The organism is Leisingera sp. McT4-56 (assembly GCF_020514995.1).
In the GTDB taxonomy this organism is placed as follows: Bacteria; Pseudomonadota; Alphaproteobacteria; order Rhodobacterales; family Rhodobacteraceae; genus Leisingera; species Leisingera aquaemixtae_A.
This window is the reverse complement of sequence record NZ_JAJALF010000008.1, coordinates 1-55,478: the sequence shown is the minus strand read 5'-3', so window position 1 is coordinate 55,478 and position 55,478 is coordinate 1. Positions and strand designations below refer to the sequence as shown.

Below are 55,478 nucleotides of genomic sequence, written 5' to 3'. Positions count from 1 at the left end.
AGGCTGCGAAGTCCGCTGTCTTGTTGTCGAGAACGACACTGTTCCCTGCAGCGAGTCCGTGGTCCAAGAAGCCGGGTCTATGCCTAACGGTGTTGCGCTTGACTATGTTCTGGAAACAGAACTGGGTATCCCCTTCGGCCGCAACCGTGCGGCAAAGGAAGCAATCGCCAACGGGTCTGACGTTTTGGCGTTTGTGGACGACGATGAGACAGTGGCGCAGGACTGGCTGGTGCGGCTGACCGAAGGGTTCCGCGCTAGCGGCGCGATGCTGGCCGGCGCGCCGCTTCGGGCCGCTCCGGTTCATGAGGGCGCCAGCCTCGTGCAGCGCCTGATGCACGCAAATATTGCCAACCGGTATTTTCGGAAAGAGAACCGGGCAGCCCGGAAAGCCAGCCTGCAGGACTCCGGCCCTGTAACCACGGTGACGAACAATTGGATGGCTGATCTCCGGCTGTTCACGGAACACGGCCTTTGGTTTGACGAAGCGATGCGAATGACAGGCGGCACCGACGCGAAGTTCCATGCCGAAACGCGGGCCAAAGGGCTTCCCGTCGGCTGGGTCAAGGACGCCTTCGTTTATGAAGAAATTCCGCAGCAGCGCCTGTCGTTCTGGTATCAGGCCCTGCGGGCGCGCGATCAGGTGAACACCAACTTGCGGCGGAAATTTGATGAAAGCTTTGGCTCTGGCCTAGCGCGGATGATGGCGCTTCCGCTAAAGGCGCTTCTTCTGGTCGGGTTGCTTCTTGTTCTGCCGTTCCAGCCGCAGCAGCGTCTAATGGACGTGGCGCGCACACTTGGCTGGGTGCTGGGTGCCTTGGGCATTCTGGTTGGATACCGTTCGGAGCTGTATCACAAGGTCACGGGCACCTGAAAAGCCGTCGCAGGCATTGGCGATGCTTTCGGACAGGCGCAGTTCATATCGGTCTTGCCGCGCTGCAGTTTCTGGAGAGTTGAGCGCCGTACCAGCGCTATAAGCACTGCCCGGCAGCGTGCATCCGGTCTGCATGCGGAAAATGCGGGCGCAGAGAATAGCGCCCGCATTGTGTCTGCAAGGAAAAGCTTTATTCCGGCGCCTTCACTTTGCGTAGGTAAGGGAAGATCGTCTCGAACTCGCCAAATTTCTCTTTGGCTTCCTCGTTGGAAACCGCAGGCGGAATAATCACGTCCTCGCCCGGAACCCAGTTCGCGGGGGTGGCAACGCCCTTGGCGGTCATCTGCAGCCCGTCCAGTGCCCGCAGAATCTCTGCAAAGTTGCGGCCCACGGTCATCGGATAGGTCATCGACAGTTTCAGCTGCTTGTCCGGGCCGATGATGAAGACCGAGCGCACGGTGGCGCTGTCGGCCGGGGTGCGGCCGTCGGGCAGATAGGCCTCGGCCGGCAGCATGTCGAACGCTTTGGATACCGCCAGCCCGTCGTCGGCAATGATCGGGAAGCCAGGTGCGGCCTTGCCGTATTCCTCGATGTCTTTTTTCCACTTGCGGTGATCTTCGGCGCTGTCGACAGAGACGCCGATCACCTTGGTGTTGCGCTTGGCCCATTCGTCGCCCAGCTGCGCGACGGCCGAGAATTCGGTGGTGCAGACCGGGGTGAAATCCTTGGGATGGGAGAACAGAATCGCCCAGCTGTCGCCGATCCAGTCATGGAAGGTAATCGTGCCCTGATCCGTTTCCGCGGTAAAATCCGGGACCGTGTCGTTAATGCGCAAACCCATGGCGGTATCTCCTTGTCGGTTAAGTATTGAGTCGTTTTGACTGTTATCTAAGTACTCTAACGCAACGAAAAAGCCGACGTGCAAGTAAAGCGCAAAATATCATTGCTTCCCGTGTCGGCAGCCGCCTGCTGCTGCTGCGGATAGGCATTGACAGTGCCCGCAATAATTTGATCAAATTATGCAGCAAACACCCTTGCCCACTCTGAGGTGCAGTGACAGAGTGGCCGCAAAACCGGCAAGCCGGTGCCAGACATCCATCTGAATCGGGAGTTCCCAGATGATCGAGAAACGCGACTTTTATATCAACGGCCATTGGGTCGCCCCCTCTGCAGCCAACGATTTCGAGGTGATCAATCCTTCGACTGAAGAACCCTGCGCAGTGATCTCGCTGGGATCCGAGGCCGACACCAACGCTGCCGTGGCCGCGGCCAAGGCGGCGCTGCCGGGCTGGATGGCGACCCCGGTGGAGGAGCGCATCGCGCTGGTGGAGAAACTGATCGACGTCTACGAAGCCCGCGCCGAAGACCTCGCCCAGGCGATGTCGCTGGAAATGGGCGCGCCCATCGACATGTCGCGCACCTCGCAGGTGGGTGCAGGCAGCTGGCACCTGCGCAACTTCATCACCGCGGCCAAGGAGTTTCCGTTTGACGCGCCGCTGAACGACCGCAGCCCCAACGACCGCATCATTCATGAGGCAGTGGGCGTTTGCGCTCTGATCACGCCTTGGAACTGGCCGATGAACCAGGTGACGCTCAAGGTTGGCGCTGCGGCAGTGGCCGGCTGCACCATGGTGCTGAAGCCGTCGGAGCAGAGCCCGCTCAATGCGATGATCTTTGCCGAGCTTATGGACGAGGCCGGCTTCCCGGCGGGTGTGTTCAATCTGGTGAATGGCGACGGCGCGGGCGTTGGCTCGCAGCTGACCACCCACCCGGATGTGGACATGATCTCCTTCACCGGCTCCACCCGCGCGGGCATCGCGATCACCCAGGCAGCGGCGCCGACCCTCAAGAAGGTGGATCTGGAGCTGGGCGGCAAAGGTGCCAACGTGATCTTTGACGACGCCGACGAGAAGGCTGTGAAGCGCGGCGTGCTGCACATGATGCAGAACACCGGCCAGAGCTGCAACGCGCCCAGCCGCATGCTGGTGCAGAACAGCATCTATGATCGCGTGGTTGCTGAGGCCGCGGAAGTGGCCACCAAGGTCGAGGTCGGCCCGGCAGATCAGCAGGGCCGCCATATAGGCCCGGTCGTGAATGAGATGCAGTGGAACAAGATCCAGGACCTGATCCAGAAGGGTATCGACGAAGGCGCCAAGCTGGTGGCCGGCGGCACCGGCCGTCCGGATGGCCTGAACAAGGGCTATTATGTGAAGCCCACCGTCTTTGCCGATGTGAACAACCAGATGACCATCGCGCGCGAGGAAATCTTTGGTCCGGTGCTGTCGATCATTCCTTTCGAGACAGAGGAAGAAGCGATCGAGATCGCCAATGACACGCCCTACGGGCTCACCAACTATGTGCAGACCCAGGACGGCGCCCGCGCCAATCGTATGGCCCGTGCGCTGCGGTCCGGCATGGTGGAGATGAACGGTAAGTCCCGCTCGGCAGGCTCGCCCTTTGGCGGCATGAAACAGTCCGGCAAGGGCCGTGAAGGCGGCAAATGGGGTATCGAGGACTTCCTGGAAGTAAAAGCCGTCGGTGGCTGGGCTGCCGAGTAAGCCCGCTGCTTTCGCAGTGATGGAGAGCCGCCTTTCGGGGCGGCTTTCTTATTTGTGCGGAAAGGGCCGGTGGTGCTCCGGCGCCTGCAAGGCGAAACCTGGAGTAGGTTAATAATAGGCTCTAAGCAGGAAAATGGCAGCGATGCCGGCCGCCATTGTCAGCGGCAGGCTGCGAGAAAGCATCGCCACCACCAGCGCGGTTGCGCCTGCAGCCCATTCCTGCGGCCCGCCCTGCATCAGCAGATAGGTGACAAGCGACAGGATCAGGCAGCCCGGCAGCGCCTGCAGCCCGCGCGCCCAAGGGCCGTGGTCCGGGAGACGCCGGCCCAGCAGGTAGCCCGAGAGGCGCACGGTGAATGTGGCAGCGGCAAGGCCAAGGATCAGGGGCCAGGTTTCAGTCATTGTTCAGCACTCCTGCAATTGCAGCGCCGCCCAGCCCCCCTAGGATCAGCGTCCAGGTCGGATCAAGCGGGGTGAGCAGTCCGGCCAGCAGAACGATGGCAACGGATCCGCCCCAAGGCAGCAGCATAGCACTGCCGCTCCACAGGGAGCGCAGGATGGCGATGAAGGCGGCAGTGAAGGCAAAGTCCATGCCCAAGGCGCGCGGCTCCGGCACTGCCGTGGCGAAACTCGCCCCCGCCACCGTGGCCAGTACCCAGACAGCCACCAAACCCAATCCGCCGCCGACTAGGTACCAGTAACCAACGCTATTGCCGCGGGCGCGCTTGGCGTGCATCAGCGCCCAGTTTTCATCCGTAGCCAGGTGCACGCCCAACAGGATCTGCCACCATGGCCGCCCGGCAAGCTCATCCCGCAGCGAGGCGGTGATCAGCAACAGCCGCAGGTTCAGCGCGAGGCCAGCCAGCAACGCCGCACCGGCGCTCGCCCCAGCCACCAGCCGCTCCACCGCGATGATCTGAGACGAACCGGCAAAGACGATGGTCCCCATCACCCCGGTCTGCAGCCCGCTCATCTGTGCCTGCGCGGCCAGCAGGCCAAAGGCGAGCCCGTAGACTGCGACGCCGACCGCAAGCGGAAGAATGTCCTGCAGGCCGGCCATCAGCTGGCTGCGGGCGCCTGGATGGGTGGTGATCTCCTGAATGGCCATTGCACGGCTCCTCTGGAAACTGGCTGAATGTTCGTCTAGTCCGAACGTGTGGTTTCTATATCGAACGACTTTTCTGTTCGTCAAGTCGAACAAATGGGTGAAATAATGAACGCTACAGCGCCGCACCAGATGATCGCCGCGGCCATCCAGCGCGAACGCAGCCGGGCGGGGATATCGCTTTCGGCCCTTGCTGCGCGGGCGGGGATAGCCAAATCAACGCTTTCACAGCTGGAGGCCGGCAATGGCAATCCCAGTGTCGAAACCCTTTGGGCGTTGGCCGCCGCATTGGACGTTCCGCTGAGCCTGCTGTTTGAAACCGAGGCGCCTGCCACCCGGCTGATCCGCGCGGATGAAGGCGAGGTGCTGGAATCCGAACAGTCGGATTTCGCTGCCGTGCTGCTATCGCGCTGTCCGCCGAACGTGCGCCGGGATGTCTACCGTGTGGTGATGCAGCCAGGGCAAATCCGCCGCGCCCAGTCGCATCCGCGCGGCACGGTGGAGCATATGCTGGTCTGCTCCGGTCAGATGCGGGCCGGGCCGGAGGGGCAGGAAGAGACCTTGAAGCCCGGCGATTACTACACCTATCCCGGCGACCGCCCGCACAGCTACGAGGCGCTGCAGGCGGAGACGCTGTTCATGATGGTGATGGAGGCGCCGTAAGCTCCGCAGGCTTCAGAAATCCGGCTTGACCCGGAACTTCAAGGACTCGCCGCTGTCTGGGTGCTTGATCCGCAATTCCTCCGAATGCAGCATCAGGCGCGGATGTTCCAGCGCGGCGCCAGTGGCATAGAGCGGATCGCCCAGGATCGGGTGGCCCAGCGACAGCATATGCACCCGCAACTGATGCGAACGCCCGGTCTTGGGGGTCAGCCGCACCCGTGTGGCACCGTCCTCATACTTCATCACCCGCCAGTCGGTGACGGCAGGCTTGCCGGTCTCGTGGCAGACCATTTGTTTGGGCCGGTTCGGCCAGTCGACGATCAGCGGCAGGTCCACGGTGCCGCTGCGCGGCTCCAGCCTGCCTGCAATCCGCGCTACATAGGCTTTCTTCGCGGTGCGTTTTTCAAACTGCATCGACAGGTGCCGCTGCGCATGCGGGGAAAGGCCAAACACCATCACGCCGGAGGTGTCGCGGTCCAGCCGGTGCACCAGCAGGGCCTCGGGGAAGGCAGCCTGGATGCGGCTGATCAGGCAATCGGCCAGATGCTCCCCGCGGCCTGGAACCGACAACAGGCCGGCAGGCTTGTTCACCGCTAAAAGTTCGGCGTCGTGGTGCAGGATCTCCAGCGGGTCCTGCGGCGGGGTGTATTCGCTTGAAACGGCCATGGCGGCTTGCCTACTGCGTGATCCCGGCAAGGGCAAGCTGCGCAGCGCCGCTTTCCCGCCGCCAGCGCCTTTGCTAAATTGACACTGTCCCGGCGATCCGGTAACCGGCGCGCCTCACATACACATGGGGACGATGCATGGCACGCAAACGCAAAGGGCGCGATATTTCCGGCTGGCTGGTGGTGGACAAGCCCGCGGGCCTGACCTCGACGGCAGTCGTGAACAAGGTGCGCTGGGCGCTGGATGCCAAGAAGGCCGGCCACGCGGGCACCCTGGACCCCGAAGCAACCGGCGTTCTGGCGGTGGCGCTGGGCGAAGCGACCAAGACCGTTCCCTATATCACCGACGCGCTCAAAGCCTATACCTTCACCGTGCGGCTGGGTCAGGCGACCAACACGGATGATGCCGAGGGCGAGGTGATTGCCGAAAGCACCGAACGTCCGACGGATGAACAGATCAAGGAGGCGCTGCTGCCCTTCCTGGGCGAGATCATGCAGGTGCCGCCAAAGTTCTCTGCTGTGAAAATCGACGGCCAGCGTGCCTACAAGCTGGCCCGCGACGGAGAAGACGTCGAGATCGAAGCCCGTCCGCTGTGGGTGGAAGAACTGGTCATGCTGGACCGCCCGGACCAAGACCATGTGGTGCTGGAGATGACTTGCGGCAAGGGCGGCTACGTGCGCTCGATCGCGCGCGACCTGGGGGCGGCGCTGGGCTGCCACGGCCATGTGAAGGAACTGCGCCGCATCTGGTCCGGCCCGTTTGATGCGGCTGAGGACGGGATCTCGCTGGAGGAAATCGACCGCCTGGCCCGCACCCCGGAGCTGGACGCATTCCTGCGCCCGCTGGAGGAAGGCCTTGCAGATCTGCCGGAGGTCAAGTGCACCCCCGAGGCCGCCGTCCGGCTGCGCAATGGCAACCCGGGCATGGTGCTGCCCAATGACAACGTGGAATACGGGGATGAGGCCTGGGCCTCGCTTGATGGGCAGGCAGTGGCCGTTGGCGTATACAAATCCGGCACCCTTCATCCCAGCAGGGTATTTGTCCAGCCGGAGTGATCCGGCTGCCAGCAGTACCTTGGGGCCGATTCTTTAGCCCCGGTAGTTGTGGAAGACGCTCAACTGAATGTGCAAGCCGTTCCGGTTGACCTCGTTGCCTTCCAGATCGTACCAGGTTTCCTCTCCGGTTTCCGAGGTATGGAGGAAGCCGGCGTTCAGGCCCGTCTGGCCTTGCAGGTTCAGCACCTTGTGACCGTCTACCTGAACGCTTGAGCCGCCATCCGCTGTTTCACTTAGTGTGACCCGGCCGCGCAGGTCGTAGCTGGGGCCATGCGCCACACTGTCCTCTGGCAGAACCGCGCCGCCGGCAATCGAAACCTGCACGCTTTCCGTGGCAGGGTCGAAATCAGTGATGACCGTGCCGCCCAGCGTGCTGTCAGGGTTCACGTAGGCCCAGAAGCTGTCTGCCCCCTCGCCACCTGTCACCAGGTCGCCGCCGGAGGCATAAATCCGGTCCTCCCCTGTTCCGCCATCCAGAGTATCCCGATTTTGGTCGATATACTCGAAGACAGAGGCGCTGTGGTTGGAGTGATAGCTGTTGTCGTTGCCGTGGATGGTGTCGCTCCCGGCGCCGCCGTGGATACTCTGTGCCCCATCGCCGCCAACCAGAAAGTCGTTTCCATCGCCGCCGTTCAGGGTGCTGTCGCCTTCGGCCCAGGCCGAAACCAGGGCAGCGCCGCCTTCCAGAACCCCGCCGTCGCCATCAAAATACGCGTACAGCCGTTCAACCCCATCTGCAGCCACCACGGTGTCGCCGTTCCCGGCCTCAACAAGCACTGTTGCTGCATTGTCCAGCTGAACCAGGTCGCCTGCACCGTCACCTGTGGTGCCGATGAAAACGGAGGCTTCCGCATCGGAAACCCGGATCGTATCCGCGCCTTCACAGCCAAACAGATTGTGATGCAGGACTTCGGATCCGTGCAGCCAGCCCTGATCCCGGATCTCATAGAGGGCAGAGCCGGAGCTAACACTCGCCTCGGGCAGGGCGGTTTTGCCATCGCCCGTGACCGTGATCACATCATCACCTGCACCGCCGTTGATCAGCGAGCCATCAGATGAGACGGAAATGGCGTTGTCTCCGCTGCCTGCGATCACCATCCTGTAAAGGTCCCCGGCTGCCGGTTCGGCGATAGCGATTTCACTGTCTTCCGACGTCACGGCGTCAAAGGAAACCTCTTCATACTCCCAGCCCTGCACAGGCAGTTGCCCTTCGAAGATAACCGAGCCCTCCGGCAGCTCCGTCACGCCGGGGAGGGAAAGAACCATTTCTCCATCACGGGAATAGATCCCCAGGCCTTCTTCGTCCGGCAAGGGGGCAACCTGCATCCCGGTGCCGAAGTCCTCAAGAACCAGCTGGTCTTCTAACGGGTTGAAATCGGTCAGCCTGATCAGGTTCTCGCCAGCATTGGAGAAATGAGCTCCGTCCACGGAAAACCGGTCTGCGCCCTCGCCGCCGGTTCCGGTGTTGCCCTGCTGCAGGTGCAGCTGATCATCGCCGTCCCCGCCTAGAAGCACGTCTGTGTCGCCGCGGTTGCCGGTCAGGGTGTCATTGCCGCTGCCGCCAATAAGGGTGTCATCAAAGTTGACTTCACCTGTCAGCTCACGCGGATCGTCCAGTTCTGCTGGTTCTGCCGGTTCGTCCGCTTCGAAGCTGTCATCACCACCCATTGCCATTGCGGCAGAACCGATTGTTGCAAGCGAGAGTAAGAAAAGAAGTTCCATGGGAATCTCTTTAGGAGATCAATATCAAGGACAATGTTCAGGTATGAAGTGACTCCACCCTAGGGTGTGAAAAGCGCCTTTGCAATCAGCTGCTAACTTGATCCCGCCTACCCAAACCGGAACCGCGCTGCTTTGGCGGCAGCTCTCGCAAGAGCCGGCAGTCAGGCGGCTGTTCGCCTTTTCCTCAGGCAGGTGCGGCCGTTTCGTTGATTCCGAACACTGAATAATAATCCTGAGCGGTCAGGAGTATGGCGGCATCTGCGCCGTCTTCGGCGCTGATTTCTTCACCCGCAGCATTGCGCCAGCGGTCTTCGCTGGTGGAATAGTCGTCATGGAATGCAATGCCGACGCCTGACTGGTCGCCGGGCAGGGTGGCGATGCTTACACCGTCCATGGCGATCAGGGTGCTGTCCTGATCCGCGTCATAGTTGATGCTTAGCCCGGCTATGGCGTCCTCCAAGTGGAAATCCGGAACCCTGCTGTGGCCGGCGACAACAGGGAAATCAATCCGCAGCTGATCCTCTGATGGGTCGAAATCGCTGATTTCCGCTGCCGGGGTGCCGGGTTCAAAAACATTGGTGAAGGCGTGGAAGCTGTCTGCTCCAGCGCCGCCGGCTGCGGTGGTGCCGGGTCCGATCCACAGGTGGTCATCGCCGGCGCCGCCGTCGAGCACATCGCCATCGTCGCCGATCCTGGTCAAGTCGCCTGGGTAGTGATTGTAAGAGCCCTCGTAAAAGACCGCGCCGCTGCCGCTGAAGAGCCAGTCGTTGCCCGCGCCGCCGGACAGGGTATCCGCGCCGCTTTCGCCAAAGACAACGTCATAACCTGCTGTACCGGCCAGCTCGTCGTCCCCTGAGGTGCCTCTGACCGCATCCAGCGCAAAGGGCACGCTTCGGCCAGGGTCCTCGAACCGCAGCGTGCTGGCAGCCGCGCCACTGCCGTCCAGAATATCCACCTCAATCGCTTCGCCGTCAGCCAGAGTAACCCCGGGCAGAGTCAGGATTGTCCGCTGGTTGAGCGTGTCGATGAAACGCAGGCCGGTGCCATCCTCGGTTTCGAACAATTCGGTGTGTCCGGTGTCGATGGCGAATGCGAGCTGATCGGAGGCCAGTTCAAAATCCTCGATCACCGTTTCCCGGCTGCCTTCGTCGCCCAGGATAAACCGGTCCCCGCCCTCGCCGCCCTGGGCGGAGTTGCCCGCGCTCAGGTGCAGTTCGTCGCCGCCGCCGCCGCCTGCCAGCAGGTCCCGGTCGCCAGCGTTACCCCTCAGCGTGTCATTTCCCACGCCGCCTTCCAGAACGTCATCAGTACCGGCGGTACCGGAGACTTCTATGGCTTGAACCGGCTGGTCTGGTTCTTCTGGCCCCTCCGTTTCGGATGATCCTTCAGAAGCAGCATCTGAGCCGTCATAGCCAACCGCTATGGCCGAACCTGCAAGTGCAAGAAAAATGAGAAGTTCCATATCACTCTGACTATTCGAACCGGTCAAAATCATAGCGGCAGAAATGCGCCCGCCCTTCGGCTTCAGGTTGCGCGAAGACCGCTTGGAACACAACCCCGGCCGCAGTAGAACCAGCCGCATGATCATTCGCAGCCACACCAAGGGCGACGCGCCCTCAACCGCCGTCTATTCAGATTGCGAGACCTACCGCTACAGCCTGACCCGGATCTGGGATCCGGACGGGCGGAAGGTGATGTTCGTGATGCTGAACCCCTCCACCGCCACCGAGGTTCAGAACGATCCGACCATCGAACGCTGCGAGCGCCGCGCCCGGGCGCTGGGGTTTGGCGGTTTCCGGGCCACCAACATCTTTGCCTGCCGTGTGACCGACCCGCGCGAGATGCGCCGTCTGGATGCGCCGGAAGGGCCGGGCAATATGGCGGCCGTCCTGGAGGGCATGGAGTGGGCGGACATGGTGATCTGCGCCTGGGGCACCCATGGCGAACATCGCGGCCAGGGCGCGCGGGTGGCAGCTGCACTGCGGGCCACTGGCATGCCGCTCCATCATCTCGGTCTCAGCAAGGCGGGACATCCCAAGCATCCGCTGTATATCGCGTACAGCCAGCAGCCGCAGTTGTGGAAGGCGGAGGAGCGCTGTCATTAACCGTCATTAACCGATGTTCTTGTTTTGTTTTGCTTGGCGCGGGTCTTTGTACAATTGTGGCGTGAGAGTTTCGTTCCTCTTGGGTTGAGTTGGCAATGTTGTGGTTGGCAAGTTTATTGGGTTTGGTTGCGGTCGGTGGCGCGGTTCTGGTTGAGACCGAGCCCGAAGAAGAAGAGGACATCAGCGCGCAGGCTGATCCGGAGATGACGGGCGGCGGCCTTGACGGCGGATCTATCGAGCCGGGCGGAGAGACTGCGGCTGCGGACGAAAGCGAGGCATTGACGCCTGAGGGCAGCGGGGCCGTGACCGGCACCGAGGACGGCGACGTTCTGGCGGGTAGCGCGCTGGAGGACAGCATCAACGGCGGCGGCGGAGACGATCAGATCGGCGGCTACGGCGGCGATGACTGGCTGGAGGGCGGCTCCGGCAGCGATGTCCTGCATGGCGGCGGCGGTGACGACAGTCTTTTGGGCGGCGAAGATGAGGATCTGCTGCATGGTGAAGACGGCGATGACGCCTTGCAAGGCGGGGACGGCGGCGACAGTCTGTTCGGGCATTTCGGCAATGACAGCCTGCTGGGCGGCGGCGGTGCGGATTTGCTGCACGGCGGCCGTAATGAAGACTGGCTTGCGGGCGGCGACGGCGCGGACTCACTGCACGGCAATGACGGCGATGACAGCCTGCTGGGCGGCGGCGGCGAAGATGCGCTGTTCGGCGGCACCGGCAATGACGTGGTGTCCGGCGCCGGGGATGGAACTGAGCAGGACTTTGTAAATGGCGGCGATGGCGATGACACCCTGATTGCGGGGGCTGGGGATGTGCTGACCGGCGGCGCGGGCGCAGACCAATTCACGGCGGGCAACTGGACCGGCACCGCGGAAGGTGTACAGCTGATGGACTATGACCCGGGCGAGGACCAATTGGTGCTGGTCTGGGACTTTTCGATTGGCGAAGAACCCGCGGTCGAGGTGCAGCAAAACCCGGATGCCGAAGAGGAACATCTGATCCTTGTTGACGGCGAACCGGCCCTGCGGGTTGCCGGCGCTGAGGGGCTGACAGTTGCGGATCTCGTTCTGATCGATACCGCTTCTGCCGCTACCGCCGGGATGCTGTCGCCGCTGACGGGAGTATGACACCGGGCGGCTGGCAGTTATCCTTTGCCTTTATGGCGTAAACATCATATACGCCCGCATCTGCCGCGATTCTGCGGCAGGTTTCTCCACGGGCCTGTGCTGGACGACATCCCGGCCTGCGCCATCCACTCTAACCTATGAAGGAGACCCCGATGTCGATCACTGCGGAAGAAAAATCGCGCCTGATGAAAGAATTCGCAACCAAAGAAGGCGACACCGGTTCCCCGGAAGTCCAGGTTGCAATCCTGACCTCGCGCATCAACACCCTGACTGAGCACTTCAAAACCCACAAGAAGGACAACCACGGCCGCCGTGGCCTCCTGAAAATGGTTGCTCAGCGCCGCAAGCTGCTGGACTACACCAAAGGCAAGGATGAGGCCCGCTACCAGGATCTGATCAAACGCCTGGGTATCCGCCGCTAATCCGCGCTTATCCGGATTTCCAGCGCCCGTTCCGAAAGGAGCGGGCGTTTTTTTCATGGTTTTCAAGCCAAGGAGCGCTCCCGCGCCCGCAGGCCCCCCGGCTGCGCCGGGCAGCCTTTGGTCTTGGGCGTGGCCCGTGCTGCGCACGGGCGGCTCTTGCCTGCGCGCGGCGGGCTTTCGCGGTCCGGCTGCAGATCAAAAAAGAAACGCCGCCCCGGACGGAGCGGCGTCTTGATTCTTGCCGGATGCAGTTCGGGCTTACTCGCCGTAGGGCACCCAGATGTTCTTCACCTCGGTGGCCTCCTGCAGGAAGCGCTTGGTCTGGTCCTGCATCCAGTCGGTTGCAGTGCCGTTGTTGACCCATGTGCGCTTCAAGTTGCCTGCCGAAGCCGCTTCGATTGCCGCAGACAGATCGGTGGAGGAGAAGCTCCAGACCGCGTCCACATTCAGATGCGAAGCCAGCGGTTTTGCCATCTCCGCGTGGCTGCCGGTCAGGATGTTCACCACGCCGCCGGGCACGTCCGACGTGTCCAGCACCTGGTAGAAATCCGTCGCCGCCAGCGGGAACGGCTCGGAGGCAGCCAGCACCACCCGGTTGCCCATGGCAATGGCCGGCGCCATCACCGAAACCAGACCCAGGAGCGGCGCCTCATCGGCGCAGAGCGCCCCGATCACGCCAACCGGCTCTTTCATCGCAAGCGCTACGCCGCGGATCGGTACGCCGTGGACCTGGCCGTCGTATTTGTCGGCCCAGGCAGCGGCGGAGAACAGCCGCTGGATCGAGGCCTCGACTTCTGCCGCGCCGGTTTTCTTGCCGGTCATCGCGTCAATGCGGGCCGCGAACTCGTCCGCACGGGCAGAGAGGTTTTCGCCGATGTAATAGAGGATCTGCGCCCGCAGGTGGCCGGTGGTCTTGGACCACTTGCTTGCGCCCGCCGCGGCTTCGACTGCATTGCGCACGTCCTTGCGGTTGGCAAGTCCGGCATGACCCAGCAAAGTGCCCGACTTGCCGTAGATGGCCTGGGAATAACCGCCGTCCGGGCGCGCCTGCTTGCCGCCGACATAGAGCTTGGCAGTACGGTCCAGCGTGTCCGCCGGGGCCCCCGTGCCTTCAAACGCTTCCACCTTGGCCAGCGGTTTGGCCTTGGCTTTGGGCCGGGTATAGGCCGCAAGGCCTTCCCAGCCGCCTTCGCGGCCGAAGCCGCTTTCGCGCACGCCGCCAAAGCCTGCAGCGGCGTCGAACATGTTGGTTCCGTTGACCCACACCACGCCGGCCGCCAGTTTCGGCGCCATGTCCAGGGACAGGTTCACGTTTTCGGTCCAGACAGTCGCAGCCAGCCCGTAACGGGTGTTGTTGGCCAGCTCCACCGCTTCTTCGGGGGTGCGGAACGTGCAGGAGACCAGGACAGGGCCAAAGATCTCCTCCTGCATCAGCGGATCGGCAGGCGACAGGCCTTCGATCAGTGTCGGCGGGTAGAAGCAGCCCTCTGCGGGCATTTCGACCCGTGCCTGGTGCATGCTGCCCGCGGTGTTGGCCGCGACCATGCTGCTGATGGTGTCCAGCTGCACCGGGTCCACCACCGCACCGACGTCGATGCATTTGTCCAGCGGGTTGCCGACGCGCAGCCCGTCCATGCGGGCCTTCAGCTTGGTGTGGAAGCGGTCTGCGATGCCCTCCTGCACCAGGAGCCGGGAACCGGCGCAGCAGACTTGGCCCTGGTTGAACCAGATTGCGTCCACCAGACCTTCGATGGCGGAATCAATATCCGCGTCGTCAAACACGATGTAGGGCGACTTGCCGCCCAGCTCCAGCGTCAGCGCCTTGCCACTGCCTGCGGTGGCTTCGCGGATCCTGCGGCCGACGGAGGTGGAGCCGGTAAAGGCAATCTTGTCCACGTCCGCGGCGGTGATCATCTGGCCCGCGGCGCCGTCGCCGGTCACGATGTTGACGACGCCCTTGGGCAGGCCTGCCTGGCGGCAGATGTCGGCAAACAGCAGTGCGGTCAGCGAGGTGTATTCCGCGGGCTTCAGCACCACGGTGTTGCCCATGGCAATGGCCGGCGCAATTTTCCACGCCAGCATCAGGAGCGGGAAGTTCCAGGGGATGATCTGGCCGCAGACACCCAAGGCTTCGGCATCCGGCAGCTCGCTGTCCATCAGCTGGGCCATCCCGGCGTGATAGTAGAAATGCCGCTGCGCCAGGGGGATGTCGATGTCGCGGCTCTCGCGGATCGGCTTGCCGTTGTCCAGCGTCTCCAGGACGGCAAACAGGCGGGCGTGCTTTTGCAGCAGACGCGCGATGGCATAAAGGTATTTGGCACGGCCTGCGCCGCCAAGACTGGCCCAGGCGCCCTGCGCCTTGCGGGCGGCTTCAACCGCTGCATCCACATCGGCTTGCGTGGCTTGAGTCAGCGTGGCCAGCACCTCGCCGGTAGCCGGGTTCTTGCTGTCGAAACCGTCGCCGGGGTCAGTGAACTCACCGTTGATGAAATGGCCGAACCGGCTGCCCTGGTCAACCAGCCAGGCCAGTGCCTCGGCAGCGCTTTCGGGGGCGGGACCGTATTCCATGGTGTCGAAGATCTCTTTGATGGTCATCTGTTCAGCCCTCAGCCCATCGCGTGGCGGTAGCCGGCGGAGTATGCCCCGGTGACATGGTGTTCCAGCTGGCGCTCGATATCGCCCAAAAGCGACGAGGCGCCAAAGCGGAACAGGTCCGGCTGCAGCCAACGGTCGCCCAGCTCATCCTTCATCAGCGCCAGATAGACCAGCGCGTCCTTGGCCTTGGAAATGCCGCCCGCGGGCTTGTAACCGACGCGGTAGCCGGTGCGGTCGTAATAATCGCGGATGGCGCGGATCATCACCAGCGACACCGGCAGCGTGGCGTTGACGCTTTCCTTGCCGGTGGAGGTCTTGATGAAGTCGGCGCCAGCCATCATGCAGACCAGCGAGGCGCGCGCGACGTTCCGCAGGCTGCCCAACTCGCCGGTCGCGAGGATTGCCTTCACATGGGCATCGCCGCAGGCTTGGCGGAAGGCTTTCATCTCGTCATACAGCGCCTGCCAGTTGCCCTGCAGCACATGGCGGCGGGTGATCACGATGTCGATCTCCTCGGCGCCATCCTTGACGCTCTCCTCGATCTCCGCGACCCGCAGGTGGAACGGCGACAGGCCGGCCGGGAAGCCGGTGGAGACGGCGGCAACCGGGATGCCGGTGCCTTCCAGCGCCTTGACCGCGGTCGGGATCATGTCGTGATAAACGCAGACCGCACCGGTGGTGAGGCCCTCCATCCCCAGCGTGCGCAGAAGGCCTGCGCTTACCGGCTGGCGCGCCTTGGCGCACAGACGGCGGACTCGGCCCTCGGTGTCGTCACCGGACAGGGTCGTGAGGTCGATCAGGCTGATCGCCTTTAAGAGCCAGGCGGCCTGGTGGTCCTTCTTGACGCTGCGGCGGCCCGGCAGGGTGGCGCAGCGGCGTTCAATGGCCGACGTATTGGCCTGCACGGCAGCGACCCAGTCCAGGTCCAGATCCATGCCCGGATTGCGCGGCTCGGCCAGCTGCGGCAGCTGCGCGCTTCGTTCAGCGGTTTGGCTATCCATTGGAATTCCTCGGAAGAGTTCCGTGCGAAAATCGCACGGGTGCGGCATATTGGCAAGCGAGCGGCCCCGCAGACGGGCATATTTTTTGACTAAATGGACAAAAAATCAAGGGGCAGGGCCTGTGCCCGCGCGGAAAGCCGCTGGGGTCTGGCTCTATTGGGCTACTTTTCTGATTATTTTCACTGCTCAGGGGCCGCTGCGCATTCCGGTGGCAGAATCGGCCATACATGCTAAATTTAGCGGTATGAGCAGTGCAGAACCCCATATCCGCGAAAAATCGGCGTCAGACGTCCGGCCGGTCATCCGCCAGCTGGACGACAGCGCCATCAACCGGATTGCCGCGGGCGAGGTGGTGGAGCGCCCCGCATCCGCCGTGAAGGAACTGGTGGAAAACGCCATTGACGCCGGGGCCACGCGGATCACGGTGGAGATTGCCGATGGCGGCAAGACGCTGATCCGGGTCACTGACGATGGCTGCGGAATGACGCCGGAGGACCTGCCGCTGGCGCTGAGCCGCCATGCGACCTCCAAGATCGACGGCACGGATCTGCTGAACATCCACACTTTCGGCTTCCGGGGCGAGGCGTTGCCCTCGCTTGGCGCTGTCGGGCGGCTGACCATCACCAGCCGTGCGCCGGGGCATGAGCCGGCGCAGATCCGGGTTTCAGGCGGCAAGCTGGAGCCGGTGAAGCCTGCTGCCCTTCGGGCAGGCACCATTGTCGAACTGCGCGACCTGTTCTTTGCCACGCCTGCGCGGCTCAAGTTCATGCGCACCGACCGGGCGGAGGCGCAGGCAATCGGGGACACGGTAAAGCGCCTGGCGATGGCTGAGCCTTCGGTTGGCTTCACCCTGCGCGATGTCTCCGGCGGCGGCGAGGGGCGGGTGACCTTCCGCGCCGATCCCTTGTCAGGCGACCTTTTCGATGCGCTGCACGGGCGTCTGGCTTCTGTGCTGGGACGGGAATTTGCCGAAAACGCGCTGAAGATCGACGCCAGCCGCGAGGGTATCCGGCTTTATGGCTATGCGGCGCTGCCGACCTATTCCCGCGGCGCGGCGGTGGCGCAGTTCCTGTTTGTGAACACAAGGCCGGTGAAGGACAAGATGCTGACCGGCGCGCTCAGGGCGGCCTATTTCGATTTCCTCAGCCGCGACCGGCACCCGGCGGCGGCGCTGTTTATCGATTGCGACCCGCAGCTGGTGGACGTGAACGTGCATCCTGCGAAATCCGAGGTGCGGTTCCGGGATCCCGGTCTGGCACGCGGGCTGATCGTTTCCTCCCTGCGCCATGCGCTGGCCGAAGCTGGCCACCGCGCCTCGACCACCGTGGCTGGTGCCACGCTCGGAGCAATGAAGGTAGAACAGCCCACCGCGAGCGGTGCCCCCCGGATCTATCAGATGGACCGGCCCTCCTATGGCGCACGGGCGGCATCTTATACAGCTCAGCAGCCAGAGAGCTTTGCGCCCGCACCCGCCTACCAGCCCCCGGCGTCTCCGGGTTTTGCCGAGCTGGCCGGTGCCTACAGCGGCCGGGTGACAGAACCGCCGGAGGCCCCGATGGCCCCGGGTCAGCCCTCGGATGCGACTGAGGGCACCGCGCCCGGGGCCGAAGCCCTGCCGCTGGGCGCGGCGCGGGGCCAGGTGCATGAGAACTACATCATCGCCCAGACCGCCGACGGCATGGTGATTGTCGACCAGCACGCCGCGCATGAGCGGCTGGTCTATGAAAAGCTGAAACGCCAGATGGCCGAAAGCGGCGTCGCGGCGCAGGCGCTGCTGATCCCGGAAATCATCGAGCTCAGCGACAACGACTGCGCCTGCCTCTTGGGGTTGGCCGATGAGCTGGCGAAATTCGGCCTTGGCATCGAGGCGTTCGGCGGCAACGCTATTGCCGTGCGGGAAACCCCGGCGATCCTGGGCGAAGTGAATGCCGAGGCGATGATCAAGGACATCCTGGATGAGCTGTCGGACCAGGGCGAAAGCCAGCTGGTGCAGGCGCGGGTTGAGGCGATCCTGAGCCGGGTTGCCTGCCATGGCTCGATCCGCTCCGGCCGCCGGATGCGGGGCGAGGAGATGAACGCGCTGCTGCGGGAGATGGAGGCAACCCCCCATTCCGGCCAGTGCAACCATGGCCGGCCTACCTATGTGGAATTGAAACTGGCAGATATCGAGCGCCTGTTCGGGCGCAGCTGAACTATAACCCCCGGTAAACGGAGGACGAGCAGTGACATTGGAACAGGCCCAATGGGCAATCTACGCGCTGGCCGGATTGGCCGCGCTTCTGGCGCTGGCGGGGCTGCGGCTGCGCGGCACGGCACGGCAGCTGGAACAGGTGAACGCGGATCAGCGCAGCCACATCGCCGGACTGAAGGCCGAAGCGGCCCGGCTGCCGGAACTGACGGACGAGCTGGCCACCCTGCGCCGCACCAGCGAGAACGAGCGGGCGGCCCGCTATCAGGCGGAAGCGCAGGTGCAGGCGCTGAAGGCGGAGCACACCGCGCGGCTGGAAGAACTGCAGCACATGAACCAGCAGATGGAGCACAAGTTTGCCTCGCTGGCCTCGGGCGTTTTGAAGCAGAACTCCGAGAGCTTCCTGAGCCTGGTCAGCGAGCGGTTTCAGGCCCACAGCAAGACAGCAGATGAGGATCTGGCCAAGCGCCACGCCGCGATCGAAGGTCTGGTGAAACCGCTGGACCAGAAGCTGGGCCAGTTCGGCGAGCGGATCAAGGAGATCGAGCAGGCCCGCAACGAGGCCTACGGCGCGATCAAGGCGCAGGTGAAACACCTGGCAGAAGGGCAGGCCGCGCTGGGCGGCGAGACCCGCAAGCTGGTGCAGGCCCTGCGGGCGCCGAAAACGCGCGGCCGCTGGGGCGAGATGCAGCTGCGGCAGGTGTTCGAGATGGCCGGCATGGCCGAGCATGTGGACTACGAACTGGAGAAGAGCGTCGGCACCGATGAGGGCCTGCGCCGCCCCGACGCGGTGGTGCGCATTCCCGGCGGCAAAAGCATCGTGGTGGATGCAAAGACTCCGCTGGAGGCCTATCTGGATGCGCTGGAAGCGGAAACGCCGGATCAGCAGCAGGCGGCGCTGGCGCGGCATGCCAGCCACGTGAAAACCCATGTGCGGCAGCTGGCCTCCAAATCCTATCAAAGCGCGCTGGGCGAGACGCCGGATTTCGTGGTGATGTTCATCCCCGGTGAAACCTTCGTGTCGGCCGCGGCGGAAGCGGACCCGGGCCTGATCGAATACGCCTTTGAGAACAAGGTTCTGATCGCCACGCCGACCACGCTGATGGCCCTGGTCAAGTCGATTGCCTATGGCTGGCAGCAGGAGAAGATGGCGGAAAACGCGGTTGAAGTTCAGAAGACCGCCAAGGAGCTTTATGACCGGCTGGCGACCTTCTCCAAGAATCTGGCGTCGGTAGGGCGGTCGCTGTCTTCCTCAGTGAACAACTACAACAAGGCAGTGGGCTCGCTGGAAGCGCGGGTGCTGCCGTCGGCCCGAAGGTTTGAGGCGATGGGCGTAGTCGCCAACGGGGCTGAGCTGGAGGACCCTGGCCAGGTGGAGGTCGAGCCGCGCCAGGTGGCGGTTTTGGCGGATGAGTAGATGCGGCTGCTGCCGGCTCTGAAAGCTCTGAGGCCGGAAGAGTCGGCCCTGCTGAGCGCTGCGGAGGTCGAGGCCGAGCGCATCGTCGCGCTTTTGCGGATTGCGGTGGCGCTGGGCCTGATGATCGCAATGATGCTGGCCGTTGAGTCCGTGCGGGTGATTGACGAGCCGCATTTGCGGCGCCAGGTCGGGCTGGCGGCAGTCACTATGCTGTCTTACCTGGCAGTCGGCGTACTGATCTATTGGGCAATCGGCAAGGGGCTGTTCAAGGCCTGGATGATTTGGCTGGCGGTTTTGGCGGATTGCTCCTTTCTGCTGCTGAACACCTTTCTTTCGCTGCTGAACACAGGTGTGCCCGGCGGCGCAGTCTTTGTCATGCCCGCTGTTTGGATGGCGCCCGTCGTGCTGGCTTTCGGGGTGCTGCGGCTGAGCCCCTTGCGGCTTGCGGTGATGGTGGGTTTGGTGGCCGTTGGGTTCGGCTGGATGATCCTGTGGCAGCCGCCTGCAACCACGCCGGATTTGGTTGGAAGGATCAGGTTGTCCCTGGATTCACCTCCGAACTTCATGCGGCTGGTTATGCTGTGCCTGGCAGGCGTGGTTCTGGTTGTGGCCGCGGTGCGGATGCGGGCCCTTCTGCACAGGTCCATCGAAGAAGCCCGCCAAAAGGCAAATCTGACCCGATACCTGCCGTCTCAGCTGGCGGACCGCCTGGCGGGCGGCGGGCTGGAGGCGATGCAGGAGGGCCGACAGCAGAAGATGGCGATCCTGTTTATTGACATCCGCGGTTTCACCAGCTGGTGCGAGGGCCGTGAGCCGCAGGAGGTGAGCCGCCTGATTACCGGGTTCAGGGGCCGGGTCGAGGAGGTGGCGGCCCGGACTGGCGGGCTGATCGACAAATTTATCGGCGACGCCGCGATGATCCTGTTTGATGGCGAGCGGGCGGCGGCGCGGGCTCTGGATTGCGCGGAAGGCCTGCTGGCGCACATGGAGGACTGGCGGAAGACGCGGGAGCAGGCCGGGGACACCGGTTTGGGTGTCGGGGTCGGAGTGCATTGGGGAGAGGTGTTCTCGGGTGTGACCGGCACCTCGGCGCGGCTGGAGTATTCCGTCTTCGGCGACACGGTGAACACCGCGGCGCGGCTGGAGCAGCTGACCAAGGCGCAAGGCATGCCGCTGATAGTTTCAGCCGATTTGCTGGCGGAGGCCGGGGCAGAGCCCGCGCGCGAGGGCTGGACCGCGCTGCCGGCGGAGGTCTTGCGCGGGCGCAGCAAAGGGCTTGCACTCTTCGGCAAGGCGAAGGGCTAGCCGCCGCGCCATTTGCCCCAGATCAAAGACTTAGGTGTTTTCTTGACTGTTTGATATGCTGAGGCTGCGAACAGAAGGAATGGAGCAATGCTGGAGATCTCAGTCCGCAAGGTGGCACAGGTGGCGATGATGGCCCGGGAGCTAGGCCGGGCCGAGGGTGAGCTGCGTGCCTTTATCGACCGGATGAGCGAGGACCAGCAATCGGAACTGGTCGGCATCATGTGGGTCGGCCGCGGAAGTTTCGAACCGGAGGAGCTGGCCGAGGCGATTTATACCGCCCGGCAGGAAGCGACCACACCGACTGTGGATTACCTGCTCGGCACGCCGCATCTGGCCGACAACCTGGAAGCCGGCCTGGAGGCGCTGGGCATTGACGTGAACGACGTCGAGGATGATGTGATCGGCCGCTGAGGCTGCTGCACCGGTTCACTACGAAAAAGGGCGCCGCAACCGGGCGCCCTTGGTTTTTCAGCCCGCAGTCAGGCCTTGCTGTCGACAATCTCGAGATGCTGGGCCAGCTTGCCGATCTCACCCATCCACTTTGCGACCAGTTCCGGGTCGCTGGGCGCGGCGTGCACACCGGCGGCGATCTTGCCGTTCATGGCGGCCTCGATGGCGAAGGACACGGGATACGAGACCAGACGCGCCATGGCGGTGCCGCGCTCGTCGCCCCAGGCGTCCATCACATATGTCTTGTGCCAGACCTCGGCGCCGTCTTTCTCGGCTTTCAGGCCGACACACAGCACCACCCGGTCCGGCTCGCCTTCGTCATAGGCGTTCTCGGCCCAGAACTGATCCGACATTTCCTTGAGGCGGGCGTCGCCTTCTGGACCGGAGAGGGTTTCGACCTCCTTGAAGACATCCGCCCAGGCATCGGCCCAGCCGTTGAGGCGCAGGGTGCCGCGGACGAATTCCTTGACCTTCCAGTCGTCGCCGAATTCGTACTGGGACATGAAGGGGATCGAGTCGCGGTTCGGGTAGACCTCGAAGCTTTCCGGCGCGGGCAGCGGAGCCTCGTAGGAGGAGATCGCATCCCACGGCCGGGCAACGTCGAGCTCCTTGAAGTCGCGGATCGACTTCGACGGCGAACGCAGCGCTTTCAGCACGCCCAGGGGCGACCAGCTGAACTTGTAGCGGAACGGGTTCGGGGTCTTGGGGATGCCGCCGCAGTAGGAGATGAAGCTGATCTCGTTTGCCGGGTCGAAGGCACCGGAGGCCTTGTAGTCCGCCACCAGCGCATGCGCCATCAGGTGGTCGATGCCCGGATCCAGACCCACCTCGTTGATCAGGCAAACGCCAGCGTCCTTGGCCTTCTGGTCCAGCGCGCGCATTTCCGGCGCGATGTAGGAGGAGGAGACGAAATGCGCGCCGCGCTCGATCGCCAGTTCCGCCAGCGGCACATGCCAGTCGCCCGGCAGCATCGACACGATGACGTCCTTGGGGCTCAGCATCTGGCCCAGGTTGGCGATGCTGAACGCGTGAATGTTGGTGGTCAGGTCGCCCACGGCCTCGCGCGCCTTGTCGGTGGTCCGGTTCCAGACCGCCACGTCGTGGCCCGCTTCCAGCAGACGGCGCAGGCCGGGGATTGCCGACAGGCCGGTGCCGCACCAGTGAATAGTCATGTGTCAGTCCCTTTCTTGTATTTCAGGATTGCCCCGATGATCGCCAGAACGATGACGATGGAGCAGGCATTGGCAAGAATGATGGGCGCATCGCCCACCAGCAGTCCGTAGATCAGCCACAGGCTGACGGTTCCGAGAAACATCAGGTTGGCTGGCAGGGACAGACCGGCGGTATCGCGCGTTGCCCAGGCTTTCCAGGCCTGCGGCAGCCAGCAAACGGTGCCGAGAAGAGCTGCCAGAAATCCGATGTAGGTTGCGGTCATTCCGGCAGGTGCTCCTGGAATGTGGCCTTGGCCCGGCCCCAGACGCCGCTGTCCAAGTCGGCCAGCGTCAGCAGCGAGGGCAGCAGCTGCGCCGCATAATCCTCGGAGCTTTCGACCGGCAGCATTGACGGCAGGTTGTCGATTGCCATCACATCCAGCACCGGGTTTTCGGCGACGCGCAGGGCGGGGGCCTCCCAGGTGGTGGCGCGGTCGTAGACCGGCACCGGGTTGTAGTCGCTGTCCGGATCGCAGGCGACATCGCCAATGGCAGTGAGCTTGCGGTCCGCGGTCAGCGCCTCTTGCGGGACAAAGACAGGGGTGCCGGGACGTGCAAAGATGCAATTCAGGAACAGGTCGTGCGCCAGGATTTCCGGGAAGGGGCCGCCGTGGGCGGTCTCCGCCATGTCCCATTTGGTGACGGCGATGCCCATTGCCTCGCAGAGGTCGGCAGCACCGGTGCCGACGCGGCCAAGCGCGCCGATCACGATGGCGGTGGGGCGGTCTCTGTTCAGCGCATCCAGCTCGGCGCCCAGATCCGCCAGTAGCGCGTCTTTGCCGCCGTAGACGCCAACCGGGCCGCAGAGCTCGCCGCGCTGCTGCGCTGCCCAGGCTTTCAGCGTAACCGCGGCGCCTGCATAGCCCGCCCAGTAGCCAAAGGCGGCAACCCGGCGGCCGGTCTCGTCGACCAGGTATTCCAGATCATAAAGCGTGCCGCCGCCGGCCTTGAACCGCTCCAGCAGCGCCTTGCCGGAGTGCTGACCCTTGAAGGCATGGCCGAACATAATGTGGCGGTGCGGCAGCGGCGTGCCGTCCTCGGGCAGTTCCTTGAGGCCGAAGACGATCGCCTCGGCAGGCGCCTCTGGCCAGGAGTTTTCCGGCGCGATGTCGCAGCCTGCATCAATGTAGCCCTGCAGCGGGATTGCCCGGACTGAGCTTTCCTCGACTGTGACCTTGATGCCCGCGGCCATCATTGCCTTGGCGCCTTCGGGGGTCAGGCCAACCCGTTCTTCGTTGGGGCGCTGTTCCGCCCGTACCCACAGATGCGTCATTGTCATGTCCTTCAAAGCATTTCCTTGGCATAGACCGCGCGCACGGAGTCGCGCTGTTCCATTGCCGTCATGAAGTTCTGGATTTTCGGGAAGTCCGCGACCTTGACCCCGTCGCCTTTCAGCCAGGTGCAAACCACATAAAGGTAGCAGTCGGCCAGGCTGACGTCTTCGCCCAGCACAAACGGGCCGCGCAGGCCGAACTGGCTGACGTGTTCGCAGCAGGCCGTCATGGTCTGCGGAACCATCTTTTGCATGTCCTTCCAGCTGGAGCGCTCCTTGGCCCAGCGGGCGCCGCGAAGTTTGTGAGCATGGTTCACATGCATGGTGGAGGCGAGATAGAACATCACTTCCCGCATCCGGGCCAGCAGCACCGGGTCTTGCGGGCGCAAAGACGTTTCGGGTGCCATGTCGGCGATATACTCCAGAAGCGCACCGGTCTCGGTCAGGATGCCGCCCTCAACCGCCAGCGCCGGCACCCGGCCCTTGGGATTGATCTGGGCATAGGCCGCGCCGGTCTGTTCCTTGGCGGCAAAGTCGATCTTCACTGCCTCATAGTCTATCCCGGCTTCCTCAAGCGCGATGGCGACAGCCACCGAAATGGTATTTGGGGCGTAGTAGAGCTGCATGTCGTCCCTCCCGTGCGTGTCTCAGAGATGTGTCTGGGCAAAATGCCGGTCCGGCGCTTCCAGATGCGGCACCGCATTGAACAAAACCGGGCTCCAGTGGCCGCCGATGGGGAACAGCCGGTGCATGGAGGTGTTCATCACCGCCAGGGCAATCCGGGCCATGCCCGCGGTGTCCAGCCCCATCGCCTGCCGCAGCGCCATCGAGATCAGCCCGCCGGACGTCACCACCAAGGCCGGGCCGTCGCCTGCGGCGATCTCATCCAGCGCCTGGCGGGTGCGGGTTTCGAAGTGTTCCCAGCTCTCGTAAGGGTCTGTGATGTCGCCTGCGGCCCAGGCGGCAAAGACCTGTGGCAGATGCTCGACAAACCCCTCGCGTTCCTCTGGAATTGGCAGCCCGTGCTGATCGCGCATTGCCTCGGCGAGAGTGAAATACTCCATCTCGTTCAGCCGGGGGTCTTGCACCGCATCCGCAAACCCCATCGAGGCCGCGGTCTCGATATGCCGCGTGAGCGTGCCGCAATAAACGCGCGGATGATGGCTGCCGCTGGCCCGCAGGTGGTCTCCCAGCCAGGCCGCCTGCTGATGGCCCAAGTCGCTGAGGCGGTCATAGCTTTCCTCGTCGCGGGCCTGGGTGTTGGCCTGGCCGTGGCGGATCAGCGTGATGTGGGACATGGACAGGCGGCTCCGTTGTTACCGGGGGAGTCTTAGGGGAGCTTGCAGGCAGAGGGAAGGGCGGGCTTGGCGCTGCTCTGATCAAATTCGTTGAGGGCTGCGGGAACATGGCGCAATGTGCCTCTGTCAGTTTGGAGACCCGCCATGCCCCTCGACCCTCAGCGTTTTCTCGATGACCTGCACAAGCTGCGCAGCTTTGGTGCCTCTGGCGTGGGCAAGGGTGTGGTACGGCAGGCCTACTCAGATGCCGACATTGCGGCGCGCAAATGGCTGGCGGGCCGGATGCAAGAGGCTGGATTAGAACCGTATTTCGACCCTCTCGGCAATCTGTTCGGGCTTACTGGGGAAAACAGCCTGCTGGTCGGTTCCCATAGCGACAGCCAGCCTGAGGGCGGCTGGCTGGACGGAGCGCTGGGTGTGATCGCCGGGCTGGAGATCGCGAGGGCGGCCAGAGAGGCAGGCGGGCCGCCCGTGTCTTGCGTCAGTTTCCAGGACGAGGAAGGGCGGTTCGGGGTGCTGACCGGTTCGGATGTATGGACCGGAAAGCTGGCGATTGAGGAGGCGGACGGGTTTTCTGACACTCAGGGCAATACGCTTGCCGGAATGCGGGCACGGATGGCGGACCTGGCCGGGGACTTTCTGCCGCACGGCCGGTTCAGCGGCTTTCTGGAAATGCACATCGAGCAGGGTCCCTATCTGGAAGAAACCGGTCTGGCGATTGGAGTGGTGACGGATATCGTCGGCATCCGCGACATGCGGATCACCTTTGAGGGCCGCCAGAACCATGCAGGCACCACGCCGATGCATCTGCGCCGGGACGCGTTTCAGGCTTTGTCGGCCTTCAACACGATGCTGAACAGCCGGTTCGAAAATGTGGTCGCACCTGCCACGGTCTGGACCATCGGCCATGTGGTGCTGCACCCCAACGCGTCTTCTGTTGTGCCGGGGCGGGCGGAGTTTTCCGTGCAGTGGCGGGATGCGGATGCCGGACGGCTGGCAAGGATGGAGGAGATCATCGCGGAAACCGCGCAGGAGATTGCTGCCGGTCACGGTGTAGCGGTGCAGCTTGGTCCGGTGATGGGCATCGAACCGGCGGCGATGGATGCGGGTTTCCAAGCGGAACTGGCCGAGGCGGCGCAGGCTCTGGCACCCGGCAAGTGGCAGAGGATGCCCTCCGGCGCGCTGCATGATGCGGCCAATTTGGCAACTGTGATGCCTGCAGGGATGCTGTTCGTGCCGTCGATCGGCGGCATCAGCCATGCCTTTGACGAGGATACGGACGAGGCGGATCTGGTGCTTGGGCTGCAAGTGCTGGACCGCGCTGCCCGGGCCTTGGCCGGGTGAACTCCCGCCTGTTCCCGGACAATCGAAAAATGCCCGCATCAGTTGGGCCGGGCGCCGCAGGCGCGGCGCGGGTCAGGCCCGGCCGTAGCCGCGCTTGAGCATCCGGTTGCGGTGCTTGTCGGCGGCGAGCGACGCTTCGCGGAGGTTGCCGTAAATATTGATGACGCTTTGCCCGTTGCCGCCGGCCACGCCCCATTCCCTGAGCACCGACACCTCGGAGAACAGGTTCATCGCCAACTCAATGCGGTAGAACCGCGGCTGGCGCGAGGGGGCTTGGCGGTAGAGCAGACAGGTGGCCATGTGCTGATTCTAAGCCAAGTGATTCGTCCGGGCAAGAATCTCTAGATCGCACCAATCAGGGTGAGTCCCAGAAGCGCGGTTGACAGCGCAGCCAAGGCAAAGGCCAAGGTGCGCAGGACCGGGACGCCAATGGCATAGATTACGTAATGCGCGGCCATGCCAAAAAAGAAGGTGAGACCCAGGGTGCCGGGCTGATCCTCTGCCGGCAGCACCAGCATGGCCAGGATGGAGAGCGGCGCAAAGGCGGCAAACAGCTCGACGCCGACGATATGCGCCCGGTGCGCGCGCTGCGCCCACAGAGACTGCGGCAGGTCGCTGGGGCCGGGGTTGGCCATCGCCCCCATAAGCCCGCGGACCATGACCCGGTCCAGGATATAGGGCAGCCAGGCCAGCGCCACCCAAAGCCCGGACAGGGCGGTAAAAAACTGCAGCTGCGTCATCTTTCGCTCCTCCTGATTGACCAGATTGAGCGTAGCGCGCAGCGGGTGGTTTTCTACCTGGAGGAGTCAGGTCCAGTCCACATCGCCCAGAAAGATATAGCCTGCGCCGTAAATCGTTTTGATCAGCCGCGGGTTCTTGGGGTCTTCGCGCAGCTTGGTGCGCAGGCGCGAGATTCGCACATCCATCGCCCGGTCGAAGCTGTCGCCAGCTGCACCGCCAAGCATCTCCTGCATCTGGGCGCGGGAGATCAGCCGCTTGGGGCTGTCCAGAAACAGCCGCAGCACCTCGCCCTCGGCGTGGGAGAACGGGGTCTCGGCGCCTTGATCGTCCTCCAGCACATAGCGGTCGAAATGAGCAGTCCAGCCGGCAAAGCGTGCGGTATTGCTGGCGGGGGCCGTCGTGCGGGGACCGCTGCGGAGGCGGGCGCGGACGCGGGCCACCACCTCTGCCGGGTCAAAGGGTTTGGTGATGTAATCGTCGGCACCAAGTTCCAGCCCGGTCACGCGGTCCTGGACCTGCGCACGGCCGGAAATGATGATGACGGCAGCGCCCTGTTCCAGCGCCAGCCGGTGCACCAGCGCCAATCCGTCGGTGTCGGGCAGCGACAGATCGACCAGGCAGACGTCCGGCGTCACCCGGTTCAGCGCCGCTTCGAACTCACGCGCGCGGGCAAAGCTCTGGGTGCGGAAACCTGCATCCTCCAAAGTGTCGGTCAGGATCTGCCGGATTTCCGGTTCGTCATCCAGGATTGTGACCAGGGGCGATGTCATGCGGCAAGCTCCGGATTGATCAGCTCAGACAGCTGATGGATGGTAAAAGGTTTGCGCAAAACAGGGCCGCATTTCAATGCCTTGCGAAACAGCGGATCGCTGACTGGCAGCGAGGTCATCAGGATGCAGGGCAGGCCGGATCCGTCCAGCCGGGTGGCAAGGTCGATGCCGGTGGCGGTGCCCTCCAGCTTGATGTCCGACAGCACCAGCGCGATGTCCGGCAGGTCGGCGGTCAGCGCACAGGCCTCGTCCACGCTGGCGGCTTCGATCACCGAATAGCCAAGATCGATCAGCATGTCGCGGAAGGCGGCGCGCAGCTCCTCGCTGTCCTCGACCAGCAGCGCCATGCCGCCGCCCGCATCCGGCGCCGGGCGGTAGGGCAGGCGAAGGGTGATGGACGCGCCGGACATGCCATTGCCGATCCGCATGTCGCCGCCGGCCAGCTTGGCCATGTCATAAACCATCGGCAGGCCAAGGCCGGAGCCCTCGCTGCCCTTGGTGGTGAAGAACGGGTTCAGCGCCTTTTCCAGCGCCTCGGGCGAGAAACCCGGGCCCGTGTCGGTGACGGTGATTTCCACCCACGTCTGGCCCACCGCATGGGCGCTGACGGTTATCTGGCCGGATGTGCTGCAGGCGTCGCGGGCGTTCAGGATCAGGTTTAACAGCGCATCCTGCAGCTTGCCCGCGTCCAGCAGCAGCACCTGGTCAGGCAGGTTGTCGAGAATGCTGAGACCCACCCCCTGCGGCAGAGAAGGCGAGGCAAGCACCTTCAGTTCGTCCAGCAACGCGTGCATGTCGGTGGCTTGCGGGCGCAGGGTGCGCTGGCTGGTCATTTCGGCAATCCGGTTTAACAGCCGCCCGCCGCGCCGGGCCGCCAACAGCGTGCCCTGCACCAGGTCTGCGGCCTCGCCGCCCAGCCCCATTTTTTCCAGCTTGCCCTGCATGCCCAGAATGATGGTCAGCAGGTTGGAGAAATCATGCGCCAGGCCGCTGGTCATTTGCGCGGCCATCTCGCGGCGGCGCGCCTGCTGCAGGGCGACACGGGCCTGGGTTTCCTCGGTCACATCCATTGACAGGATATAGACGCCGCCGTGCTGATCCGGGGTGAAGGCAACCCGGATCCGGCGGCTGCCGTGGCTTTCGGTGAACTCGAACACCGGGCTGCTGCCCTTGTAGGCGGCTAAAAGATGCGGCTCGATCCGTTCAAAGGCGGCCTCACCCAGCGCTTCTGAGATATGCATTCCCAGGATTTCTGACGGCCGGCCGGGAAACACCGCGCTTAGGCGGCGGTTGGTATAGGTGTAATGCCCGTCTGCATCCACATGGGCGATATGGGCGGGCATCATCTCTGTTGTCAGGCGGGTCCGGCCTTCGATTTCCGTCAGTTGGCGCTTGGCTTCTTCCAGCGCGGTATTGGTGGCCTCAAGCTGCCGGTTGGCGGCAGAAAGCTCCTCTGTATGGGCAATCAGCTTCTCCGACAGCTCCTCGGACCGGGCGCGCAAGAGCTGCTCGGCCCGCTTGGCGCGGGAAATGTCGGTATAGACGGTGACCCAGCCGCCTTGGGGCAGCGGTGAACCCTCGATGGAGATTGTCTGCCCGTTGGGGCGTTCGCGCTCCAGATAGTGGGGCACAAAGTCCAGCGCCTGCTCTACCCGGCTGCGCACGATGTCCTCGATATCGGTCTCCGGGGCGTATTCGCCGGCCTCGGCCAGGTAGCGGATGGTTTCGGCAAAGGACGCGCCGGGCTGCACGAGGTGGTCGGGCAGAGAGAACATCTCCTGGAAGCGCCGGTTGCAGACCGCCAGCCGCAGGTCGTTGTCATAGATTGATAGCGCCTGGGCGATGAGATTCAGCCCGGCGGTTGTCATTGCGGCGTGTTGTTTGCTGGTCCGGTTCATCGTTTCTCCCCCGGTTTCATGGCTAGCATTGCGGCGGGTGCGGGGCAAATTGCCATTCGGCCGCGGGGCGAAGGCGTGCTGCCGCGCCACGGCGGCGGTCGCCTCCTGATTGCCGGGTGGCCGCTGGTGCAGCAGCCGGTTTGGGAACCGGCGGATTTGGAGTTTCCGAAATTGTCAGCGGCAGTCCGATTCGAAACACCACCCCGTTGTGCGCATCCCGCGCAAATGCGCCGGGGCCTTTGCTCAGCCGTGGCAGGATTTCCAGAAGCAGGCAGTCAATGGCAGGCGTAACAGCCCGTAAAACAAGGGAGATTGGGCTGTTACAATTGGTAAGATTTGGGAAAACATCAGGAAAAAGTTGACGGGTTACTCTGCGGCTGTCCCTAATCGGGGCCAGAGCCGCGGGTAGCGGCCAGTCCGGCAGCAACGCCGGAAAGGGAGGAGAGAAAGTTGGCTCAGATGCAGACGGGCGCCGAAGGGATGCAATCCCTGCCGGCGCTGCTTCAACGCAATGCGGCGCAATTCGCGGACGCGCCGGCCTACCGGGAAAAGGAATTCGGCATTTGGCAATGCTGGACCTGGGCCGAGACGGCAAAGGAAATCGAGGCGCTGGCGCTTGGCCTCATCAACCTTGGCGTGAATGAGGGCGACTTCGTCGCCATCATCGGCCGCAACCGTCCTTACCTGTACTGGTCGATGGTTGCCGCGCAGGCTGTGGGCGCGGTCCCGGTCCCGCTCTATCAGGATGCGGTGGCCGAGGAGATGGCCTATGTGCTGGGCCATTGCGGTGCGCGCTTTGTGATCGTGGGCGATCAGGAGCAGGCCGACAAGGTGATCGAGATTCAGGATCAGCTGCATCAGTTCGAGCATATGATCTATCTCGACCCGCGCGGCATGCGGAAATACGACCACACTCAGTTGCACCAGTTCAGCCATATCCAGGATCAGGGCCGGGCGGCCCATGACGAGCTGATCGGCGAGCTGAACAAGCGTCAGTCCAAGCTGGACTACGACAGCACCTGTGTGATGCTCTACACCTCCGGCACCACCGGCAAGCCCAAGGGCGTGGTGCTGTCGAACCGCAACGTGATTCAGAGCGCCAAGAACTCGGCCGAGTTCGACCATTTGACCCAAGGCGAAAACATCCTGTCCTACTTGCCGATGGCTTGGGTGGGCGACTTCATCTTCTCGATCGGCCAGGCCTACTGGTGCGGCTTCTGCGTGAACTGCCCTGAAAGCCAGGACACCATGATGACCGACCTGCGCGAAATCGGCCCGACCTATTTCTTCGCGCCGCCGCGGGTGTTCGAAGGCCAGCTGACCAATGTGATGATCCGGATGGAGGACGCAGGCGCCCTGAAGCGCAAGATGTTCCACCATTTCCTGGCGCACGCGAAGAAGGTTGGCGGCGACATCCTGGACGGCCGCCCTGTGGGGCTGATGGACCGGCTGAAATACGCGCTGGGCAATGTGCTGGTCTACGGTCCGCTGAAGGACACACTGGGCTATGGCCGCATCCGTGTGGGGTACACCGCGGGGGAGGCGATCGGGCCGGAGATCTTCGATTTCTACCGTTCGCTGGGCATCAACCTGAAACAGCTTTACGGCCAGACCGAGGCCACCGTGTTCATCACAGTGCAGCCCGACGGCGAGGTGCGTGCCGACACTGTTGGCGTGCCGGCGCCTGAAGTGGAGATTAAGATCGACGACAGCGGCGAGATCCACTACCGCTCGCCCGGCACCTTTGTGGAATACTTCAACAATCCGGAATCCACCGCCTCAACCAAGGATCCGGAAGGCTGGGTGGCCACTGGCGACGCGGGCTTCTTCGAGGAAGGCTCCGGCCATCTGCGGATCATCGACCGTGCCAAGGACGTGGGCAAGATGGCCGACGGCAGCATGTTTGCGCCCAAGTATGTGGAAAACAAGCTGAAGTTCTATCCGGACATTCTGGAAGCGGTTCTGTTCGGCAATGGCCGCGACCGATGCGTCGCCTTTATCAACATCGACCTGACGGCGGTTGGCAACTGGGCCGAACGCAACAACATTGCCTATGCCTCTTACCAGGAACTGGCAGGCCATCCTAAGGTTCTGGAGACCATCCGCTCGCATGTGAGTGCGGTGAACAAATCAGTGGCCGAGGACCCGATGCTGTCGGGCTGCCAGGTGCACCGCTTTGTTGTGCTGCATAAGGAACTGGATGCCGATGACGGTGAAATGACCCGTACCCGCAAGGTGCGCCGCCGCATCGTGGAGGAGAAGTTCGACGATATCATTACCGCGCTTTATGACGGCTCGGAAAAGGTCTCGACGGTGACGGAAGTAACTTATGAGGACGGCCGCAAGGGTTCCATCAAGGCTACGCTGACCATTGTCGACGCGGACGTGAAGCCGGGGGCTGTTCACAAGGTGGCCGCGGAATGATGCACATTTCGCCGGAAAATTTCCCGCCCCGTGCCGGGCAGGCCGGAAGGTCCTCAGATCAGGTCGGGGTTGAGGCCGGGATTGAAGGCCGTGTTGACCACCTGCTGGATCTTGAAGGGGGAGCTGAACCCGTGTGTCTGCTCAATGATGGAGGCCAGGCTTTCGGATTGGCTGAGGCCCATCTGCTTGCATTCAAGCGCCATCTTCAGAAGGCAGGAATGCTCAAGTTCGCCGAACATAACTTCGATCTCCTTGCTGCTCGTTTTGAACAAGTATCGCATGGAAATCTTAAAATTTCTATGCGGCAAAAATATGGAGGCCGTTGTTATGCTTGACAATTCCGTAAGCTACGTCACGGACGACGGCCGCACCATCGGCGGTGTGGTGATGGAGATGAAGAACATCACCCTGCGGTTCGGTGGTGTGGTGGCGATCCAGGACATCTCGTTTGACATCCGCGAAGGCGAGATCCGCGCGATCATCGGCCCGAACGGTGCCGGCAAGTCCTCGATGCTGAACGTGATCTCTGGCTTCTATGTGCCGCAGGAAGGCGAAGTGCTGTTCCACGGCAAACGCCGCCCGCCGATGCGCCCCTATGAGGTGGCGCGCCAGGGCATCGCCCGCACCTTCCAGAACATCGCGCTGTTCGAAGGCATGAGCGTGTTGGACAACGTCATGACAGGACGGCTTAACTATATGAAAACAGGCCTGTTTTCGCAGGCATTGTGGAAGGGTAAGGCAGAGGCTGAAGAGACCGAGAACCGCGAAGTGGTGGAGAAGGTCATCGACTTTCTGGAGATTCAGCACATCCGCAAGACGCCCGTTGCGCGGCTGCCCTACGGCCTGAAGAAACGGGTCGAACTGGCGCGCGCGCTGGCGGCGGAGCCGAAGCTGCTGCTGCTGGATGAGCCGATGGCCGGCATGAACGTCGAGGAGAAGGAGGACATGTCCCGCTTCATCCTGGATGTAAATGATGAATTCGGCACCACCATTGCGCTGATCGAGCACGACATGGGCGTGGTGATGGATCTGTCCGACCGGGTCGTGGTGATGGATTACGGCAAGAAGATCGGTGACGGCACCCCGGATGAGGTGCGCAATAACCAGGATGTGATCGACGCCTACCTGGGGGTCAGCCATGACTGAGTTGCAACGCAGCAACACCCGTCGCCTGCTGGGTGACACCCGTACACCCCCTGTGCACCGCCTGTGCACCGCCGCGGCGCAGAATTCCGAGGAGAGCCTCTAATGCCTGAACAACTCGTCTTTGCGATGGAAGTGACGCTGAACGGCCTGATGGCGGGCGTTCTCTATGCGCTGGTCGCGCTGGGGTTTGTCCTGATCTACAAGGCCTCCGGCATCTTCAACTATGCTCAAGGGGTTCTGGCACTGTTTGCGGCGATGACGCTGGTGGGGATCATGCAGGGTCAGGTGCCGTTCTCGCATCTGATCAATGCGGTCTTTGGCGGCCACATCACCCATTTCGGATGGAACGTTCCGGGGGCACTGGCGATTGCGCTGACTGTCGGAGTGATGGTGCTGCTGGCCTGGCTGGTGCAGGTCCTGGTGATGAAACATCTGGTGGGACAGGAGCCGATCATCCTGTTCATGGCCACCATCGGTCTGGCTTACTTCCTGGAAGGCGTCGCCGACCTGATGTGGGGCTCTGAGATCAAGACACTGGACGTGGGTCTGCCGCAGGGCATCAACCTGTGGATCGATGAAACTACGTTCAACATCTTCGGCTACGGCTTCTTTATCGACAATCTGGATATTGTGGCGACAGTGATTGCAGCGCTTCTGGTGGCGGGGCTGGTGGCCTTCAGCCAGTACACCAAGCAGGGCCGGGCAATGCGCGCGGTGGCGGATGACCACCAGGCGGCCCTGTCGGTCGGCATCTCGCTGAACTTCATCTGGGTTCTGGTGTGGTCGGTTGCCGGTTTCGTGGCGCTGGTCGCGGGCATCGTCTGGGGCACCAAATCCGGCGTGCAGTTCTCTTTGTCGCTGATCGCGCTGAAGGCGCTGCCGGTCCTGATGCTGGGCGGCTTCACCTCGATCCCGGGCGCCATCGTGGGCGGTCTGATCATCGGTGTGGGCGAAAAACTGTTCGAATTCGCGGTCGGCCCGCTGGTGGGCGGCGCGACCGAGAACTGGTTTGCCTATGTGCTGGCGCTCCTGTTCCTGGTGTTCCGCCCGCAAGGCTTGTTCGGGGAGAAGATCATTGAACGGGTCTGAGGCTCATATGATCTGCTCCCGGCGAACTCAGCCCTCCAGCCGGCGGAATGCGGCGATCACGATGGCGGCGCAGACCGTGGCAACCAGGGTGAAGGCGATGGTGATGTTGCCGATCAGCTGCCCGGCCAGGAAGGTCAGCAGGCCTGCCATGCAGATGCCGATCAGCACGGTGCCCCAGGGGCCGGGGCCGGTACTGGCGGCCCGCCGCCGCTGCGGCTCAAACTCAAACGGCGGCAGCACGGTTGCATCCTCCACGGTTTCCAGCAGCCGGCCCTTGGCCCTGGCAAATTCGGCCTCGGATATGTCGCCCTTCTTCCGCGCGGCCTCCAGCCGCCGGATTTCCTCAAAAATCACGGTCATTGGTTCCACTCACTCTACCCGCGAACAGGGTTCCACAAAGAAGTGGGCAAAATGTGTCCAAGACCGGAAATCTGCCAAACTGGTTAACACCGGGGGCGCAGCATGACCAAGGTGATCGCCGTCATCAACGTGATTGCCTGGGCCGGATTCTGGTCCTTCGGCTACCTGGCGCTGTCGGCGGAAAGCTACAGCGAAACCCAAGTGGTGACCGCGGCGCTGCTGGCCTCAGCCGGGCTGATCACCGGCATCATCGCCTATTTGCGGCTGGTGCGCGGAAGCGAGCACAGCGGCTATGCAAAACCTTCGAACCGGATGACGCGCACACAGCGCGACGCGGCGCAGGCCCAATGGGGGCAGATCGAATGAGCGCCGCCGCAACCAAAAACAGTATCCGCGCAGGCAGCACCGCCCACGCGCAACAGAAAGGGAGCATCTGAGACATGTTCTACCGTGAAGCCGGGGATTTCAAAGTCTCCTACGCCGATGACAGCCAGACCTTCCCGATCAAGTTCGACCGCTACCGCTACTATGCGGTGCTGGCGGTGGCGTTCGGCATCATCCCTTTCCTGATCAATGACTACTGGGCCAACGCGATCCTGCTGCCGTTTCTGATCTATTCGATCGCGGCGATCGGGCTGAACATCCTGGTCGGCTACTGCGGGCAGGTCAGCCTCGGCACCGGCGGCTTCATGGCGGTGGGCGCCTATGCCTGCTACAAGCTGATGACCGCCTTCCCGGAAGTCAGCATGTTCATTCATGTGATCCTGGCGGGCGGCATCACCGCGTTTGTCTGTGTGCTGTTCGGCTTGCCGTCCCTGCGCATCAAGGGTTTCTACCTGGCGGTGGCGACGCTGGCGGCGCAGTTCTTCCTGGTGTGGCTGTTCAACCGTGTTCCGTGGTTTTACAACTACTCCGCCTCGGGCCAGATCAACGCGCCGGAGCGCGACACGCTGGGCATCATCATCACCGGCCCCAACGCGCCGGCCTGGGCCACCTATCTGTTCTGCCTGATCTTCCTGACTGTCTGCGCGCTGATTGCCCGCAACCTGACCCGCGGCACCGTGGGCCGGACCTGGATGGCAATCCGCGACATGGACATCGCCGCCGAGATCATCGGGGTGAACCCGCTGAAAGCGAAACTGACGGCCTTCGCGGTGTCGGGTTTCTTCATCGGGATTTCCGGCGCGCTGTTCTTTGCCGTCTATCTGGGCGCGGTCGAGGTCGGCGAGGCCTTTGGCATCAGCAAGTCGTTCCTGGTGCTGTTCATGGTGATCCTCGGCGGCCTGGGCTCGATCTTCGGCTCCTTTGCCGGTGCGGCCTTCCTGGTGCTGCTGCCGGTGATCCTCAAGGTGGTCGGCGTCGACCTGCTGAACTGGCCCACCGATATCGTGGCGCATTTCCAGCTGGTGATCGTGGGCGCGCTGATCATCGTCTTCCTGATCGCTGAGCCGCACGGCATGGCGCAGCTGTGGCGGGTCGCCAAGGAGAAACTGAGACTGTGGCCCTTCCCGCACTAAGGCGGGGGCGGCCTGAGAGCTGGCGGGGAGAAAACCAAGACCACCCCCGTTTGAAGACAACCATCGGATAAGACCAAAGGGAGGATTTAAGCCGATGAAAAAGACACTGACCACTCTGGCGCTCGGCGCCGCGATGGCAGCCGGGCCGGCAATGGCGGACCTGGTGTTCCCGGACCTCAGCTACCGCACCGGGCCTTATGCGGCGGGCGGCATCCCGTTCTCGGACGGCTACAACGACTATTTCACCCTGCTGAACGAACGCGACGGCGGCATCGGCGGTGTCAAGGCCAAGGTGGTCGAATGCGAGACCGGCTATAACACCGAGAAGGGTGTGGAATGCTATGAATCGACCAAGGGCCAGGGCGCGCTGATCTATCAGCCGCTGTCCACCGGCATCACCTATCAGCTGATCCCCAAAGTGACCGCGGACAACATCCCGCTGCACACCATGGGCTATGGCCGCACCTCGGCTGCCAACGGCGAAGTGTTCAGCCATGTGTTCAACTACCCGGCCAACTACTGGAACGGCGCCTCGGGCGTGGTGAACTACCTGCTGGAGGAAAACGGCGGCGATCTGAGCGGCAAGAAGATTGCGCTGGTCTACCACAACTCGGCATACGGCAAGGAGCCGATCCGCACCTTGGAGGAGCTGTCCAAGAAGCACGGGTTCGAGCTGGTGGCCCTGCCGGTCGATCACCCGGGCCAGGAGCAGAAGTCGCAGTGGCTGCAGATCCGCCGCGACCGTCCCGACTATGTCGTGATGTGGGGCTGGGGCGTGATGAACCAGGTGGCGATCCAGGAAGCCGCCAACATCCGCTTCCCGATGGAGAATTTCATCGGCGTGTGGTGGTCTGGCGCCGAGCATGACGTGATGCCGGCAGGCGCCAAGGCAGATGGCTACAAGGCGGTGACCTTCCACAACGTTGGCCGCGACTTCCCGGTGTTTGACGACATCCAGAAATACGTCGTCGATGCGGGCAAGGCTGCAGGCGCCGGCGATCAGGTTGGCAACGTGCTCTATAACCGCGGCATGTACGCGGCGATGCTGGCAGCAGAGGCCGCCAAGACCGCGCAGGAAATCCACGGCACTGCGGACATCACCGCGGCGATGATGCGCGACGGCATGGAAGCGCTGGTGATCGACGAGGCCAAGATGGAAGCGCTGGGGATGCCGAACTTCGGCCCGACCTTCAACGTCTCCTGCGAAAACCACGGCGGCCCCGGCCTGGTGGGCGTGACCCAGTGGGATGCCGACAGCAAGACCTGGTCGCTGATTTCGGACTTCAAACCGTCTGACACCGAAGTGATCGGCAAGCTGATCGAAGAGGACTCGGCTGCCTACGCGTCCGAGAACAACATCGAGCCCCGCTGCAACTAAGGGCTTTGACCGGCCCTGCCTTGGCGGGGCCGGGAACAACCGGTGCGGCGGGGAGCCGCCGCGCCACAAGAACGGGGTCCCGGCTTAAGGTCCGGGACAGGCATGAGGACACGCTTTGATGCTGGATGCAGCGAACACCGCCGAGGTGCAGGCCGAGACCCTGCTGGAGGTCAACAATATCGAGGTGATCTACAATCACGTGATCCTCGTCCTGAAGGGCGTGAGCCTGAATGTGCCCAAGGGCGGCATCACTGCTTTGCTGGGCGGCAACGGGGCTGGCAAGACCACGACGCTGAAGGCCGTGTCGAACCTGCTGCATTCGGAGCGCGGCGAAGTCACCAAGGGCTCGATCAAGTACCGCGGTGAGCATGTGCACGAACAGGACCCGGCCGAGCTGGTGAAGAAGGGTGTGATCCAGGTGATGGAAGGCCGCCACTGCTTTGAACACCTGACGGTTGAGGAGAACCTGCTGACCGGCGCCTATACCCGCAGGGACAGCGGCGCCGACATTCAGAAAGACCTGGAGATGGTCTACCACTATTTCCCGCGCCTCAAGGAGCGCCGCAAGAGCCAGGCGGGCTATACCTCGGGCGGCGAGCAGCAGATGGTAGCGATGGGCCGTGCGCTGATGTCGCGGCCGGAGACGATCTTGCTGGATGAGCCTTCGATGGGGCTGGCGCCGCAGCTGGTGGAGCAGATCTTTGAGATCGTGAAAGCGGTGAACGAGAATGAGGGCGTGACATTCCTCCTGGCGGAGCAGAACACCAATGTCGCCCTGCGGTACGCGCACTACGGCTATATCCTGGAATCCGGCCGGGTGGTGATGGACGGGCCTGCAGCGGAGCTGCGGGAGAACCCGGATGTGAAGGAATTTTACCTTGGCATGTCGGATGAAGGGCGCAAGAGCTTCCGCGACGTGCGGTCCTACCGCCGCCGCAAGAGGTGGCTGAGCTGATGCGGGGAGATGACGTGATGAGCAATTTTGACACGCTTGAAACCCGCAGCAGCGACGAACGCGCTGCCGATCTGGCCAAGGCGCTGCCGGAGCAGATCGCCCGCGCCAAATCCGCCCCCGGCTACGCCGGGATGCTGGACGGCGTAGACCCCGGGGCCGTTGCATCGGTCGAGGCGCTGGCGGCGCTGCCGGTGCTGCGCAAATCCGAATTGAGCCGCGCCCAGGCCGCGCATCCGCCCTTTGGCGGGTTCACCGTCAAGCCTGCAACCGGCTTTGCCCATATTTTCCAGAGCCCCGGCCCGATTTATGAGCCGGGCGGGGTGGACGGCGACTGGTGGCGCATGGGGCGGTTCCTGCATGCTGCCGGGATCGGCGCGGGCGATGTGGTGCAGAACTGCTTTGGCTATCATCTGACGCCTGCCGGCATGATCTTTGAAAACGGCGCGCGGGCGGTGGGTGCCGCGGTGCTGCCGGCAGGCACCGGACAGACCGAGCTGCAGGTGACTGCCGCCCGCGATGTGGGCGCCACGGCCTACGCAGGGACGCCGGATTACCTGAAGGTGATCCTGGACAAGGCGGATGCGATGGGCGTGGAGCTGATGTTCTCGAAGGCCGCGGTAGGCGGCGGTGCGCTGTTCCCCAGCTTGCGCCAGGAGTATGCCGACCGCGGAATATCCTGCCTGCAGTGCTATGCCACTGCCGATCTGGGCAATATCGCTTATGAAAGCCCTGCGATGGAGGGCATGATTGTCGACGAGCATGTGATCGTTGAAATCGTCACCCCCGGCACCGGCAACCCTGTCAGCCCTGGCGAGGTGGGCGAAGTTGTGGTGACCACGCTCAACCCGGATTACCCGCTGATCCGCTTTGCCACCGGCGATCTGTCGGCGGTGATGCCAGGTGTTTCGCCCTGCGGCCGCACCAACATTCGGATCAAGGGGTGGATGGGCCGGGCCGATCAGACCACCAAGATCAAGGGCATGTTCGTGCGCCCCGAGCAGGTGGCCGCGCTGGTCGAGAAGCATGACGAAATCGTCAAGGCCCGGGTCATTGCCAGCCGCGATGGCGAGATGGACGCGATGACCGTGCAGATCGAGGCCAAGGGCGGCGACGAGGCAGCCTTTGCCCGTTCTGTGGTTGAGGTGCTGAAGCTCAAGGGCAAGGTCGAGGTGGTGGCGCCGGATGCGCTGCCGAAGGACGGGCTGGTGATCGAGGACCAGCGGACGTACGACTGACGCTGCTGCTGAAACAGGACAACGGGCGCCGCAGCCAGGCGCCCGTTTCTCTTTTCTGAAGACCGTATGGCGTGCGCCGCGCTTTCCGGCTGGAATTTCTGACTGGAATAGTCGAAATAGGGCGGTGTGAAACTTCCGCCGGATCCGTGCTGCTGCAAAAATGACTGCTGCAAATGACCCCATAGAATACGCTCCGCATGGCCGCCGCCGCGGCGGCAAGGGCGGCGGCAGCGCCTTTGCCGTGCTGGCTTGGCTGGTGGCGCTGTCCTGCCTGCTGCCGATGGTTGCGGTAGCGCTGGCAGCGGCGTTTGGCGGCACGGAGACCATCAGGCATCTGGCGGAGACTGTGCTGCCGGGGTACTCGCTCACAACCCTGGCGCTGGTGGCAATGGTGGCGCTTGGCACTTTTGCCATCGGCACCGGTGCCGCCTGGCTGGTGACCATGACCCGGTTTCCCGGCGTCCGCTTCCTGGAAGTGGCGCTGGTCCTGCCGCTGGCCTTTCCGGCCTATGTGCTGGCCTATGCCTATACCCATATTCTGGACCATCCCGGGATTGTGCAAGCCAGCCTGCGGGCGGTGACGGGCTGGGGCGCGCGCGATTACTGGTTCCCGGAGATCCGCTCCACCGGCGGGGCGGCGGCGATGCTGGTGCTGGTTCTCTATCCCTATGTCTACCTGCTGGCGCGGGCCGCCTTCATGCAGCAGAGCGCAGGCGCGTTTTTGGCGGCGCGGGCGCTCGGCAAGAATTCCTGGCAGGCGTTCTGGCTGGTCAGCCTGCCGATGGCGCGGCCGGCCATTGCCTCGGGCGTCTTGCTGGCGGTGATGGAGACCATCGCCGATTTCGGCACGGTCTCCTACTTCGGGGTGCAGACCTTTGCCACCGGCATTTACACCAGCTGGTTCTCGCTGGGCGACCGCGGCGGCGCGGCGCAGCTGGCGCTGTGCCTGTTGGGCTTTGCGCTGACGCTGGCGGTGGTGGAGCGGGCGACGCGGGGAAGGGCGAAATACCACCACGCGGGCAAGCATCACAGCCAGATGGCGCCGGCCGAACTGGGCGGGATCAAGGCGGCGGCGGCTGTTTTCTTCTGCGCGGTTCCGGTGGTGCTTGGGTTCCTGCTGCCGGTGGCGGTGCTGTTTGCGATGAGCTTTGATTCCGAGCAAAACCTGTTCAGCCGCCGCTACATCGATTTCACCGCCAACTCGATCACCCTGGCGGCAGCTGCGGCGGTGCTGACGGTGGCGGCGGCGGTGTGCCTCGGCTTTTACCAGCGGCTGCGGCCCGGGCGGGTGTCCGCTGCCGCGGCCTATTTCGCGAGGCTGGGCTATGCCGTGCCGGGTGGGGTGATTGCGGTCGGGCTGATCGTGCCGTTTGCGGCCTTTGACAACGCGCTGGATGCCTGGATGCGGGAGACCTTCGGGATCCGTACCGGGCTCTTGGTGACAGGCTCGATCTGGCTGCTGGTTGCGGCTTACGGCGTGCGGTTCATGGCGGCCGCATTGGGGGCCTATGAGGGCGGCCAGGCGACGATGCATTCGAACATGGATGCGGCGGCGCGGTCGCTGGGGCAGGGGCCGATGGGGATGCTGCGGCGGGTGCATCTGCCGATCCTGACTCCCAGCCTGCTGACAGCGCTGCTGATCGTCTTTGTGGATGTGATGAAGGAGCTGCCCGCGACCCTGATCATGCGGCCCTTCAACTTTGACACGCTGGCGGTGCAGGCGCACCGGCTGGCCGCGGACGAGCGACTGGAAGGGGCGGCGGTGCCATCGCTGGTGATCATGGCGGTCGGGCTGCTGCCGGTGATCCTGATCTGCCGCCAGGTGGGGCGGCGGCGCTAGAAAAGAACAGGCCAGGGCGGCTTATGCCGCCCACCAGGCCTCGATCTCTTCGCGGGAAATCCGGTCTGCCGGGCCCAGGCCGACCAGGAGCGTCTCCTCCGCCGCGCAGCGTTTGGCCTCCACATGGCGGCCGACCACATGCAGCTCATAGGCGCCGCCGGTGGTCAGCACAAAACCCTTCATCCGGTAAAGCCCGGCTGGCCGCTCCGCCAGCTTGTCCCCCAGCGCGCGGCGGTCCAGAACGGTGCTGCTGCGGTGCTGCCAAGTGGTGTAGGCGGGGTGCGCTGCCACCGGGCGTCCCTTGGGCAGCGGCACCACGTCAAACAGAAGTTCTGCCACCGGGGAGCCGTTCAGCACAGTCGGCGTGCGCGCGCCGGCCTTGGCCAGAAGCGTCCCGAGCGGGTCGCTGATCTCGTCGCATTTGGTGGCAATCACCAGGTCGGCGGCACGGATCTGCTGTTCTGCCTGCGGTGCCACCAGCTGATCGCTGAGCAGGGCTTCGGCATTTTCCGCATCCACCAGGGTGACGATGCCGCCGTAGCTGAGGCTGGATTCGTTCAGGACGGAGTTGGCGATGGCCACCGGGTCGGAGATGCCGCTGGCCTCGATCACCAGGTGGTCCGGGCGCTCAGGGCGGTTCAGAACCTCGCGCAGGGCCAGCGAAAGGTCGTCGCCCATCGTGCAGCAAACGCAGCCGTTGGTCAGGGCGATCTTGCCCCCGTCGGTTTCCTGGATCAGGGCATCATCAATGTTGACGGCGCCAAAGTCGTTGACGATCACCGCCAGTTTCAGCCCGTGGTCTTCACCCAGAAGCCGGTTGATCAGGGTGGTTTTGCCTGCGCCCAGATACCCGCTGACAATCGTTACCGGTAACCTGTTCATACCTTTCGCGCCTCTTGGACGCGGCGTGCCTGCCACTGCATGATTCCCCCCTGAAAATGATGCGGGAACCTATAGGGTGCTGCCGGCAACGGGTCTAGCAAAAGCGATGATACGAACGGCTCTGCTCCGCTGCGCCGCATGTTGTGGCATTTGGGGAACGCAAAGCTGAATGAAGGCGCGGCTGATGCCGCGCCTTTCTGCTGGTTATTGGCCGGTGTTTATTTCCAGCCGACGTCGTTGAAGATCTTTTGCGCCTCGGGAAGGTTCTTGGCGACCTCAGACAGGTTCACGTCATCTGGCTTGAAGTGGCCAAGGGCTGCGATCGACGGGGCCAGGCCGACGCCGGACACAGCCGGGTATTCGTCATTGCCGGCCGAGAAATACGCCTGGGCGGAATCGCTGGAAAGGTATTCCAGGAACTTGATAGCGTTTTCCTTGTTCGGGGCATGCACGGCCACGCCGCCGCCCGACAGGTTCATATGCGCGCCTTCCGCGTTCTGGGAGGGGAACAGCCAGCCGATCTGATCGCGGTTGTCCGAGATGCCCTTGACGTCTTTGCGGATCGAACGGGCAAAGTAATAGCTGTTTGCCACGGCAATATCGCATTCGCCGGAAATGATGCCGCGCATCTGGTCTGTGTCGCCGCCCTGCGGGTCACGGGCCATGTTGGCGACCACGCCTTCGGCCCATTCACGGGCTTTTTCGGCACCGTGGTGGGTCACGATCGAGGCCAGCAGGGTCTGGTTGTAGGTGTTCTTGGATGAGCGGATGCAAACCTGGCCCTTGTAAGCGGGATCTGCCAGGTCCAGGTAGGTTTGCGGCGGGTTGGCCACCCCATCCTTGTCATAGAAGATGATGCGTGCGCGCTGGCTGAAGCCGAACCACTGGTTGTCTTCATCCTGGAGGTAGGCAGGAACGCGGGTTTCCAGCACGTCGCTGTCGATGCTTTGCAGGACGCCGGCCTCCTTGGCGCGGGTCAGGCGAGAGGTGTCGACGGTGATCAGGATGTCCGCCGGGGAGTTTTCGCCTTCGGCATTCATCCGGGCGATCAGCTCATCGGCGTTGCCTTCGATGCGGTTGATGGTGATGCCGGTGGCCTCTTCGAATTCAGAGTAGAGCTGCTCGTCGGTGTCGTAATGGCGCGAGGAGTAGATGTTCAGCTCGCCCTCGGCTGCAGCGGCGGTTGCGACGGCTGCGCTCAGCGCGCCGGCCAGTACGGTTGTTGCTTTCAGCATTGGATGTCCCGTTCTTGGTTAGATCAGTATTCCGACTGAAAGAGTCGATTAAAGCATCTGGCGGCAGATGCAATGAATTTCCGACTGAAATACTCGGAAAGTTTGCCGCACCGGGGGTGTTGCCCGGGCGCGGAAGGTTCCGGCCAGGCAGGCGCGGGGAAATCGCGTCCCCAAAAGCAAAAAAACCGCATCGGATGATGCGGTTTTCTGCATGTCGCTGGATCGGATCTTAGCCCTGGCGCGCTTTGAACTTGCGCTGGGTCTTGTTGATCACGTAAACGCGGCCTTTGCGGCGCACAACCCGGCAATCGCGGTGCCGGTTCTTCAGCGAGCGGAGCGAGTTCTTGACCTTCATGGTCTCTCTCCTTGTCTGCGGCGCGAACCAGCGCCTGGGTTAGCGGGTGCCTTGGCCGTGGCCAGGGCAGTGAATGGAATGGTGGGCGATACAAGGATCGAACTTGTGACCCCTTCGATGTCAACGAAGTGCTCTACCGCTGAGCTAATCGCCCACTCTGGCCTGCGCGCCGTTCCTGCCCCTCAGAAGTGAAAGGGGCGCGGGGTGCCGCGCCGGTGAGGGGGTCTATAAATAGAGTCGCCGGCGGGTGCAAGAGCTTTTGACCGCAGAAATTTCCGCGATATGCTGTTTCTTGCAAAAGAAGCACCGGAGCAAGGATGCCTGATACAGCGTTTTCCGTGATTTCCCCGCAGAAACTGGCTTCGGCAGTGGTTTTTGCCTCTCCGCACAGCGGCACGGACTATACCGATTCCTTTTTGGCACAGTCGATTCTGGGGCGGCAGGAGATCCGCAGCTCGGAAGATGCCTTTGTCGACTTGCTGTTTCAGACGGCGCCGGAGTTCGGTGCGCCGCTGCTGAAAGCCTTGAAGCCGCGCGCCTATCTGGATCTGAACCGCTCGCCCGATGAACTGGACCCGGCGGTGATCGAAGGGGTGCAGCGGCGCGGCCAGAACCCGCGGGTGGCCTCCGGCCTGGGGGTGATTCCGCGGGTGGTCGCAAATGGCAGGGCCATTTACAGCGGCAAGCTGCCGCTGGCGGAGGCGGAGCAGCGGATCCGGGCCTGCTGGCACCCTTACCACAAAGCTCTGAAGGGGCTGCTGGAGCAGGCGCACTACCAGTTCGGCCAGGCGATTCTGGTGGATTGCCATTCGATGCCGCATGAGGCGGTGGACGCGATGGCCCCCCGGGGCGCGGGCAAGCCGGAGATTGTTCTGGGCGACCGGTTCGGGGCGGCGGCTGACAGCGGCGTGGTCGACCGGATTGAAGCGGCCTTTGCCGCCGCCGGGCTGAAGGTGGCGCGCAACACGCCCTTTGCCGGTGCTTATATCGCCCAGACCTATGGCCGCCCGTCACGGCGCCAGCACGCGGTGCAGATCGAGATCGACCGGGCGCTCTATATGGACGAGGCCAATGTCCGGCCCAATGCAAATTTCGAGCCGCTGCGGAAGCTGCTGCGCCAGGTGGTGGCGGAAATCGCCGTTATCGGCCAGGAGGAACTGCCGCTGGCGGCGGAATAGCCGCTGCCTGCGCATCAGCGCAAGGCGCGGCCCTTCAGGATCGCGCTTTCCCCGAATCTCTTGCGGATGGCATCGGTGGCGCGTTCTGCCTCTGCCCGTTTGCCGGCCTGCGGGTCCAAAAGGTCGCCGCTTTCATCGGCCTGCGACTCGGGCACCAGGTCTGAAATCCCGCAGCCCAACAGCCGGTAAGGGCCCTCGTTGCCGACCTGATCCAGCAGGCTGCGGGCGGTACGGTAGATGCGGTCGGCAATCTGGGTCGGGCTGCGCAGGGTAACGCGGCGGGTCAGCGCCGAATGGTTGGCGCGTTTCAGCTTGAGCGTCACCACCCGCCCGGCCAGTTCCCGCGCCTTTGCCCGGTCGGAGACCTTCTCTGCCAGCCGCCACAAGTGGCCGTCGAGCACCTCCAGGCAGGCGGTGTCTTCAAAGAACGTGGTTTCGTTGGAGATCGACTTGATCGGGGCATGGGCCGAAACCCGGCGCCGGTCCTGGCCGCGGGCCAGATGCCACAACCGGTCGCCCATGGAACCGAAGCGGCTGTGCAGGGCCTCGCGGTCCCAGCGCAGCAGGTCCGAGAAGGTGCGGATGCCGGCCTTGTCGAGGCTGGCTTGTGCCGCCGGGCCGATGCCCCAGATCAGCCGCACCGGTCTCTCGCGCAGGAAATCATCCGTCTCCGCCTTGCCGATCACCGAAAACCCGCGCGGCTTGTCCAGGTCGGAGGCGACCTTGGCCAGGAACTTGTTGTGGGAAAGACCGATGGAGCCGGTGACGCCCAGTTCGTCCTTCATCCGCTTGACTAGCCGTGCCAGCATCACCGCCGGCGGTGCGCCATGCAGCTTTTCGGTGCCGGTGAGATCCATGAAGGCCTCATCCAGCGACAGCGGCTCCACGTCCGGTGTCAGCTCGTTCATCATCTTGCGGATCTCGCGGCTGACTTCGACGTAGACATTCATCCGCGGTTTGATGACGACTGCATCCGGACAGAGCTTCAGCGCCTGAAACATCGGCATGGCCGATCGCACCCCGCGCACGCGTGCAATGTAGCAGGCGGTGGAGACAACCCCGCGCTTGCCGCCGCCGATGATCACCGGCTTGGTGGCGAGCTCAGGGTTGTCGCGTTTTTCGACGCTGGCATAGAAAGCGTCGCAATCCATGTGGGCAATGCTGAGGGAAAACAGCTCCTCATGCGCCTTGATCCGCGGGCTGCCGCAATGGGGGCAGCGCCGGGCGGGGGCGATCTGGCTCAGGCAGTCTCGGCAAAGGGCATGCATGGGGAGGCGGCGGGCTATGGTTGCGGGTAGGCAAGTTTAACTTGGAGCGGAAGCCTTGTCTTTAGCGCGCCGGGTGGCCAAGTGACAGATCATGACATCTGCAGGCGAGGATTTTGCCGGCGCCAAGCTGGCGGTGTTTCTGGGGCAGGACCTGCTTGTCATCCAGCGGGATGACAAGCCGGGTATTCCCTATCCCGGGCATTGGGACCTGCCGGGCGGCGGGCGGGAGGGGCTGGAAAGCCCTGAAGACTGCGCGCTGCGCGAGACGCAGGAAGAGGTCGGGCTGGTGCTGAAGCCGGATGTGCTGATCTGGTCCCGGGCGTACCAGCGGCCGCACGGGCGGGTCTGGTTCTTTGCCGCGCATCTGCCGGCGGCGGCTGCGGGGGAGATCCGGTTCGGCAACGAAGGGCAGGGCTGGGCCCTGATGGCGCCTGAGGCCTATTGCTCACACCAATTGGCGGTGCCGCATTTTGCGGACCGGCTGCGGGAATATCTTATGGCGCGGCCTGTGCGGTAGTGGGCTGAAAAGAAAGATCCCCCGCTGGTATGCGGGGGGAAGGTGACGGGTCTCAGGAAGAAAAGCCCGTCTGGGGAGTGTCTCAATTTGAGAATCTCCCAGATGGCGCTGTTTCGCAAAGTTTGCGGGGCTTGGCATTGGCTGCGGGTTTTGCGGGTGTGCTTTTTGAGGCACAGGACGATTTGGCGCAGAAAATGTCTCTGCGGCGGGTTTCGTCAGCGAAAAGAGCGGCTTGACGTTGCGTCAATGGCGGGCAGCGGAGCGGCGGGCCGGAAAATGGTGCACCTGCCGTACATTTTTCTTTCTGCCTAAATTTTAGGCATATCTGGGGCCGTGCAGGCTTTCGGCCCCGCAATTCCCACGAGAGCCCCGTTTCCGGATGCGGCCGGGGTGTTACGCCTGTACGCCGGCCAGCTCTGCCAGGATGGCCTCAGCTGCGGCGCGGGGGCTGTCTGCTTTCCAGATCGGGCGGCCCACGACGATGTGGTCGGCACCGTCTGCAATGGCGCTGGCCGGGGTGGCGACGCGTTTCTGGTCGCCAAGATCGGCGCCGGCGGGGCGCACGCCCGGGGTGACAATCAGTTTGCCCGCAGCCTCGGGCAGGGCGCGGATCAGCGCCGCTTCCTGAGGGCTGGCGATGACGCCGTCGGCGCCAGCAGCAAAGGCATTGCCTGCGCGCTCCAGCACAAGATCCTGCACCGCGCCCTGCTTGATCAGTGCGCCGTCCAGATCCTGGCGGTCCAGCGAGGTGAGGATCGTGACGGCGAGAATCTTGAGGTCCTTGCCCGCGGCGCCCTCCTTGGCCGCGCGCACCACATAAGGGTCGCCATGCACGGTGAGGAAGTCGAGGTCGAACTGCGCTAGACCGCGCACCGCGCTTTCCACAGTGGCGCCGATGTCGAAGAGTTTCATGTCGAGGAAGATGCGCTTGCCGTGCTCCTGCTTCAGCTCATTGGCCAGCGCCAGGCCACCGCCGGTGAGCATGCCGAGGCCGATCTTGTAGAAGGAGACCGCATCGCCCAGCTGCTCGGCGAGCTTCAGGCCCGCCAGCGCATTGGGGACATCCATGGCAACAATCAGGCGGTCGTCGGCGCGCGGGGCTTGGGTCATGGCGGGGTCCTCTTGTGGCGGGTTCGGCGTGAAACTGGCGTTTCATACGCAAGGGGCCGCGGTTCGGCAAGGCGCAGCGGGGCGCTCCCGCAACTGAAGCTGCCCCTGCGGGACAGATTGCAGTTTTGGGCCCGGCGCCGCGCAGGCGCGCGGCGCGGCTGCGCCCGGAGCCGCTGCAGGGGCGCAAAGTTGACGCAGGTCAGGGTTTTGCTCACCTTTTCCGGTGAATATGGGTTGAAGCGGCAGGATCGCTTCCCAAATTGAACCTTGAGGCCCGGACCGGGGCGTGCCGCCTAGCGGGCGCTGCCAAGAACAGGGCGCTTGAAAAAGGAGAGCAAGATGGACTTGAACAAGTTCACGGAGCGTGCACGGGGTTTCGTGCAGGCAGCGCAGACCATTGCGATGCGCGAGGGGCACCAGCGGCTGGTGCCGGAACATATTCTGAAAGCATTGATGGATGACGACCAGGGGCTGGCGAGCAACCTGATTTCCCGCGCAGGCGGTGTGCCAGCGCGTGTTGTGGAGGCCGTCGAAGCGGCTGTTGCCAAACAGCCCAAGGTGAGCGGCGATGCGGCTCAGATCTATTTGGACGGGCAGACCGCTAAGGTGCTGGACGAGGCCGCCAAGATCGCTGAGAAGGCTGGAGACAGTTTTGTTCCCGTTGAGCGTGTGCTGATGGCACTGTGCATGGTGAAGTCCAAGGCCAAGGACGCGCTGGAGGCAGGTGCTGTCACGGCACAGAAACTGAATGAAGCCATTAACGATATCCGCAAGGGGCGCACCGCTGACTCTGCGACGGCTGAGGAAGGCTATGACGCGTTGAAGAAATACGCGCGCGACCTGACTGATGCGGCCCGCGAGGGTAAGATCGACCCGATCATTGGCCGGGATGAGGAAATCCGCCGCTCGATGCAGGTGCTGAGCCGCCGGACCAAGAACAACCCAGTGCTGATCGGGGAGCCGGGCGTGGGTAAAACCGCAATTGCCGAGGGCATGGCACTGCGCATCATCAACGGTGATGTGCCGGAGAGCTTGCGCGACAAGAAGCTGCTGTCACTGGACATGGGGGCGCTGATTGCTGGTGCCAAGTACCGCGGCGAGTTTGAAGAGCGCCTGAAGGCGGTGCTGACCGAGGTGACTGAGGCCGCGGGCGAAATCATTCTGTTCATCGACGAGATGCACACGCTGGTCGGTGCAGGCAAATCCGACGGCGCAATGGATGCGGCCAATCTGATCAAACCGGCGCTGGCACGCGGCGAGCTGCACTGCGTTGGCGCGACTACGCTGGATGAATACCGCAAATATGTGGAGAAGGACGCGGCGCTGGCCCGCCGGTTCCAGCCGGTGATGGTGACGGAGCCGACGGTGGAGGATACTGTCTCGATCCTGCGGGGCATCAAGGAGAAGTATGAGCTGCACCACGGGGTGCGCATCGCCGATGCGGCACTGGTGGCGGCGGCGACCCTGTCGAACCGCTATATCACCGACCGTTTTCTGCCGGACAAGGCAATCGACCTGATGGATGAGGCCGCCTCCCGCCTGCGGATGCAAGTGGACAGCAAACCGGAGGATCTGGACGCGCTGGACCGGCAGATCCTGCAGATGCAGATCGAGGAAGAGGCGCTGAAACTGGAAGACGATGCGGCCTCCAGGGACCGGCTGACAACGCTGCAGAAGGAGCTGTCTGAACTGCAGGAGCAGTCCGCCGAGATGACCGCGCAGTGGCAGTCGGAGCGGGACAAGCTGGCTTCGGCCCGCGACCTGAAGGAGCAGCTGGACCGTGCCCGCGCCGAATTGGACATAGCCAAGCGGGAAGGCAACCTCGCCAAGGCGGGGGAGTTGTCCTATGGCGTCATTCCGGGGCTGGAGAAACAACTGGCGGATGCCGAGAAGAAGGAACAGCAGGGGCTGATGGTCGAGGAGGCCGTACGGCCTGAGCAGATCGCCGCCGTTGTCGAGCGGTGGACCGGCATTCCGACCTCCAAGATGCTGGAGGGTGAGCGCGAAAAGCTTCTGCGCATGGAAGATGAGCTGCACCGCCGGGTGATCGGCCAGAACGCGGCTGTGACTGCGGTGGCCAATGCGGTGCGCCGGGCGCGTGCCGGACTGAACGATGAGAACCGGCCGCTGGGCTCTTTCCTGTTTCTTGGGCCGACCGGCGTTGGCAAGACGGAACTCACCAAGGCGGTGGCGGGTTTCCTGTTCGACGATGAGCACGCGATGGTGCGGGTCGACATGTCGGAGTTCATGGAGAAGCATTCGGTGGCCCGCCTGATCGGTGCGCCTCCGGGCTATGTCGGCTACGACGAGGGCGGGGTGCTGACTGAAGCCGTGCGCCGCCGCCCCTATCAGGTGGTGCTGTTCGACGAGGTCGAAAAGGCGCATCCGGATGTGTTCAACGTGCTGCTGCAGGTGCTGGATGACGGCGTTCTGACCGATGGCCAGGGCCGCACCGTGGACTTCAAGCAGACTCTGATCGTGCTGACCTCTAACCTTGGTGCGCAGGCGCTGAGCCAGCTGCCGGAAGGCGCTGATGCCTCTGACGCGCGGCGCGATGTGATGGACGCGGTCCGGGCGCATTTCCGGCCGGAGTTCCTGAACCGTCTGGACGAGACGATCATCTTCGACCGTCTGGCACGGGGTGACATGGACGGCATTGTCGAGATCCAGATGGCACGTCTGCTGAAACGCCTGGCAGGCCGCAAGATCGCACTGGAGCTGGATGAGGCCGCCAAGACCTGGCTGGCGGATGAGGGCTATGACCCGGTGTTCGGCGCCCGGCCGCTGAAGCGGGTGATTCAGCGCGCGCTGCAGAACCCGCTGGCCGAAGCCCTGCTGGGCGGCGAGATCAAGGACGGCGATACCGTTCCGGTCTCGGCCGGCAGCGACGGGCTGGTCATCGGTGACCGGCTGGGAACATCGGACCGGCCCCGGCCCGATGATGCCGTGGTGCATTGAAGGTAGAGAATGAAGAAGGCCCGCCAGAGATGGCGGGCCCTCTTGCCCCCTAAGGGTAAAACCTCAGCAATAAGGTGAGCGCTGTGGCCGGAGAGTCATCTCTGTCACGCAGGCAGTGTTCGGCAGGGAAACTGCTGTTGCAATCATCTCCGAGATGTCGCCGCGCTGTATCATGAGTGAACGGTCCTTGCCGGCGTCATTCACCGCTTCCGTATTTACGAAGCCTGGATGCACCAAGGTGACCCGAACGCCGTCCTCCCTGACGTCTTCAAACAGGGCTTTGGCAAAACCGGCTTGGGCATGCCGCAGGGCGCAATGAATGGCGTGGTTTTTCCATCCCAGCCAGGAAGTCGGACCGCATATGTATACATAGGCGCCCTGTGATTTAGTGATGGCCGGGAGCAGATGGGCTGTAAGCCTGATAGTGGCGCGCAAAACCTGATCAATGGATTGGTCCCAGTCGGCGAACCGGTCCGTCGAGACCGTGCCGTAGGTGAACTTGGCCGCGCAGTGCACCAGCGCGTCCAGGCTGTTCCCCGACGCAGCCCAAGCGGCCAAGGCTGCAACCTCGTCCATATTGCCCATCTCGGCAGTAAAGAGAGCGCCGGTGCCGCCGGCCTCGCGGACCATGGCAAGCGTTTCTTCCAGCGCGTCCTGCCGCCGCCCGTGAGCGAGAATATTCCAGCCTTCTGATGCGAGCCTGACAGCGGTGCCGCGCCCAATTCCGCTGGAAGCGCCGGTGATGAGTGCGGTTTTTGCCATATCCGTGCCCTCCTGATTGCTTGGCGGCAGGATAACATGAAAAAACCGGGCAGCTTCAGCCGTGGCATAGGGAGATTGCCAGCGGCACTTTGGGTTCGCGGCTGGCTGCAGGAGGCGCCTGCCTCAGAGCCGGGTGCTGGCCCTCTGCTTGCAGTTTTGACCTGAGAGGCGGCTTCACACGAGAAAGGACGTGGCCCTGAATAGCCTGCTCGCACTGGTTGGCGTCTTTTTGTCGGCTCCGCTGCGCGTTTTGTGGCGGCGCTGGAAAGCGCTAGACTGGACGCAGTTCATTGTATGAGCCCAGACACCATGATCCACCTGGGGCGCAGAACGGCCTTTGCCGCATTTCTCCTCGTGCTGCTGTGCGGCGCGCTGGCGGCCTATGTGCTGGACGGTCAGGCGCGCCCGTTGGAGGACATGGTTGCCTGGCTGCGAAGCACGGGCGCCTGGGCTCCGCTGGCGGTGGTTGTTCTAATGGTGGTGCATTCTTTTGTGCCGTTTCCGGCGGAAATCCTGGCGCTGTGCGCCGGGGCGATCTTTGGCACGCTGCTGGGGGCGGCGCTAATCTGGGCCGGGGCGATGCTGGGGGCGCTGGTGGCCTTTTGGCTGGCGCGCCGGCTGGGGCAGGAGACGGTCCGGGCCTGGCTGAGCGAGGCGCAGGCGCGGCAGCTGGATGCCTGGACCGAAGAGCGGGGCGCGCTGACGCTTCTGGCCGCGCGCCTGATCCCGGTGATTGCCTTTAACCTGATCAACTACGCCGCAGGGCTGACACGGGTCCGCCTTTTGACCTTTGTATGGACCACGGCGCTGGGCATCCTGCCGGTGACGCTGCTGTGCACTTGGTTCGGGGCGCAGATGCTGGTTATGGACTGGCCGGTGCTGGCGGCGGTTTCAGCCGGGTTGCTGATTGTCTTGTTCGCCATGCACCGGCTGGCGCGGCCGTGGATCTGATGCCGGGACAAGCGGTGCAGAGCCGCGCGGGGAGTTAGCTTCCCGCCGCCGCTTCCTTGGCCATCCGGCGCTCGTATTTGCGGCGCAGAACCTTCAGCCGCGGTTCCCAGTCATAACGGGGATCCTCGGTGGTGGCCGACCAGTAGAGCTTGCCGCCATAACGCCAGGGGTCGAGCACGATGCCCTCGTAAATGCCGCCGCCCTTGGCCGCGATCACCGCCGTCGAGTGGTCGATGCGGAAATCGCTTTTCGGCTCGGCGATGGCCCGCAGCATGGACAGTGTCCGGAAGTTCTCCTGATTGAGGCGCGCTTCCATGTCCTCGGCATAATGCACGCAGACGCCGCGGTCCTTCACACCGCTGTTCACCAGCGTGTTGTGGATGATCGGCGAGGTGGTGACATCATATTGCTCGGCCAGCTGCGCAGAGTAGCTGTAGGCGATCTCTGCCGCGCGGCGGGCCTCCCCCGGGTCGACCTCAGGGCCCATGGACTGCAGAGCGAGGGACAGCGCCTCGACATCGTTCCTGGTGGCAGTGGGGGCGGCGGTGCAGCCAGCCAGTGCGGCGGCGGCCAGCATCATCAGGGACGCAAAAAAGGATTTCATCATGGTCTGCCCGAAGCGGTTTTGATTTCCAGCCAGCATAATGAATTTGCGTGCGGGGTGCAGCGGGGAATTTTCCGGCGCTGGGGAGTCTCCGGCCGGCATGTCGGGGATGCCTTCACATTCGCGTCAGAAGGGGCGCCTGCCGCCGGATTTTCGCGGATACTGGCAGGGCTTGCAACGTTACATGCCTCTCGCGCAGTCGTGACAGGATATGTTTTGGGTTTTGCGCGCGGGACCGTTACCTGAACAGGGACCCGCAATATCAGGAGACGCAGATGGCGCGCCGCTGGACAAATGATCTGACCCTTGCCGATGCCACCCCGGAGGCGGCGTTCTGGAACCGGCGCCAAATCATGGCGGGGCTGGCGGGCACCGGGCTGGCAGCAGCGCTGGGAGGCCGGGCGCAGGCGGGGGGAGCGCTGGAGCCCAACACTTGGGAAGAGGTGACCAGCTACTGCAACTTCTACGAATTCGGCACCGGCAAAAGCGATCCTGCCGCCTATGCCGGGCGGATGACCACGACGCCGTGGAGTGTCAGGATCGACGGTCTGGTGGACAGGCCCGGTGAGTATTCCATTGAGCAGATCCTGGGGGAGATGACACTGGAGGAGCGCATCTACCGCTTCCGCTGTGTCGAGGCCTGGTCGATGGTGGTGCCCTGGCAGGGGTTTGAGCTGGCCGATCTGCTGGATCTCGCAGGCGTGCAGAGCGGGGCCGAATATGTGGCTTTCGAAACCCTCTACCGCCCGTCGGAGATGCCCGGCACCGCCTATAAGGTGCTCGACTGGCCCTACCGCGAAGGCCTGCGCCTGGATGAGGCAATGCACCCGCTGACGATCATGGCGACCGGAATCTTCGGCAAGCCGCTGCCCAACCAGAACGGCGCGCCGCTGCGGCTGGTGGTGCCGTGGAAATACGGCTTCAAGTCGATCAAGTCGGTGGTGCGGGTCACCCTGACAGACAAGGAGCCGCCGGCCAGCTGGAACATGGCCAATCCGCGCGAGTACGGTTTCTACAGCAATGTGAACCCCAATGTCTCGCACCCGCGCTGGAGCCAGGCCAGCGAGCGCCGCATCGGCGGCGGTTTGTTCGCCAAGCGGCAGCCGACGCTGATGTTCAACGGATACGGCCAGGAAGTCGCGCCGATGTACGACGGCATGGACCTGGCCGAGTACTTCTGAGGAGGCCAGCGGCATGGGACCGGTGAACCAGCTGCTCCGCCGCCTTCCAGTCTGGGCGGTCTACCTGGCCGGGATGCTGCCCGCACCCTGGCTGTTTTACCTGGGCGCAACCGGCGGCCTTGGGGTGGAGCCGATCAAGGCGCTGGAGCATGAATACGGGGAGTTGGCGCTGCAGCTGCTGATCCTGACGCTGGCCATATCCCCGCTGCGCCGGCTCGTTGGGCTGAACCTGATGAAGTTCCGCCGCGCCATCGGGCTCTTGTGCTCTTTCTATGTGCTTTGCCATCTGCTGGTCTGGCTGGTGCTGGACGTGCAGATCCCTGAACAGATCCTGGCGGATATTGCCAAGCGCCCCTACATCACCGTCGGCATGGCGGCTTTTGTCCTGTTGCTGCCGCTGGCGCTGACCTCCAACAACCTTTCGGTCCGGCGCCTGGGGCGGGCCTGGCCGCGGCTGCACCGCCTGACCTACGCGGCTGCCGTGCTGGGCGCGGTGCATTTCGTGATGCTGGTGAAGGGGTTTCAGATCGAGCCGCTGATCTACCTGGGGCTGGTGCTGGGGCTGCTTGCCCTGCGCTTGCCGGCCTTCGGGCGTGTTGGGCGGAGGCACTCTCCAAAAATGTCCGGCCGGGCGTAGGCGCTGGCCGGCCGCATCCGCCTCCGAAAAGGCCAGCAGCCGTTGCTGGGCCTTCTGCGCTACCTCAGTGTTTCTGGCGCTTTGCGGTTCTGAGATTTCGATTCC

The 55,478-nt window shown here is 63.5% G+C and carries 53 protein-coding genes and 1 tRNA gene (1 of these 54 running past the window's edge); 27 read left to right on the top strand and 27 right to left on the bottom strand.

Annotated elements, in window-relative coordinates; all coding sequences use genetic code 11:
* Positions 1-871: the 3' portion of a glycosyltransferase gene (locus tag LHL23_RS11095; RefSeq protein WP_226429910.1), read on the top strand. Its footprint begins 149 nt before the window's first position; only the last 871 of its 1,020 coding nucleotides appear in the window; its start codon lies off the left edge, out of view; the stop codon is at positions 869-871.
* Positions 872-1,061: 190 nt separating this feature from the next.
* Here the strand turns inward: LHL23_RS11095 and LHL23_RS11090 are convergent, their stop codons facing one another.
* Entirely contained in the window at positions 1,062-1,712 is a 651-nt protein-coding gene (locus LHL23_RS11090; RefSeq protein WP_226429909.1) for a peroxiredoxin, read from the bottom strand.
* Between the two features lie 277 nt (positions 1,713-1,989).
* Between LHL23_RS11090 and LHL23_RS11085 the strand changes: the two genes are divergently transcribed.
* Positions 1,990-3,429, top strand: coding sequence for an aldehyde dehydrogenase family protein (locus LHL23_RS11085; protein WP_226429908.1), 1,440 nt, complete (start codon positions 1,990-1,992; stop codon positions 3,427-3,429).
* Between the two features lie 108 nt (positions 3,430-3,537).
* On the opposite strand, the gene LHL23_RS11080 is transcribed toward LHL23_RS11085, so the two are convergent.
* On the bottom strand, positions 3,538-3,831 hold the full coding sequence (locus LHL23_RS11080; RefSeq protein WP_222477341.1) for an AzlD family protein: 294 nt from the start codon (positions 3,829-3,831) through the stop codon (positions 3,538-3,540).
* Positions 3,824-4,537, bottom strand: coding sequence for an AzlC family ABC transporter permease (locus tag LHL23_RS11075; protein WP_226429907.1), 714 nt, complete (start codon positions 4,535-4,537; stop codon positions 3,824-3,826). Before LHL23_RS11075 ends, LHL23_RS11080 begins: the two co-directional genes overlap by 8 nt.
* 105 nt (positions 4,538-4,642) lie before the next feature.
* Here LHL23_RS11075 and LHL23_RS11070 point away from each other — a divergent pair, with 105 nt between their 5' ends.
* Complete coding sequence (locus LHL23_RS11070; RefSeq protein WP_226429906.1) at positions 4,643-5,197, top strand: helix-turn-helix domain-containing protein; 555 nt, start codon at positions 4,643-4,645, stop codon at positions 5,195-5,197.
* 12 nt (positions 5,198-5,209) lie between these two features.
* Here the strand turns inward: LHL23_RS11070 and LHL23_RS11065 are convergent, their stop codons facing one another.
* A complete protein-coding gene (locus LHL23_RS11065; protein ID WP_226429905.1) occupies positions 5,210-5,863 on the bottom strand; it encodes an RluA family pseudouridine synthase in 654 nt (217 codons plus the stop codon).
* Between the two features lie 137 nt (positions 5,864-6,000).
* Here LHL23_RS11065 and truB point away from each other — a divergent pair, with 137 nt between their 5' ends.
* On the top strand, positions 6,001-6,918 hold the full coding sequence (gene truB / locus LHL23_RS11060) for a tRNA pseudouridine(55) synthase TruB (RefSeq protein WP_226429904.1): 918 nt from the start codon (positions 6,001-6,003) through the stop codon (positions 6,916-6,918).
* 33 nt (positions 6,919-6,951) lie between these two features.
* Here the strand turns inward: truB and LHL23_RS11055 are convergent, their stop codons facing one another.
* Complete coding sequence (locus tag LHL23_RS11055; protein ID WP_226429903.1) at positions 6,952-8,592, bottom strand: calcium-binding protein; 1,641 nt, start codon at positions 8,590-8,592, stop codon at positions 6,952-6,954.
* Positions 8,593-8,824: 232 nt separating this feature from the next.
* The gene (locus LHL23_RS23490) at positions 8,825-10,102 is read right to left on the bottom strand and encodes a calcium-binding protein (RefSeq protein WP_264181205.1); all 1,278 of its coding nucleotides are present in this window, start codon (positions 10,100-10,102) and stop codon (positions 8,825-8,827) included.
* A 118-nt stretch (positions 10,103-10,220) separates the two neighbouring features.
* Here LHL23_RS23490 and LHL23_RS11040 point away from each other — a divergent pair, with 118 nt between their 5' ends.
* From LHL23_RS11040 to rpsO, 3 genes are all read left to right on the top strand, one after another.
* A complete protein-coding gene (locus tag LHL23_RS11040; protein ID WP_226429902.1) occupies positions 10,221-10,745 on the top strand; it encodes a DUF1643 domain-containing protein in 525 nt (174 codons plus the stop codon).
* Between the two features lie 116 nt (positions 10,746-10,861).
* Entirely contained in the window at positions 10,862-11,878 is a 1,017-nt protein-coding gene (locus LHL23_RS11035; protein WP_226429901.1) for a calcium-binding protein, read from the top strand.
* Positions 11,879-12,030: 152 nt separating this feature from the next.
* Complete coding sequence (gene rpsO / locus LHL23_RS11030; protein ID WP_226429900.1) at positions 12,031-12,300, top strand: 30S ribosomal protein S15; 270 nt, start codon at positions 12,031-12,033, stop codon at positions 12,298-12,300.
* Between the two features lie 258 nt (positions 12,301-12,558).
* On the opposite strand, the gene LHL23_RS11025 is transcribed toward rpsO, so the two are convergent.
* Positions 12,559-14,895, bottom strand: coding sequence for an aldehyde dehydrogenase family protein (locus LHL23_RS11025; protein ID WP_226429899.1), 2,337 nt, complete (start codon positions 14,893-14,895; stop codon positions 12,559-12,561).
* 11 nt (positions 14,896-14,906) lie between these two features.
* Complete coding sequence (gene deoC / locus LHL23_RS11020; protein WP_222477369.1) at positions 14,907-15,896, bottom strand: deoxyribose-phosphate aldolase; 990 nt, start codon at positions 15,894-15,896, stop codon at positions 14,907-14,909.
* Positions 15,897-16,140: 244 nt separating this feature from the next.
* Between deoC and mutL the strand changes: the two genes are divergently transcribed.
* From mutL to LHL23_RS11000, 4 genes are all read left to right on the top strand, one after another.
* Positions 16,141-18,087: a DNA mismatch repair endonuclease MutL gene (gene mutL / locus LHL23_RS11015; RefSeq protein ID WP_226429898.1), complete on the top strand. Its 1,947-nt coding sequence runs from the start codon at positions 16,141-16,143 to the stop codon at positions 18,085-18,087.
* A gap of 31 nt (positions 18,088-18,118) precedes the next feature.
* On the top strand, positions 18,119-19,501 hold the full coding sequence (gene rmuC / locus LHL23_RS11010; protein WP_226429897.1) for a DNA recombination protein RmuC: 1,383 nt from the start codon (positions 18,119-18,121) through the stop codon (positions 19,499-19,501).
* Positions 19,502-20,806 carry an adenylate/guanylate cyclase domain-containing protein gene (locus LHL23_RS11005; RefSeq protein WP_226429896.1) on the top strand — a complete coding sequence of 435 codons (1,305 nt, stop codon included), beginning with the start codon at positions 19,502-19,504 and terminating at the stop codon, positions 20,804-20,806.
* A gap of 87 nt (positions 20,807-20,893) precedes the next feature.
* On the top strand, positions 20,894-21,217 hold the full coding sequence (locus tag LHL23_RS11000; RefSeq protein ID WP_039193284.1) for a DUF3775 domain-containing protein: 324 nt from the start codon (positions 20,894-20,896) through the stop codon (positions 21,215-21,217).
* Positions 21,218-21,285: 68 nt separating this feature from the next.
* On the opposite strand, the gene LHL23_RS10995 is transcribed toward LHL23_RS11000, so the two are convergent.
* Genes LHL23_RS10995 through LHL23_RS10975 form a run of 5 tightly spaced genes read right to left on the bottom strand, consistent with a single transcriptional unit; the run spans position 21,286 to position 25,038 of the window.
* On the bottom strand, positions 21,286-22,428 hold the full coding sequence (locus tag LHL23_RS10995; RefSeq protein WP_226429895.1) for a saccharopine dehydrogenase family protein: 1,143 nt from the start codon (positions 22,426-22,428) through the stop codon (positions 21,286-21,288).
* Entirely contained in the window at positions 22,425-22,691 is a 267-nt protein-coding gene (locus LHL23_RS10990) for a SemiSWEET family sugar transporter (RefSeq protein WP_226429894.1), read from the bottom strand. The genes LHL23_RS10995 and LHL23_RS10990 overlap by 4 nt, the downstream gene beginning before the upstream one ends.
* Positions 22,688-23,740 carry a saccharopine dehydrogenase gene (locus LHL23_RS10985; protein ID WP_226429893.1) on the bottom strand — a complete coding sequence of 351 codons (1,053 nt, stop codon included), beginning with the start codon at positions 23,738-23,740 and terminating at the stop codon, positions 22,688-22,690. The genes LHL23_RS10990 and LHL23_RS10985 overlap by 4 nt, the downstream gene beginning before the upstream one ends.
* A gap of 11 nt (positions 23,741-23,751) precedes the next feature.
* On the bottom strand, positions 23,752-24,366 hold the full coding sequence (locus LHL23_RS10980) for a glutathione S-transferase family protein (protein WP_226429892.1): 615 nt from the start codon (positions 24,364-24,366) through the stop codon (positions 23,752-23,754).
* Between the two features lie 21 nt (positions 24,367-24,387).
* On the bottom strand, positions 24,388-25,038 hold the full coding sequence (locus LHL23_RS10975; protein WP_226429891.1) for a histidine phosphatase family protein: 651 nt from the start codon (positions 25,036-25,038) through the stop codon (positions 24,388-24,390).
* A 144-nt stretch (positions 25,039-25,182) separates the two neighbouring features.
* On the opposite strand from LHL23_RS10975, the gene LHL23_RS10970 reads away from it, so the two are divergent.
* The gene (locus LHL23_RS10970) at positions 25,183-26,382 is read left to right on the top strand and encodes a hydantoinase/carbamoylase family amidase (RefSeq protein ID WP_226429890.1); all 1,200 of its coding nucleotides are present in this window, start codon (positions 25,183-25,185) and stop codon (positions 26,380-26,382) included.
* 72 nt (positions 26,383-26,454) lie between these two features.
* On the opposite strand, the gene LHL23_RS10965 is transcribed toward LHL23_RS10970, so the two are convergent.
* The 4 genes from LHL23_RS10965 to LHL23_RS10950 all read right to left on the bottom strand — a co-directional run bounded on the left by LHL23_RS10965 (position 26,455) and on the right by LHL23_RS10950 (position 29,791).
* Entirely contained in the window at positions 26,455-26,682 is a 228-nt protein-coding gene (locus LHL23_RS10965; RefSeq protein ID WP_222477417.1) for a WGR domain-containing protein, read from the bottom strand.
* A 41-nt stretch (positions 26,683-26,723) separates the two neighbouring features.
* Positions 26,724-27,122: an MAPEG family protein gene (locus LHL23_RS10960; RefSeq protein WP_222477419.1), complete on the bottom strand. Its 399-nt coding sequence runs from the start codon at positions 27,120-27,122 to the stop codon at positions 26,724-26,726.
* A gap of 66 nt (positions 27,123-27,188) precedes the next feature.
* Complete coding sequence (locus LHL23_RS10955; RefSeq protein ID WP_226429889.1) at positions 27,189-27,893, bottom strand: response regulator transcription factor; 705 nt, start codon at positions 27,891-27,893, stop codon at positions 27,189-27,191.
* Complete coding sequence (locus LHL23_RS10950) at positions 27,890-29,791, bottom strand: hybrid sensor histidine kinase/response regulator (protein WP_226429888.1); 1,902 nt, start codon at positions 29,789-29,791, stop codon at positions 27,890-27,892. Before LHL23_RS10950 ends, LHL23_RS10955 begins: the two co-directional genes overlap by 4 nt.
* A 459-nt stretch (positions 29,792-30,250) precedes the next feature.
* On the opposite strand from LHL23_RS10950, the gene LHL23_RS10945 reads away from it, so the two are divergent.
* The gene (locus LHL23_RS10945) at positions 30,251-32,215 is read left to right on the top strand and encodes an AMP-binding protein (RefSeq protein WP_222477602.1); all 1,965 of its coding nucleotides are present in this window, start codon (positions 30,251-30,253) and stop codon (positions 32,213-32,215) included.
* A gap of 53 nt (positions 32,216-32,268) precedes the next feature.
* Here LHL23_RS10945 and LHL23_RS10940 read toward each other — a convergent pair whose 3' ends face one another.
* Positions 32,269-32,454: a hypothetical protein gene (locus tag LHL23_RS10940; RefSeq protein WP_222477431.1), complete on the bottom strand. Its 186-nt coding sequence runs from the start codon at positions 32,452-32,454 to the stop codon at positions 32,269-32,271.
* A gap of 88 nt (positions 32,455-32,542) precedes the next feature.
* Here LHL23_RS10940 and LHL23_RS10935 point away from each other — a divergent pair, with 88 nt between their 5' ends.
* A complete protein-coding gene (locus tag LHL23_RS10935; protein WP_222477433.1) occupies positions 32,543-33,361 on the top strand; it encodes an ABC transporter ATP-binding protein in 819 nt (272 codons plus the stop codon).
* Between the two features lie 102 nt (positions 33,362-33,463).
* Positions 33,464-34,450: a branched-chain amino acid ABC transporter permease gene (locus LHL23_RS10930; protein WP_222477435.1), complete on the top strand. Its 987-nt coding sequence runs from the start codon at positions 33,464-33,466 to the stop codon at positions 34,448-34,450.
* Positions 34,451-34,477: 27 nt separating this feature from the next.
* Here LHL23_RS10930 and LHL23_RS10925 read toward each other — a convergent pair whose 3' ends face one another.
* A complete protein-coding gene (locus LHL23_RS10925; protein WP_222477437.1) occupies positions 34,478-34,810 on the bottom strand; it encodes an SHOCT domain-containing protein in 333 nt (110 codons plus the stop codon).
* Between the two features lie 102 nt (positions 34,811-34,912).
* Here LHL23_RS10925 and LHL23_RS10920 point away from each other — a divergent pair, with 102 nt between their 5' ends.
* The 6 genes from LHL23_RS10920 (at position 34,913) to LHL23_RS10895 (ending at position 41,735) form a co-directional block, all read left to right on the top strand.
* Positions 34,913-35,176, top strand: a complete 264-nt coding sequence (locus LHL23_RS10920; protein ID WP_222477440.1) for a hypothetical protein — start codon at positions 34,913-34,915, stop codon at positions 35,174-35,176.
* Positions 35,177-35,250: 74 nt separating this feature from the next.
* On the top strand, positions 35,251-36,327 hold the full coding sequence (locus LHL23_RS10915; RefSeq protein ID WP_226429887.1) for a branched-chain amino acid ABC transporter permease: 1,077 nt from the start codon (positions 35,251-35,253) through the stop codon (positions 36,325-36,327).
* A 94-nt stretch (positions 36,328-36,421) separates the two neighbouring features.
* Positions 36,422-37,705 carry an ABC transporter substrate-binding protein gene (locus LHL23_RS10910; RefSeq protein ID WP_222477444.1) on the top strand — a complete coding sequence of 428 codons (1,284 nt, stop codon included), beginning with the start codon at positions 36,422-36,424 and terminating at the stop codon, positions 37,703-37,705.
* A 118-nt stretch (positions 37,706-37,823) separates the two neighbouring features.
* Positions 37,824-38,660 (top strand): ABC transporter ATP-binding protein, encoded by an 837-nt coding sequence (locus LHL23_RS10905; protein WP_222477446.1) that lies wholly within the window; start codon positions 37,824-37,826, stop codon positions 38,658-38,660.
* Positions 38,661-38,677: 17 nt separating this feature from the next.
* Entirely contained in the window at positions 38,678-39,895 is a 1,218-nt protein-coding gene (locus LHL23_RS10900; protein ID WP_226429886.1) for a phenylacetate--CoA ligase family protein, read from the top strand.
* Positions 39,896-40,055: 160 nt separating this feature from the next.
* Positions 40,056-41,735, top strand: coding sequence for an ABC transporter permease (locus LHL23_RS10895; RefSeq protein WP_226429885.1), 1,680 nt, complete (start codon positions 40,056-40,058; stop codon positions 41,733-41,735).
* A gap of 21 nt (positions 41,736-41,756) precedes the next feature.
* Here LHL23_RS10895 and LHL23_RS10890 read toward each other — a convergent pair whose 3' ends face one another.
* The 4 genes from LHL23_RS10890 to LHL23_RS10875 form a co-directional block, all read right to left on the bottom strand.
* Complete coding sequence (locus LHL23_RS10890) at positions 41,757-42,617, bottom strand: CobW family GTP-binding protein (protein WP_226429884.1); 861 nt, start codon at positions 42,615-42,617, stop codon at positions 41,757-41,759.
* A gap of 218 nt (positions 42,618-42,835) precedes the next feature.
* Entirely contained in the window at positions 42,836-43,852 is a 1,017-nt protein-coding gene (locus LHL23_RS10885; RefSeq protein ID WP_226429883.1) for a Fe(3+) ABC transporter substrate-binding protein, read from the bottom strand.
* A gap of 229 nt (positions 43,853-44,081) precedes the next feature.
* Positions 44,082-44,207, bottom strand: a complete 126-nt coding sequence (gene ykgO, locus LHL23_RS10880) for a type B 50S ribosomal protein L36 (protein WP_005648635.1) — start codon at positions 44,205-44,207, stop codon at positions 44,082-44,084.
* A gap of 79 nt (positions 44,208-44,286) precedes the next feature.
* A tRNA-Val gene (locus tag LHL23_RS10875) sits at positions 44,287-44,361 on the bottom strand.
* Between the two features lie 163 nt (positions 44,362-44,524).
* On the opposite strand from LHL23_RS10875, the gene LHL23_RS10870 reads away from it, so the two are divergent.
* A complete protein-coding gene (locus tag LHL23_RS10870) occupies positions 44,525-45,385 on the top strand; it encodes an N-formylglutamate amidohydrolase (protein WP_226429882.1) in 861 nt (286 codons plus the stop codon).
* Between the two features lie 14 nt (positions 45,386-45,399).
* Here the strand turns inward: LHL23_RS10870 and LHL23_RS10865 are convergent, their stop codons facing one another.
* Complete coding sequence (locus LHL23_RS10865) at positions 45,400-46,653, bottom strand: DNA polymerase IV (protein ID WP_226429881.1); 1,254 nt, start codon at positions 46,651-46,653, stop codon at positions 45,400-45,402.
* A 91-nt stretch (positions 46,654-46,744) separates the two neighbouring features.
* On the opposite strand from LHL23_RS10865, the gene LHL23_RS10860 reads away from it, so the two are divergent.
* On the top strand, positions 46,745-47,170 hold the full coding sequence (locus tag LHL23_RS10860) for an NUDIX hydrolase (protein ID WP_226429880.1): 426 nt from the start codon (positions 46,745-46,747) through the stop codon (positions 47,168-47,170).
* A 393-nt stretch (positions 47,171-47,563) separates the two neighbouring features.
* Here the strand turns inward: LHL23_RS10860 and pyrF are convergent, their stop codons facing one another.
* Positions 47,564-48,280: an orotidine-5'-phosphate decarboxylase gene (pyrF, locus tag LHL23_RS10855; RefSeq protein ID WP_226429879.1), complete on the bottom strand. Its 717-nt coding sequence runs from the start codon at positions 48,278-48,280 to the stop codon at positions 47,564-47,566.
* Between the two features lie 339 nt (positions 48,281-48,619).
* Here pyrF and clpB point away from each other — a divergent pair, with 339 nt between their 5' ends.
* The gene (gene clpB / locus LHL23_RS10850; protein ID WP_226429878.1) at positions 48,620-51,238 is read left to right on the top strand and encodes an ATP-dependent chaperone ClpB; all 2,619 of its coding nucleotides are present in this window, start codon (positions 48,620-48,622) and stop codon (positions 51,236-51,238) included.
* Between the two features lie 63 nt (positions 51,239-51,301).
* On the opposite strand, the gene LHL23_RS10845 is transcribed toward clpB, so the two are convergent.
* Complete coding sequence (locus LHL23_RS10845) at positions 51,302-52,000, bottom strand: SDR family oxidoreductase (protein WP_226429877.1); 699 nt, start codon at positions 51,998-52,000, stop codon at positions 51,302-51,304.
* A gap of 294 nt (positions 52,001-52,294) precedes the next feature.
* Here LHL23_RS10845 and LHL23_RS10840 point away from each other — a divergent pair, with 294 nt between their 5' ends.
* Positions 52,295-52,951 carry a TVP38/TMEM64 family protein gene (locus LHL23_RS10840; RefSeq protein WP_226429876.1) on the top strand — a complete coding sequence of 219 codons (657 nt, stop codon included), beginning with the start codon at positions 52,295-52,297 and terminating at the stop codon, positions 52,949-52,951.
* A gap of 34 nt (positions 52,952-52,985) precedes the next feature.
* On the opposite strand, the gene LHL23_RS10835 is transcribed toward LHL23_RS10840, so the two are convergent.
* Positions 52,986-53,555 carry a hypothetical protein gene (locus LHL23_RS10835; RefSeq protein WP_226429982.1) on the bottom strand — a complete coding sequence of 190 codons (570 nt, stop codon included), beginning with the start codon at positions 53,553-53,555 and terminating at the stop codon, positions 52,986-52,988.
* 275 nt (positions 53,556-53,830) lie between these two features.
* Here LHL23_RS10835 and msrP point away from each other — a divergent pair, with 275 nt between their 5' ends.
* The gene (msrP, locus tag LHL23_RS10830) at positions 53,831-54,736 is read left to right on the top strand and encodes a protein-methionine-sulfoxide reductase catalytic subunit MsrP (protein ID WP_226429875.1); all 906 of its coding nucleotides are present in this window, start codon (positions 53,831-53,833) and stop codon (positions 54,734-54,736) included.
* Positions 54,737-54,749: 13 nt separating this feature from the next.
* Entirely contained in the window at positions 54,750-55,373 is a 624-nt protein-coding gene (gene msrQ, locus LHL23_RS10825; protein WP_226429874.1) for a protein-methionine-sulfoxide reductase heme-binding subunit MsrQ, read from the top strand.
* Positions 55,374-55,478: the final 105 nt, after the last annotated feature.

Bases quoted from the DNA above. Each gene is read 5' to 3' on its own strand.
- LHL23_RS11090 (WP_226429909.1), bottom strand. From the start codon at position 1,712: ATGGGTTTGCGCATTAACGACACGGTCCCGGATTTTACCGCGGAAACG.
- LHL23_RS11085 (WP_226429908.1), top strand. From the start codon at position 1,990: ATGATCGAGAAACGCGACTTTTATATCAACGGCCATTGGGTCGCCCCC.
- LHL23_RS11080 (WP_222477341.1), bottom strand. From the start codon at position 3,831: ATGACTGAAACCTGGCCCCTGATCCTTGGCCTTGCCGCTGCCACATTC.
- LHL23_RS11075 (WP_226429907.1), bottom strand. From the start codon at position 4,537: ATGGCCATTCAGGAGATCACCACCCATCCAGGCGCCCGCAGCCAGCTG.
- LHL23_RS11070 (WP_226429906.1), top strand. From the start codon at position 4,643: ATGAACGCTACAGCGCCGCACCAGATGATCGCCGCGGCCATCCAGCGC.
- LHL23_RS11065 (WP_226429905.1), bottom strand. From the start codon at position 5,863: ATGGCCGTTTCAAGCGAATACACCCCGCCGCAGGACCCGCTGGAGATC.
- truB (WP_226429904.1), top strand. From the start codon at position 6,001: ATGGCACGCAAACGCAAAGGGCGCGATATTTCCGGCTGGCTGGTGGTG.
- LHL23_RS11055 (WP_226429903.1), bottom strand. From the start codon at position 8,592: ATGGCAATGGGTGGTGATGACAGCTTCGAAGCGGACGAACCGGCAGAA.
- LHL23_RS23490 (WP_264181205.1), bottom strand. From the start codon at position 10,102: ATGGAACTTCTCATTTTTCTTGCACTTGCAGGTTCGGCCATAGCGGTT.
- LHL23_RS11040 (WP_226429902.1), top strand. From the start codon at position 10,221: ATGATCATTCGCAGCCACACCAAGGGCGACGCGCCCTCAACCGCCGTC.
- rpsO (WP_226429900.1), top strand. From the start codon at position 12,031: ATGTCGATCACTGCGGAAGAAAAATCGCGCCTGATGAAAGAATTCGCA.
- LHL23_RS11025 (WP_226429899.1), bottom strand. From the start codon at position 14,895: ATGACCATCAAAGAGATCTTCGACACCATGGAATACGGTCCCGCCCCC.
- deoC (WP_222477369.1), bottom strand. From the start codon at position 15,896: ATGGATAGCCAAACCGCTGAACGAAGCGCGCAGCTGCCGCAGCTGGCC.
- mutL (WP_226429898.1), top strand. From the start codon at position 16,141: ATGAGCAGTGCAGAACCCCATATCCGCGAAAAATCGGCGTCAGACGTC.
- LHL23_RS11005 (WP_226429896.1), top strand. From the start codon at position 19,502: ATGCGGCTGCTGCCGGCTCTGAAAGCTCTGAGGCCGGAAGAGTCGGCC.
- LHL23_RS11000 (WP_039193284.1), top strand. From the start codon at position 20,894: ATGCTGGAGATCTCAGTCCGCAAGGTGGCACAGGTGGCGATGATGGCC.
- LHL23_RS10995 (WP_226429895.1), bottom strand. From the start codon at position 22,428: ATGACTATTCACTGGTGCGGCACCGGCCTGTCGGCAATCCCCGGCCTG.
- LHL23_RS10990 (WP_226429894.1), bottom strand. From the start codon at position 22,691: ATGACCGCAACCTACATCGGATTTCTGGCAGCTCTTCTCGGCACCGTT.
- LHL23_RS10985 (WP_226429893.1), bottom strand. From the start codon at position 23,740: ATGACGCATCTGTGGGTACGGGCGGAACAGCGCCCCAACGAAGAACGG.
- LHL23_RS10980 (WP_226429892.1), bottom strand. From the start codon at position 24,366: ATGCAGCTCTACTACGCCCCAAATACCATTTCGGTGGCTGTCGCCATC.
- LHL23_RS10975 (WP_226429891.1), bottom strand. From the start codon at position 25,038: ATGTCCCACATCACGCTGATCCGCCACGGCCAGGCCAACACCCAGGCC.
- LHL23_RS10970 (WP_226429890.1), top strand. From the start codon at position 25,183: ATGCCCCTCGACCCTCAGCGTTTTCTCGATGACCTGCACAAGCTGCGC.
- LHL23_RS10965 (WP_222477417.1), bottom strand. From the start codon at position 26,682: ATGGCCACCTGTCTGCTCTACCGCCAAGCCCCCTCGCGCCAGCCGCGG.
- LHL23_RS10960 (WP_222477419.1), bottom strand. From the start codon at position 27,122: ATGACGCAGCTGCAGTTTTTTACCGCCCTGTCCGGGCTTTGGGTGGCG.
- LHL23_RS10955 (WP_226429889.1), bottom strand. From the start codon at position 27,893: ATGACATCGCCCCTGGTCACAATCCTGGATGACGAACCGGAAATCCGG.
- LHL23_RS10950 (WP_226429888.1), bottom strand. From the start codon at position 29,791: ATGAACCGGACCAGCAAACAACACGCCGCAATGACAACCGCCGGGCTG.
- LHL23_RS10945 (WP_222477602.1), top strand. From the start codon at position 30,251: ATGCAGACGGGCGCCGAAGGGATGCAATCCCTGCCGGCGCTGCTTCAA.
- LHL23_RS10940 (WP_222477431.1), bottom strand. From the start codon at position 32,454: ATGTTCGGCGAACTTGAGCATTCCTGCCTTCTGAAGATGGCGCTTGAA.
- LHL23_RS10935 (WP_222477433.1), top strand. From the start codon at position 32,543: ATGCTTGACAATTCCGTAAGCTACGTCACGGACGACGGCCGCACCATC.
- LHL23_RS10930 (WP_222477435.1), top strand. From the start codon at position 33,464: ATGCCTGAACAACTCGTCTTTGCGATGGAAGTGACGCTGAACGGCCTG.
- LHL23_RS10925 (WP_222477437.1), bottom strand. From the start codon at position 34,810: ATGACCGTGATTTTTGAGGAAATCCGGCGGCTGGAGGCCGCGCGGAAG.
- LHL23_RS10920 (WP_222477440.1), top strand. From the start codon at position 34,913: ATGACCAAGGTGATCGCCGTCATCAACGTGATTGCCTGGGCCGGATTC.
- LHL23_RS10915 (WP_226429887.1), top strand. From the start codon at position 35,251: ATGTTCTACCGTGAAGCCGGGGATTTCAAAGTCTCCTACGCCGATGAC.
- LHL23_RS10910 (WP_222477444.1), top strand. From the start codon at position 36,422: ATGAAAAAGACACTGACCACTCTGGCGCTCGGCGCCGCGATGGCAGCC.
- LHL23_RS10905 (WP_222477446.1), top strand. From the start codon at position 37,824: ATGCTGGATGCAGCGAACACCGCCGAGGTGCAGGCCGAGACCCTGCTG.
- LHL23_RS10900 (WP_226429886.1), top strand. From the start codon at position 38,678: ATGAGCAATTTTGACACGCTTGAAACCCGCAGCAGCGACGAACGCGCT.
- LHL23_RS10895 (WP_226429885.1), top strand. From the start codon at position 40,056: ATGACTGCTGCAAATGACCCCATAGAATACGCTCCGCATGGCCGCCGC.
- LHL23_RS10890 (WP_226429884.1), bottom strand. From the start codon at position 42,617: ATGAACAGGTTACCGGTAACGATTGTCAGCGGGTATCTGGGCGCAGGC.
- LHL23_RS10885 (WP_226429883.1), bottom strand. From the start codon at position 43,852: ATGCTGAAAGCAACAACCGTACTGGCCGGCGCGCTGAGCGCAGCCGTC.
- ykgO (WP_005648635.1), bottom strand. From the start codon at position 44,207: ATGAAGGTCAAGAACTCGCTCCGCTCGCTGAAGAACCGGCACCGCGAT.
- LHL23_RS10870 (WP_226429882.1), top strand. From the start codon at position 44,525: ATGCCTGATACAGCGTTTTCCGTGATTTCCCCGCAGAAACTGGCTTCG.
- LHL23_RS10865 (WP_226429881.1), bottom strand. From the start codon at position 46,653: ATGCATGCCCTTTGCCGAGACTGCCTGAGCCAGATCGCCCCCGCCCGG.
- LHL23_RS10860 (WP_226429880.1), top strand. From the start codon at position 46,745: ATGACATCTGCAGGCGAGGATTTTGCCGGCGCCAAGCTGGCGGTGTTT.
- pyrF (WP_226429879.1), bottom strand. From the start codon at position 48,280: ATGACCCAAGCCCCGCGCGCCGACGACCGCCTGATTGTTGCCATGGAT.
- clpB (WP_226429878.1), top strand. From the start codon at position 48,620: ATGGACTTGAACAAGTTCACGGAGCGTGCACGGGGTTTCGTGCAGGCA.
- LHL23_RS10845 (WP_226429877.1), bottom strand. From the start codon at position 52,000: ATGGCAAAAACCGCACTCATCACCGGCGCTTCCAGCGGAATTGGGCGC.
- LHL23_RS10840 (WP_226429876.1), top strand. From the start codon at position 52,295: ATGAGCCCAGACACCATGATCCACCTGGGGCGCAGAACGGCCTTTGCC.
- LHL23_RS10835 (WP_226429982.1), bottom strand. From the start codon at position 53,555: ATGAAATCCTTTTTTGCGTCCCTGATGATGCTGGCCGCCGCCGCACTG.
- msrP (WP_226429875.1), top strand. From the start codon at position 53,831: ATGGCGCGCCGCTGGACAAATGATCTGACCCTTGCCGATGCCACCCCG.
- msrQ (WP_226429874.1), top strand. From the start codon at position 54,750: ATGGGACCGGTGAACCAGCTGCTCCGCCGCCTTCCAGTCTGGGCGGTC.